At 63.7% G+C, this 49,219-nt stretch carries 48 protein-coding genes and 1 pseudogene; 26 read left to right on the forward strand and 23 right to left on the reverse strand.

Going from position 1 to position 49,219, the window contains the following annotated elements:
- Window positions 1–133 precede the first annotated feature (133 nt).
- A pseudogene (gene tnpC / locus RBA40_RS23775) lies at window positions 134–1,365 on the forward strand (IS66 family transposase); the annotation flags it as partial.
- Window positions 1,366–1,407: 42 nt separating this feature from the next.
- Window positions 1,408–1,473 carry a hypothetical protein gene (locus tag RBA40_RS23780; RefSeq protein ID WP_306650571.1) on the forward strand — a complete coding sequence of 22 codons (66 nt, stop codon included), beginning with the start codon at window positions 1,408–1,410 and terminating at the stop codon, window positions 1,471–1,473.
- Between the two features lie 388 nt (window positions 1,474–1,861).
- Here RBA40_RS23780 and RBA40_RS23785 read toward each other — a convergent pair whose 3' ends face one another.
- Complete coding sequence (locus RBA40_RS23785; protein WP_306650498.1) at window positions 1,862–2,329, reverse strand: hypothetical protein; 468 nt, start codon at window positions 2,327–2,329, stop codon at window positions 1,862–1,864.
- A 228-nt stretch (window positions 2,330–2,557) separates the two neighbouring features.
- On the opposite strand from RBA40_RS23785, the gene RBA40_RS23790 reads away from it, so the two are divergent.
- Complete coding sequence (locus RBA40_RS23790) at window positions 2,558–4,810, forward strand: hybrid sensor histidine kinase/response regulator (RefSeq protein WP_306650500.1); 2,253 nt, start codon at window positions 2,558–2,560, stop codon at window positions 4,808–4,810.
- Between the two features lie 57 nt (window positions 4,811–4,867).
- A complete protein-coding gene (locus tag RBA40_RS23795; protein ID WP_306650502.1) occupies window positions 4,868–6,076 on the forward strand; it encodes a hypothetical protein in 1,209 nt (402 codons plus the stop codon).
- A 93-nt stretch (window positions 6,077–6,169) separates the two neighbouring features.
- On the opposite strand, the gene RBA40_RS23800 is transcribed toward RBA40_RS23795, so the two are convergent.
- Together RBA40_RS23800 and RBA40_RS23805 are read right to left on the reverse strand one after the other, a co-directional pair.
- Window positions 6,170–8,758: an eCIS core domain-containing protein gene (locus tag RBA40_RS23800; protein ID WP_306650504.1), complete on the reverse strand. Its 2,589-nt coding sequence runs from the start codon at window positions 8,756–8,758 to the stop codon at window positions 6,170–6,172.
- Between the two features lie 380 nt (window positions 8,759–9,138).
- A complete protein-coding gene (locus RBA40_RS23805; RefSeq protein ID WP_306650505.1) occupies window positions 9,139–12,036 on the reverse strand; it encodes a bifunctional diguanylate cyclase/phosphodiesterase in 2,898 nt (965 codons plus the stop codon).
- A 169-nt stretch (window positions 12,037–12,205) separates the two neighbouring features.
- Between RBA40_RS23805 and RBA40_RS23810 the strand changes: the two genes are divergently transcribed.
- Both RBA40_RS23810 and RBA40_RS23815 read left to right on the forward strand, forming a co-directional pair.
- Window positions 12,206–14,635, forward strand: a complete 2,430-nt coding sequence (locus tag RBA40_RS23810) for a response regulator (protein WP_306650507.1) — start codon at window positions 12,206–12,208, stop codon at window positions 14,633–14,635.
- Between the two features lie 127 nt (window positions 14,636–14,762).
- Entirely contained in the window at window positions 14,763–15,191 is a 429-nt protein-coding gene (locus tag RBA40_RS23815; protein WP_306650509.1) for an NUDIX hydrolase, read from the forward strand.
- A gap of 22 nt (window positions 15,192–15,213) precedes the next feature.
- Here RBA40_RS23815 and RBA40_RS23820 read toward each other — a convergent pair whose 3' ends face one another.
- The 9 genes from RBA40_RS23820 to RBA40_RS23860 form a co-directional block, all read right to left on the reverse strand.
- Window positions 15,214–15,474, reverse strand: coding sequence for a response regulator (locus tag RBA40_RS23820; protein ID WP_306650510.1), 261 nt, complete (start codon window positions 15,472–15,474; stop codon window positions 15,214–15,216).
- The gene (locus tag RBA40_RS23825) at window positions 15,447–15,839 is read right to left on the reverse strand and encodes a response regulator (protein WP_306650511.1); all 393 of its coding nucleotides are present in this window, start codon (window positions 15,837–15,839) and stop codon (window positions 15,447–15,449) included. The genes RBA40_RS23820 and RBA40_RS23825 overlap by 28 nt, the downstream gene beginning before the upstream one ends.
- Window positions 15,840–16,097: 258 nt before the next feature.
- Window positions 16,098–16,637, reverse strand: coding sequence for a YybH family protein (locus tag RBA40_RS23830; RefSeq protein WP_306650512.1), 540 nt, complete (start codon window positions 16,635–16,637; stop codon window positions 16,098–16,100).
- A 290-nt stretch (window positions 16,638–16,927) separates the two neighbouring features.
- Window positions 16,928–17,236 (reverse strand): hypothetical protein, encoded by a 309-nt coding sequence (locus tag RBA40_RS23835; RefSeq protein ID WP_306650514.1) that lies wholly within the window; start codon window positions 17,234–17,236, stop codon window positions 16,928–16,930.
- 72 nt (window positions 17,237–17,308) lie between these two features.
- Window positions 17,309–17,578: a DUF5985 family protein gene (locus RBA40_RS23840; RefSeq protein ID WP_306650515.1), complete on the reverse strand. Its 270-nt coding sequence runs from the start codon at window positions 17,576–17,578 to the stop codon at window positions 17,309–17,311.
- Between the two features lie 3 nt (window positions 17,579–17,581).
- Window positions 17,582–17,839 carry a DUF5985 family protein gene (locus RBA40_RS23845; RefSeq protein WP_306650516.1) on the reverse strand — a complete coding sequence of 86 codons (258 nt, stop codon included), beginning with the start codon at window positions 17,837–17,839 and terminating at the stop codon, window positions 17,582–17,584.
- Window positions 17,839–18,234 carry a hypothetical protein gene (locus tag RBA40_RS23850; RefSeq protein ID WP_306650518.1) on the reverse strand — a complete coding sequence of 132 codons (396 nt, stop codon included), beginning with the start codon at window positions 18,232–18,234 and terminating at the stop codon, window positions 17,839–17,841. Before RBA40_RS23850 ends, RBA40_RS23845 begins: the two co-directional genes overlap by 1 nt.
- Window positions 18,235–18,306: 72 nt before the next feature.
- Entirely contained in the window at window positions 18,307–18,999 is a 693-nt protein-coding gene (locus RBA40_RS23855; RefSeq protein WP_306650520.1) for a LysE family translocator, read from the reverse strand.
- Window positions 18,996–19,709, reverse strand: coding sequence for a hypothetical protein (locus tag RBA40_RS23860; protein ID WP_306650522.1), 714 nt, complete (start codon window positions 19,707–19,709; stop codon window positions 18,996–18,998). The genes RBA40_RS23855 and RBA40_RS23860 overlap by 4 nt, the downstream gene beginning before the upstream one ends.
- Window positions 19,710–19,805: 96 nt before the next feature.
- Here RBA40_RS23860 and RBA40_RS23865 point away from each other — a divergent pair, with 96 nt between their 5' ends.
- The 5 genes from RBA40_RS23865 to RBA40_RS23885 are packed head-to-tail and all read left to right on the forward strand — an operon-like array spanning window position 19,806 to window position 22,203.
- Window positions 19,806–20,762: a helix-turn-helix transcriptional regulator gene (locus tag RBA40_RS23865; RefSeq protein ID WP_306650524.1), complete on the forward strand. Its 957-nt coding sequence runs from the start codon at window positions 19,806–19,808 to the stop codon at window positions 20,760–20,762.
- 32 nt (window positions 20,763–20,794) lie between these two features.
- Window positions 20,795–21,580 (forward strand): DNA/RNA non-specific endonuclease, encoded by a 786-nt coding sequence (locus RBA40_RS23870; protein WP_099882680.1) that lies wholly within the window; start codon window positions 20,795–20,797, stop codon window positions 21,578–21,580.
- Window positions 21,581–21,597: 17 nt separating this feature from the next.
- Window positions 21,598–21,858: a hypothetical protein gene (locus RBA40_RS23875; protein WP_306650526.1), complete on the forward strand. Its 261-nt coding sequence runs from the start codon at window positions 21,598–21,600 to the stop codon at window positions 21,856–21,858.
- Window positions 21,859–21,862: 4 nt separating this feature from the next.
- Window positions 21,863–22,063 (forward strand): hypothetical protein, encoded by a 201-nt coding sequence (locus RBA40_RS23880; RefSeq protein ID WP_306650527.1) that lies wholly within the window; start codon window positions 21,863–21,865, stop codon window positions 22,061–22,063.
- Window positions 22,057–22,203, forward strand: a complete 147-nt coding sequence (locus tag RBA40_RS23885; RefSeq protein WP_306650529.1) for a hypothetical protein — start codon at window positions 22,057–22,059, stop codon at window positions 22,201–22,203. Before RBA40_RS23880 ends, RBA40_RS23885 begins: the two co-directional genes overlap by 7 nt.
- A 299-nt stretch (window positions 22,204–22,502) precedes the next feature.
- Here RBA40_RS23885 and RBA40_RS23890 read toward each other — a convergent pair whose 3' ends face one another.
- The gene (locus RBA40_RS23890; protein WP_306650531.1) at window positions 22,503–23,762 is read right to left on the reverse strand and encodes a glycoside hydrolase family 19 protein; all 1,260 of its coding nucleotides are present in this window, start codon (window positions 23,760–23,762) and stop codon (window positions 22,503–22,505) included.
- Between the two features lie 682 nt (window positions 23,763–24,444).
- Window positions 24,445–24,897 carry an energy transducer TonB gene (locus RBA40_RS23895; RefSeq protein ID WP_306650533.1) on the reverse strand — a complete coding sequence of 151 codons (453 nt, stop codon included), beginning with the start codon at window positions 24,895–24,897 and terminating at the stop codon, window positions 24,445–24,447.
- A gap of 72 nt (window positions 24,898–24,969) precedes the next feature.
- Here RBA40_RS23895 and RBA40_RS23900 point away from each other — a divergent pair, with 72 nt between their 5' ends.
- Window positions 24,970–25,362, forward strand: a complete 393-nt coding sequence (locus RBA40_RS23900; protein ID WP_306650534.1) for a helix-turn-helix domain-containing protein — start codon at window positions 24,970–24,972, stop codon at window positions 25,360–25,362.
- A 208-nt stretch (window positions 25,363–25,570) separates the two neighbouring features.
- The gene (locus RBA40_RS23905) at window positions 25,571–26,863 is read left to right on the forward strand and encodes a glycosyltransferase family 32 protein (RefSeq protein WP_306650535.1); all 1,293 of its coding nucleotides are present in this window, start codon (window positions 25,571–25,573) and stop codon (window positions 26,861–26,863) included.
- Between the two features lie 177 nt (window positions 26,864–27,040).
- Here RBA40_RS23905 and RBA40_RS23910 read toward each other — a convergent pair whose 3' ends face one another.
- Window positions 27,041–28,825 (reverse strand): PHA/PHB synthase family protein, encoded by a 1,785-nt coding sequence (locus RBA40_RS23910; RefSeq protein WP_306650537.1) that lies wholly within the window; start codon window positions 28,823–28,825, stop codon window positions 27,041–27,043.
- A 154-nt stretch (window positions 28,826–28,979) separates the two neighbouring features.
- On the opposite strand from RBA40_RS23910, the gene RBA40_RS23915 reads away from it, so the two are divergent.
- Together RBA40_RS23915 and RBA40_RS23920 are read left to right on the forward strand one after the other, a co-directional pair.
- On the forward strand, window positions 28,980–29,429 hold the full coding sequence (locus RBA40_RS23915) for a YsnF/AvaK domain-containing protein (RefSeq protein ID WP_306650539.1): 450 nt from the start codon (window positions 28,980–28,982) through the stop codon (window positions 29,427–29,429).
- Between the two features lie 5 nt (window positions 29,430–29,434).
- Complete coding sequence (locus RBA40_RS23920) at window positions 29,435–30,532, forward strand: YsnF/AvaK domain-containing protein (RefSeq protein ID WP_306650540.1); 1,098 nt, start codon at window positions 29,435–29,437, stop codon at window positions 30,530–30,532.
- A gap of 66 nt (window positions 30,533–30,598) precedes the next feature.
- Here the strand turns inward: RBA40_RS23920 and RBA40_RS23925 are convergent, their stop codons facing one another.
- Window positions 30,599–33,451 (reverse strand): M16 family metallopeptidase, encoded by a 2,853-nt coding sequence (locus RBA40_RS23925; protein ID WP_306650542.1) that lies wholly within the window; start codon window positions 33,449–33,451, stop codon window positions 30,599–30,601.
- 394 nt (window positions 33,452–33,845) lie between these two features.
- On the opposite strand from RBA40_RS23925, the gene RBA40_RS23930 reads away from it, so the two are divergent.
- A complete protein-coding gene (locus RBA40_RS23930; protein WP_306650543.1) occupies window positions 33,846–34,868 on the forward strand; it encodes a DUF4034 domain-containing protein in 1,023 nt (340 codons plus the stop codon).
- A 47-nt stretch (window positions 34,869–34,915) separates the two neighbouring features.
- On the opposite strand, the gene RBA40_RS23935 is transcribed toward RBA40_RS23930, so the two are convergent.
- The gene (locus RBA40_RS23935; protein ID WP_306650545.1) at window positions 34,916–35,803 is read right to left on the reverse strand and encodes a LysR substrate-binding domain-containing protein; all 888 of its coding nucleotides are present in this window, start codon (window positions 35,801–35,803) and stop codon (window positions 34,916–34,918) included.
- A 136-nt stretch (window positions 35,804–35,939) separates the two neighbouring features.
- On the opposite strand from RBA40_RS23935, the gene RBA40_RS23940 reads away from it, so the two are divergent.
- Both RBA40_RS23940 and RBA40_RS23945 read left to right on the forward strand, forming a co-directional pair.
- Complete coding sequence (locus RBA40_RS23940) at window positions 35,940–36,335, forward strand: RidA family protein (RefSeq protein ID WP_306650547.1); 396 nt, start codon at window positions 35,940–35,942, stop codon at window positions 36,333–36,335.
- Between the two features lies 1 nt (window position 36,336).
- On the forward strand, window positions 36,337–37,476 hold the full coding sequence (locus RBA40_RS23945) for an oxidoreductase (RefSeq protein WP_306650548.1): 1,140 nt from the start codon (window positions 36,337–36,339) through the stop codon (window positions 37,474–37,476).
- A gap of 98 nt (window positions 37,477–37,574) precedes the next feature.
- On the opposite strand, the gene RBA40_RS23950 is transcribed toward RBA40_RS23945, so the two are convergent.
- Entirely contained in the window at window positions 37,575–38,615 is a 1,041-nt protein-coding gene (locus RBA40_RS23950; RefSeq protein WP_306650573.1) for a sensor domain-containing diguanylate cyclase, read from the reverse strand.
- Between the two features lie 120 nt (window positions 38,616–38,735).
- Window positions 38,736–39,578, reverse strand: a complete 843-nt coding sequence (locus RBA40_RS23955; RefSeq protein ID WP_306650550.1) for a sensor histidine kinase — start codon at window positions 39,576–39,578, stop codon at window positions 38,736–38,738.
- A gap of 208 nt (window positions 39,579–39,786) precedes the next feature.
- On the opposite strand from RBA40_RS23955, the gene queE reads away from it, so the two are divergent.
- From queE to RBA40_RS23990, 7 genes are all read left to right on the forward strand, one after another.
- The gene (queE, locus tag RBA40_RS23960) at window positions 39,787–40,422 is read left to right on the forward strand and encodes a 7-carboxy-7-deazaguanine synthase (protein ID WP_306650552.1); all 636 of its coding nucleotides are present in this window, start codon (window positions 39,787–39,789) and stop codon (window positions 40,420–40,422) included.
- A gap of 8 nt (window positions 40,423–40,430) precedes the next feature.
- Entirely contained in the window at window positions 40,431–40,877 is a 447-nt protein-coding gene (queD, locus tag RBA40_RS23965) for a 6-carboxytetrahydropterin synthase QueD (RefSeq protein ID WP_099878933.1), read from the forward strand.
- On the forward strand, window positions 40,870–41,382 hold the full coding sequence (tadA, locus tag RBA40_RS23970; RefSeq protein WP_306650553.1) for a tRNA adenosine(34) deaminase TadA: 513 nt from the start codon (window positions 40,870–40,872) through the stop codon (window positions 41,380–41,382). Before queD ends, tadA begins: the two co-directional genes overlap by 8 nt.
- A gap of 193 nt (window positions 41,383–41,575) precedes the next feature.
- Window positions 41,576–42,502 carry an alpha/beta fold hydrolase gene (locus tag RBA40_RS23975; protein WP_306650554.1) on the forward strand — a complete coding sequence of 309 codons (927 nt, stop codon included), beginning with the start codon at window positions 41,576–41,578 and terminating at the stop codon, window positions 42,500–42,502.
- Complete coding sequence (gene ldcA / locus RBA40_RS23980; RefSeq protein WP_306650556.1) at window positions 42,499–43,416, forward strand: muramoyltetrapeptide carboxypeptidase; 918 nt, start codon at window positions 42,499–42,501, stop codon at window positions 43,414–43,416. The genes RBA40_RS23975 and ldcA overlap by 4 nt, the downstream gene beginning before the upstream one ends.
- On the forward strand, window positions 43,409–44,686 hold the full coding sequence (locus RBA40_RS23985; RefSeq protein WP_306650558.1) for an NAD(P)/FAD-dependent oxidoreductase: 1,278 nt from the start codon (window positions 43,409–43,411) through the stop codon (window positions 44,684–44,686). Before ldcA ends, RBA40_RS23985 begins: the two co-directional genes overlap by 8 nt.
- Window positions 44,683–45,870, forward strand: coding sequence for a DUF418 domain-containing protein (locus RBA40_RS23990; RefSeq protein ID WP_306650560.1), 1,188 nt, complete (start codon window positions 44,683–44,685; stop codon window positions 45,868–45,870). The genes RBA40_RS23985 and RBA40_RS23990 overlap by 4 nt, the downstream gene beginning before the upstream one ends.
- Before the next feature lie 11 nt (window positions 45,871–45,881).
- Here the strand turns inward: RBA40_RS23990 and RBA40_RS23995 are convergent, their stop codons facing one another.
- Both RBA40_RS23995 and RBA40_RS24000 read right to left on the reverse strand, forming a co-directional pair.
- On the reverse strand, window positions 45,882–46,262 hold the full coding sequence (locus RBA40_RS23995; RefSeq protein WP_306650562.1) for a nuclear transport factor 2 family protein: 381 nt from the start codon (window positions 46,260–46,262) through the stop codon (window positions 45,882–45,884).
- Window positions 46,263–46,312: 50 nt separating this feature from the next.
- Window positions 46,313–46,840: a porin family protein gene (locus RBA40_RS24000; RefSeq protein WP_306650563.1), complete on the reverse strand. Its 528-nt coding sequence runs from the start codon at window positions 46,838–46,840 to the stop codon at window positions 46,313–46,315.
- 156 nt (window positions 46,841–46,996) lie between these two features.
- Between RBA40_RS24000 and RBA40_RS24005 the strand changes: the two genes are divergently transcribed.
- The gene (locus RBA40_RS24005; protein ID WP_306650565.1) at window positions 46,997–47,674 is read left to right on the forward strand and encodes an RNA ligase 1 family protein; all 678 of its coding nucleotides are present in this window, start codon (window positions 46,997–46,999) and stop codon (window positions 47,672–47,674) included.
- A 129-nt stretch (window positions 47,675–47,803) separates the two neighbouring features.
- Here RBA40_RS24005 and RBA40_RS24010 read toward each other — a convergent pair whose 3' ends face one another.
- Complete coding sequence (locus RBA40_RS24010; RefSeq protein WP_306650566.1) at window positions 47,804–48,841, reverse strand: porin; 1,038 nt, start codon at window positions 48,839–48,841, stop codon at window positions 47,804–47,806.
- Window positions 48,842–49,062: 221 nt separating this feature from the next.
- On the reverse strand, window positions 49,063–49,215 hold the full coding sequence (locus RBA40_RS33595) for a cache domain-containing protein (RefSeq protein WP_374710541.1): 153 nt from the start codon (window positions 49,213–49,215) through the stop codon (window positions 49,063–49,065).
- Window positions 49,216–49,219: the final 4 nt, after the last annotated feature.

The following is a 49,219-nucleotide window of genomic DNA, read 5'->3' on the forward strand; positions in this document are numbered from 1 at the left end:
CAAGGCTCTGTTGCTTGCAAGCGAACGCCGGGTGCAGGAGCGTGACGATCAGGTTGCGGGACTGGAAGCGCAGTTGAACACGCGCGTCGCCGAGATCGAGCATCTCAAATTGTGGATTGCCAAGCTGCGGCGCATGCAGTTCGGCCGCAAGTCCGAGAAGCTCGATCACCAGGTCGAACAGCTCGAACTGCAGCTGGAAGACTTGCAGGCCGACGAGGGCGAAGCAGCACGGGAAATGCCGGAGGCCGACCGCGCCCCACGCAAAAAATCGGTGCGCAAGCCCTTTCCTGACCATTTACCACGCGACGAGAGAGTCTATCGGCCAGCAGCAGAAGCCTGCCCCTCCTGCGGCGGCGGGCTGCGGCCGCTGGGTGAAGACGTGGCCGAACAGCTTGAGTATGTGCCAGCAAGCTTCCGGGTGATCCGACATGTCCGACCCAAGATGGCGTGCAGTTGCTGCGACACTATCGTGCCGGCGCCGGCGCCAAGCCGGCCAATCGAACGCGGGATCGCCGGACCTGGCCTGCTGGCGCATGTCCTGGTAGCGAAGTTCGCAGACCACTTGCCGCTTTACCGCCAGTCAGTCATTTACGCGCTTGACGGTGTTGATCTGGATCGCGCGTTGCTGGCGAGCTGGGTCGGTGCGGCCAGCGCTTACTACGACCGTTGGTCGACGCGATCCGACGCCATGTACTGGCCGGACCGAAGCTGCATGCCGACGACACACCGATCCCGGTGCTCGCTCCAGGCAATGGGAAACGAAGACTGCGCGCCTGTGGACATATGTGCGCGATGACCGACCGAGCGGCGACGCGACACCGGCTGCAGTCTGGTTCGCCTATACGTCCACAAACGCACTTGGCCAACTTCAATGGCGTGTTGCAAGCCGATGCTTATGCAGGCTTTAACCCGCTCTACGACGACGGCACGATTCAGGAAGCCGCTTGCTGGGCGCACGCGCGACGCAAATTCTACGACTTGCATGAGGCCAGGCCGTCTCCGTTAACGGCAGAAGCACTAAGACGCATCGGCGAACTGTATTTGATTGAAGCCGAGATTCGCGGAAAGCCACCTCACGAACGACAGCAGGTCCGCGAAGTCAAAGCGAAACCGCTGATCGACGACGTGGAACGATGGTTGCGAGCTACGCTCGACAAGCTCTCACGCAAATCCGACACTTCGGCGGCGATTCTATACTCGCTCAATCTATGGCCTGCCCTGGCGCGCTACTGCAGCGACGGCGCCATCGACATCGACAACTCAGCCGCAGAGCGCGCCCTACGCGGCGTTGCGATTGGTCGACGCAACTACCTGATTGCCGGCGCCGACACCGGCGGCGAGCGCGCTGCGGCTATTTACTCGCTGATCGGGACGGCCAAGCTGAACGGTGTCGACCCCGAAGCCTGGTTGCGCCATGTGCTCGTCCACATCGCCGATCCTCCCGTCAACCGCGTTGACGAGTTTCTGCCCTGACATTGCGCCGGGCAGTTGGCACCTGCCTAATTACACTCCGCTTCCCAGCGGTGTGAAGCCATCATCTCGCATAACGAAGTCCAGCTCAATACGGCGCTGGCAGGACGCTTACTACTGGAACGTGAGGTCAGCACTGCAATCTCGGAACTCAACATGACTAGAATCATCGTGGCGCACCGGCCAGAAACCATCGCAAGCGCACGCCGCCTGGTTGCGCTGCAAGGAGGGGTCATCGTCTACGATGCGCCTCTCCCGGAAAAGGATGGGTCGCCACCGCACGACAGTTGTTTGATGTTCGGAAAACGGAAGGCTGTGCTGCGCCTCCGATCAGCAGGCGCCCATCAGGCAATTGCGCATGTCGATCCCACCGTCCCGGGCGCGCCGGCTTTTACTGCAAGCCGGCGATACGCTGCGAGCGGGCCGACTGCGCGGCGCTGTCCTGCAACATCAGGCTATGGCGGGCCGCCTTGAGCGTGGCGATGTCGCGTGCCAGTCCGCCGCCGGCGCCGGGCTTGCGCACCACCGGCAGCTCGCGCCGCGGCAGCGCCGCCTGCGAGGCGGTGTAGCGTTCGACCACAAGTGCCGTCACGGTCGCGGCCGCCGTCGACTCGCCGCTGACGATCGTCTGGCGCTCTTCCTCGACCTCGGCCTGAGGCTCGGCACTGGCCGGCTCGGTACCGCTCGCCACCACCACCGCCACGGCCTGGGCCTGTTGCGGACAATGGGCGTCGGTCAGCGTGACCTTGCCGTCATGGTCGATGCACTTGACGATCGCGATCGCCGGATCGGCAAACACGGTCGATGAGAGCATCAGGCCGGCGAAGAAAATGCTGCGGGTAAGGGTAGGGTGAATCATGGTCGTGCTCCTGTTTGCGAATGAGTCCATTTTGCGCAGTTCGTCGTTCCCTATCTGTTCGTTACCACACGCTGTTGTTTTTACATTGAACTTTCGGCTTGGAAATAATTATTCCTGCGCAAATTAGTGCGCACGGTTGGGCGCATCGGGCCACGGCGCGTATGAGGAAAGTACAATGTTCCACATAAGCGGGCTCAGCATCCGCACTTATGACAGGCGGCAATTCGCATGCGTATCCGGACCTATTTGTTCCTGATGGCCGCCGGCATCCTGGTGCCGGTGGTGGTGTTCGCCGGGCTGGCCCTCGGCATGCTGCAAAACGCCGAGCGCGAAGCCGCGCTGCGCGGGCTCAAGGAAACCTCGAACAGCATCGCCTTGCTGGTCGACCGCGAGCTCTACAGTGCCGAAGCGGGCCTGCGCGTGCTGGGCGGCTCGCCCTCGCTGGCGCAAGGCGACCTCAATGGCTTTTATGCGCAGGCCCGCCGCGCCAACCGCGGCAGTACCGGCTGGACCGTGCTGCTCGACGAGCATGGCCAGCAATTGATCAATACCATCCTTCCCTACGGCAGCGCCTTGCCCTCGAACACCACTCCGGCGCTGGTGAAACACGTGATCGCGACCCAGAAAACCTATGTGTCGGACGTCATGCCCGGCCCCGTGGTCAAGGGCCTGGTGACCACGGTCAGCGTGCCGGTGCCGATCGACGAGGGCAAGCGCTATGTGCTCTCGGTGGCGTTTTCCACCGACCATTTCACGCGCCTGATCGCCAGCGTCGATATACCGCCCGGCTGGCTGGTCGGCATCATCGACAGTCAGGGGCGCTTCATCGCGCGCAACCACAACCCGGAAGGCCTGATCGGCAAGCCAGCCCGTCCCGAACTGGTCGCGGCGGCGCGCAAGGCGCACAGCGGGCAGATTCGCCACAACACGGTGGAAGGCACCGAAGCGTACGACGTGTTCACCCATTCGACCCTGTCCGGCTGGACCCTGGCCGTGGCCGCGCCGGTGGAGCTGATCGAGCGCTCGGCGCGCCACGCTGCATTCGTGGCCGGCATGGGCTTGCTGGCGGCGATGCTGTGCGCGGCGGCGCTGGCCGCGTATTTCGGGCGCCAGCATGTACGCTCGATCGCGCGCGCGGTCAAGGCCGCCACCGACCTGGGTGCGGGCCGGGCGCCGGGCCGGGTGCGTTCGCGCGTGGACGAAATGAACGAGCTGCACGACGCCCTGCATGCGGCCGGCGAGCAAATGCTGCAAGCCCAGGCTTACCGGCGCAACGCCGAGATCGAGCGCCAGGCCCTGCTCGATGCCGAAAAGACAGCGCGCCAGATGGCCGAGCAGCAAAACAGTGCCAAGGACCAGTTCCTGGCCATGCTCGGACACGAACTGCGCAATCCGCTGGCCCCGATCAGCACCGCCGCCCAGCTGCTGCGCCTGCAACCGGACGATGCCAAGCGGGTGCGCTACGCCAGCGACGTCATTTCACGCCAGGTCGAGCACATCAACAGCTTGCTGGGCGACATGCTGGACGTCTCGCGCGTCACGCGCGGGCTGGTCACACTGAACATGGAAGAGATCGAGCTCGACGCCGTCCTCGACCGCGCGCTGGAACAGACCCACAGCCTGGTCGAGTCGGCGCATCACCGGGTCGAGCTGGCCCTGCCGCCGACCCCGATCCGCATGCGCGGCGACAGGACGCGCCTGACCCAGATCTTCGCCAACCTGCTCAACAATGCGGCCAAGTACACGCCGCCCAACGGCCGCATCGGCATCGATGCCAAGGTCGATGACGGCCTCGTCGTGGTGACGGTCAGCGACACCGGCGAAGGACTGGCGCCGGAACTGGTGCCGCGCGTGTTCGACCTGTTTTCCCAGGGCGAGCGCAAGCCGGACCGTGCCCAGGGCGGCCTCGGTCTCGGCCTGGCGCTGGTGCAAAGCCTGGTCCAGCTGCATGGCGGCAGCATCACGGCGTCGAGCCCGGGGCCGGGGCTGGGCAGCAGCTTTACCGTCACCCTGCCGTGCGAGCCCAGGGAAAGCGTGCCGCTGCCGCCGCCGCGGCGCCGGCGCGGCGACGCGCGCGGGCCGACGCTGCGCGTGATGATCGTGGACGACAATGTCGACGGCGCCATCAGCCTGTCGCTGTTCCTCGAAGCGGCCGGCGGGCACAATGTGTGCACCTATTACGATGCCAGCGCGGCATTGGCCTGGGCCGCGTCGGAAGCGCCGGACGTATTCATCCTCGACATCGGCCTGCCCGACATCACCGGCTACGAGCTGGCGCGCCAGTTGCGCGCCATGGCGCAGTTCCGCGACGCGCTGTTCATCGCACTGACCGGCTACGGCCAGCCGCAGGACCGCGAACAGGCGCGTGAAGCCGGTTTCGACCATCATCTGGCCAAGCCGGCCGATCCGCAGCACGTGCTGGAACTGCTGAGCCGGCCGCGCAAGGCGGGGGCGCGCCGCGCCGCCAGCGTTCGCAGTTAGCCGCCGCCCGGGCAATTTGTTACCATGTCGGCTCTTTAGTCATCCATCCATCCTCCCATGCCCAAAAACAAGCGCCCCGTTCCCCGCAAATCCCACGTCCCGGCGCAGGAGGATGACGATGTGCTGGCCCAGCAACTGGCCGATCTCGCGCTCGCGCTGGCTGAACAGGAACACGATGACGATGGCGACGCCGAGGCGCTGCGCCTGAAGGATGTGGATTTTGGGCGCCTGCTGCGCAACGCCTTGCGCAAGAAGAATGACGAGGTGCTGTACGGCGCCATCGAACGCACGCGCTACACCGATGCCGGCGCTTACCAGCTGCTGCGCGAGCGCACCGAAGAAGCGGCCGGCAGCGTCACCCTGCGCCGCGAAAATGGTCCGGAAATGGAAATCAACGCCTTTGCGCTGCCGGTATTCGTGCACAGCACGGGCGGCCTGAAGGAAGCGGAAGGCTTTGCCGACGGCGACGCCTTCGAGCAGCTGGTCGAGAGTTTCAAGCAGGGCGGGCTGGAAAGCCCGCAAGCGACGGTGGTGATGATCAGCCACGCCTACGACCTTGACGAAGTCGATGCCATCACCTACAGCCATCTGAACGACATGGTGCGCGACGCGGCCGGCTCGATGACCGAAAAGAAACTGGTGGCGCGCCCCGCGCTCGAACGCAGCATGACCGGCTGGGCGCAAACCCATTTCGGCCCGGCCGACAAGGCGGTCGAGCTGCGCTTCCTGCTGGGGTTCGCGATGAAGCGCGCCGACGACCCGTTTTACGCCACCCCGGCCGACGAAGCGGCGGCCGATGCCTGGTTCGAGGCGCGCATGGAACGCTACCGCGCCTGGACGGTGCAAGCCGCGCCGCTGGTCAAGCGCTGCCTGGCGGCCGATCCGTCGGCGCTCGAGCTGCACTTTTTGTACCAGGATCTGTTCTACGGCGCCAAGGAGCAGGGCGTGGCGGAACTGGCGATGCTGCAGATGATCACCGACGTCAACGCGGCGCTGGAAGCGGGCGCGGTTCCCGCGGGCGAGGTGCGCGCGGTGGTCGGGCCGGCGGCGGTGGAAGATGAAATGGTGATGCGGGTCAATTTGAGCGACCCTGCGGGCGTGCTGCTGGCCTCGCTAGAAAAGCCGCTCGACGTGGCCGCCGACCTGCAGGGCGAGGTGGACGACCTGTGCGACGCCCTCGGTTCGCTCGGCATGACCGCCATCCGGGTGGCGCAGCGCTTCGGCGACGATGGCCAGCCGCAGGGCGCCGTCGCTTACGCAGGCTAGGGGGGCGCAACAGCCCGTCGAAGAACAAGAAGCGGTAGCGCAGCCTCCGAGGGGCACGCCCGGCGCCGCCAGTATCATCTGGCCGTCACGTCGTCAGCCGCGCTTGACCCACCAATAGTGATTCCCGTTGTGAATCACATACACGTCGGCGCCGCCGTTGCCGACGACAACCGGCGCGATGCCCGGCAAGACAGTGTCGATGTGCACCGTGACGGCGGGCGCGCCGCCGTCCGGATATAACTGCCCGAGCACATGCTGCGTGATGATGTCGACCACGCGCGTGGTCGCCGGCAGATATCCCTCGCTGTCGACACCGGCGAGGTTGGCCTGTACCAGGGAGTCCCGTATCAGTGCCGCCTGTGCTCTTGTTATCTTCCTGCCCACCGCGTTCGCGATCGCGAAGATCAAACAGTTGTTCCCGTCGGAATCGCCATATTGCAGCGAACCTCCATAGTGCTGCGCCAGCCCCTCAACGGTTTTCTGCTTCTTTCCAGTTGGAAGATTTTTGTTCGTCACCAGATTCTCAAACTTTTTCTTGCCGAGACCGTCTAATGGCATGGCTTTTCCATGAGGCGACTCCTCGAAGTCATGCAAAGCTTCGTCGTAGCGCCGGACCCGGGTCTTCGCCAGTTCCCGCTTCGGCTCGACACTGGCGAGCAATTTCTTCTTTTTGTTGAAAGTGTCGAAGTCCTTGGCTGTTTTCCGGAATGGGCCACGAAGGTGTTTCCTCAGCAAACCATGACGCCCCTCCAGCATTCCCAACAATCTTTCATGCTTGCGCAAGGCGCGCCGTGCAGCCTTCAGTTCGCCGGCATCGTCGTTCTCCTTTGCCTCATGCAACCGTTCCAGGTCCATCAATATTTTGCGGTTCAGTATTTTTATTTCCAGGCCAAGCGTGTTCAGGAAAGTCTTACGCTTGCGCTCCCGAGTGCTCAAGCTGTCCTGTTCGCTATGTATCAACCCAGTATCATCGTCGCTGTCGGACGACGACGCTTCGTCGAGCGATTCGTCGTCGCTGCGCTTCATGCGAAGCGCCTTGCGCAGATATCGATCCGTGTCCGTTACCGTACTGCCTTCCTGCTCGGCGATCGTCTTCATGAACGAGTCGGTCAGGATACGCCGGCCCGACCGCGTACGCTTGGTTCCACGCTTCGCTTCAGCAGTGCCCTCTTCTTCTTCTTCTTCTTCTTCTTCTTCTTGCTCCGCAAGGTGAGCATCGAGGAGCATCTTTTTGTTAAGTAAAAAAATCGCCTTGTTTTGCGGGTAGGTGAACAAGGTTTTTTTCTCATCCGGAGGAAAGCCGATGTCAACCGGGCCGGGATAGATATGACGCAGCCTCTTCATCGAGTCAGCTCCTTCCGGCAGCTGGGGTAACATGCGCGTCAAGCCTGCGCCTTTCGGCAACGCCATCCACTTCTTCGTGTTGTCCAGTTCTTTCTGGCGCCACGCATTTTCCTTCAGCCGCTTTTTGCTCACCAAGTTGGGCGGTGTATGGAAATTCTGAAACATCGACATGTGAAACGGGATCAGTTGCAGGTCCTGGTCAAGCCCGGGGTCGAGCGGGACCTGCCCATCGCGCAATGGTATCTCGGTGCCGGAGCGCACCGCCCCGTCGATTGCGTCTTGTTTGCCATCATGTCGTTTAAGCGCAGCATGCAAGGCCTTCGACATTTGCGCGTACGAATAATCGTTATCGCCCTCCTTGCTGATGTCTGCCAGCGTGCCCGTTCGCCGCCGCTTGGTCTTGCCTACCGTGGTATAGACGCGCCTGGCTTTCTGGTCCGAGCGCACGGTGTATGTTTCCGCAGCCAAGGACTCATCGTTTGACTGTTCTTCCATGGATTGCTCATCCGACGACTCACCATACGACGGTTCTTCCACGGATTCATCTTCCGACAACTCACCGTGCGGCTCTACGTCCATGGATTGCTCGTCGGACGACTCGTCCTTGTTCGACCGGTTCGACGGCTCTTCATCCTCTTCATCCGACTCGTCGTCACTGAAGCGCTGCACCACCGCGCTGGTCGATCCCGTGATGGCCGCTCCCGACTGGACATTGCGTTGTCCGGCGTCCGCACCCGCGCAGTGCAACTGCGCCGCCTTCGCGCCCATCATGTCGGCCTCGTGTTCGTGGGCCTTGTCGTCGTTGACGAGCACACCGCCGTGCATCTGCATCGTCGGCTTTACCCGTCCCTGCGCCTGCTGCACCACATGCCAGGCTTCATGGGGCAGATGCCGTTCCTGGCCCGGGGCGATGTGAATGTCCGTTCCCTGGGCATAGGCGTGCGCGTTGAGTTGGGCCGCTTTTCCGGAGTTGTAGTGCACGCGCACCCCATCCATCCTCATGCCCGACAGCGTTTCGATGCCAGTCTTGAGCTGGTCTGGCAAGCCGGTGCGGTTGGGTACCGGTGGGGCCGCGCTCTGCACAAAAGCCGTCGATCCTGTTGCGCCGCGTGGGGGTGCCGCTTTTTCCAGCCGCTGTGCGGTTCCACCATGGATCATTGCCTGTTGCGCAAGCTGCGCCGCCATCCTCGGGCTTTGCGAAATGAGATCCGCAAGCTGCCGTTTCGCTACCGCAGCAGGGCGCTGATCGACCAATGCGCCCGAGCTTGCCGAGGATGGAACCTTGGCAGCGGTAGCATCCTGTTGCCTTGCAGCGTGACTGCGCGCGAAAACGGCCATAGCTCCCCTCGTGATGTTGCACTGATGACTCGCAGGGCCGTCAATCAATGCCCGCAGCGGGTGCGTAGCGCGAATTTTGCAGCTGGAATGAAGCGATAGAAAAACGGCTACGTGGCATAAAAGACTACCTCTTGCCTCGCCCCCTGTCCAGAAATTGTTACCGCGCAATGCCACTGTCGTAAAAAATTCTCAACGAGAATAAACAAAAAATGGCCAGCCGAGATCAACTCCATCCGCCCGGCTTGCACGGGAGCGTCACTTGGCACCGGGGTGCCGCCAAGGCGGGGCGCCAAGGCGAGGCGGGGCGACGGTTCGCGGTCAGCAGTGTTGCACCGGGCGCCGACGATATACCGATCGCGGCCGCAACGCAGCGCGCCAGCTCAGGGGGTGAGCGGACGCGGCTTGCCGACCCAGTACCCCTGCGCAAAATCGACACCGATCGCCTTCAGGCTGGCCAGGATGGACGAATCGGTCACGTACTCGGCAATCGTCTTGCGCCCCATCATGTGGCTGATATCGTTAGTAAAGCGCACCATTTCAAAATCGACCTGGCTGGACGACATCATCTGGATGAACGAACCATCGATCTTGATGTAGTTCACCGGCAGCTGTTTCAGGTAAGAAAACGAGGTCATGCCGGTGCCGAAATCGTCCAGCGAAAAGCGGCAGCCGCGCGCCGCGAAGGCTTCGATGAAGGCAATCGTCTTTTGCATATCGGCAATTGCACCATTTTCCGTGATCTCGAAACACAGTTTTTCGGCCGGCACGTCGGAAGCGTCGATCAGGTCCGCCGCGAACTTGTGAAAACTGGGGTCGCCCAGGGACCGGCGCGACAGGTTGATGCTGCACGTTTCCAGCGCCTCCATATGCTCCGGATTGCTGGAAAGCCATTCCATGGTGCGCGTCAGCACCCAGCGGTCGATCTTGACGATCACGTCGTAGCGCTCGGCGGCCGGCAGGAACACGGCCGGCCCGATCGGCCCGTTGCGGCCATTGCGCATGCGCAGCAGGATTTCATAGTGGCGCGGGGCGTCGCCATCGTCGAGCGGGAGGATCGGCTGGTAGTACAGCTGCAGCTGGTCGTTCTGGAAGGCGTGCGTCAGGCGCGTGACCCAGTGCATGTCGCTGCGCCGCTGGGCAAAGTCGAGGTCGCCCTTGTAGTGCACGTAGATGCGGTTGCGCCCGCGGTCCTTGGCGAGGTAGCAGGCGTGGTCGGCGCGCCGCATGGCTTCCTCGACATTGATGGTGCTGGCGTCGATCGGGGTCAGGCCGATCGAGACGCCGAGCTGGAACACGCGGCCCTTGCAGACGTAGCGGAAGGTGCGGGTGGCGTCGAGGATCTTTTGTGCCACCGCCATCGCTTCATCGACGTCGCAATGCTCGACGATGAGGGCGAATTCGTCGCCGCCGATGCGCGCCAGCGTGTCGCGTTCGCGCACGTGCTCGCTGTAAGTGGTGGCCAGGCGCTTGAGCAGGTCGTCCCCGGCCTGGTGCCCGCAGGTATCGTTGACCACCTTGAACTGGTCCAGGTCCATGTAGAGCAGGGCGGCGCTGGCCCCGCCCGGGTGTTGCGCGCGTTCGATGGCGCGCTCGAGGCGCAGCTCGAACTCGCGCCGGTTGACCAGGCCGGTGAGCGCATCGTGGCTGGCCTCGAAGCCGAGCCGGCGCAGCAGGCGCTTCGATTCGGTGACGTCATGGATGATCAGGACCGTGCCGATCAGCTCGCCGTCATCGAGGATCACCGGCGCCACGGCATTCTCGACCGCGAAACGCTGGCCTTCCCGGCTGATCAGGGTAGCGTGCGGCAAGGTGTCGGTGGTCCGGTGTTCGCCCAGGCAGCGCTCGATCGCGGCAAAGGTGGCGTCGCTGGCGGCGACTTCCTCGATCTGCAGCACGTCGCGAAAGCGCAAGCCGCGCGCGGCCGGTTCCGTGATGCCGATCATGCGCTCGGCGGCGGGGTTGACCGACATGATGACGCCGCTGCGGTCGGCGGTGATCACGCCGTCGGTGATCGCGGCCAGGGTGACCAGGGCGCGTTCCTTCTCGGCGGCGGCGGCCAGTTCCGTGCGTTTGAGCTTGCTGACGTCATGCAGCACGGCGATGGCCACCCGCGCCACGCCGTCGCTGTCGACGATCGCGGCGGTGGTGACGTCCAGGTGCAGGCGCTCGCCATCGTCGCGCTCGTACACCAGGTCCTGCATGCGCGGGCTGTCCTGGCCGGTGACGGCGCGCGTCAACGGCAGGTCTTCGGCCCGGATGCGGACCCCGCTGGCGTCGACAAACGCATAGCTGTCATAGTCGTGGAAACTGTTGATGCCGGAAAAATCGCGCCCCATCATGGTGGCGGCGGCCCGGTTCTGGTAGGTCAGCTGGCCGGAGGGGACGTCAGCCAGCATGATGCCCGAAGGCATTTGCTCCAGGATGTCGGCGAAGCGCGAGCGCTCCTGGCGCAGTTGCGACAGCAGGCCCTCTTTTTCCTCTTCGGCCAGCTTGCGGTTGTCGATGCCCACGCAGGCGCCGAGAAACTGCATCGGGCCGTTTTCGATGCCGCGGTGCCAGTTGGCACGCAGAAAGAACCACTGGGATGCGCCATCATGGCGCAGGAAGCGCACCTCGGTTTCGATGGGAGCGGTGCAGGGATCGCGCTGGGTGTTTTCCAGCAGCGCGCGAAAACGGGCACGCTCGTCCGGGTGCACGAACTCCAGGCAGGCATCGAAATCGAGCTCGTGCGCTTCGCCCTCGTAGCCGAGCAGTTCGAGCAGGTGGCGCGATACCTCGACCTGGCCGCTGTCGACATTCCACTTCCAGGTGCCGGCCTGGGCTGCGCGCAGGATCAGGTCGATCTCCTGTTTTTCCTTTTCGCACTGTTCGAGCAGCCTGTGGTGGGTCAGGTCCATGGTGATTTTGGAGAAGCCCAGCAGTTGCCCATTGTCGCCGCGCAGCGCGGTGAGGGCGATGTGGGCCCAGAACAGGCTGCCGTCCTTGCGCTTGCGCCAGGTTTCCTCGCTATAGAACCCCAGCTCGGCCGCCTTGGCCAGGTTATGCTGGGGCCAGCCGCGTTCGCGGTCCTGCTCTGTATACAAGAGCGACAGATGGCTGCCGATGGCATCGTCGGCCGTGTAACCCTTCATATCCTGGGCACCGCGGTTCCATACGGTAATATATCCCTGCGGATTCATCAGGAACACCGCCACGTCGCGGATCCCGACCACCATCAGGCGGTAGAGCTCGGCAGCTTCGTGCTGCGGCAATGCGGATGCCAAGAATCGTTCGGACATGCGATACCCCCACCTTGCGAAGGTGCAAAAAAGCTTAGATGGATGGGGCTGCCGCAAGTTCCCGGGGTTTTAGAATTTTTTATTTGCTACACAATTGACTTTTATTCATCGTCGGCCTACATTGCCAGCTTGACCCTGGGCGACCGCCACGAGGCACATCGGACACCCCATGATCGACCAGAACAGCCCGCCAGAGAGCAAGCCGAAGGGCAAAATCAACATCCTGCTGGTGGACGACCAGCCCGCCAACCTGACCGTGCTCGAGGCCGTGCTGGCCGACCTCGACGAGGTGCTGGTGAGCGTGACATCGGGCGAGCTGGCCCTGCGTGAACTCCTCAGCCGCGAGTTTGCGGTGGTGCTCATGGATGTGCACATGCCGACCATGAGCGGGTTCGAGGCTGCCGCGCTCATCCGCAACCATCCGCGCGCGCGCACCCTGCCGATCATCTTCCTGACCGCCGCCGGCGACGATCCCAGCCATGTCGAACAGGCCTACGCGCTGGGCGCGGTCGATTACCTGACCAAGCCGGTCAGTCCGGTGATCCTGCGCGCAAAGGTGGCTGTGTTTATCGACCTGTACCGCAAGACCGCCGAAATCGCCCTGCATGCCCAGGCCACCCATCTGGAAGCGTTGCGCACGCGTGACCAGCGCATCCGCATGATCCTCGATAACACCCGCGATTATGCGTTCATCGGTACCGATACCGATGGCATCGTCACCGAATGGGAGGGCGGCGCCGAAACCATCACGGGCTGGTTCGCGGCCAAGGCGTGCGGCGAGCCGAGCGCCGTCATTTTCACGCCCGAAGACCGGGCCGCCGGCGTGCCGGAACAGGAAATGCGCCTGGCGCGCGACACCGGCCGCGCCGACGACAAGCGCTGGCACGTGCGGCGCGACGGCACGCGCTTTTTCGCCGACGGCGTGATGGTGCCGCTGCGCGACGAGTCCGAACGCCTGCGCGGCTACGCCAAGATCTTCCGCGACGCCACCGCCGAACGCCTGGCCGCCGAGCAGCTCGAAGCATCCGAACAGCAGCTGGGCGAGTCGCGCCAGCGCTCCCAGCGCGCCGAGGAGGGCATGCGGCGCCTGGCGGCGGTGGCGGCGCAGTCGTCCGACTTCATCGGCATTGCCGGTTCCGACGCGCGCACCAGCTACGTCAACCCGGCCGGGCGCCGCCTGGCCGGCCTGGCGCCCGACGCCTCGGTCGGCGAGTACGGCCTCAGCGACTTTTTCGCTCCCGAGTGCCGCGCCTTCGTCGAACAGGTGGTGCTGCCGGCCGTGCGCGGCCCGGAAGGGCGCTGGGAAGGCGAGTTGCGCATGCGCAACTTTGAAAGCGACGCCACCCTGCCGGTGTACTACAAGGGTTTCGCCGTGTGCGACGACGAGGGCCACAATATCGCCCTGGCCTCGATCACGCGCGACATCACGGCCCAGAAACAGGCCGAAAACGACCTGCGCCTGGTGGCGGCCGATCTGGCCGAGGCCGACCGGCGCAAGTCCGAGTTCCTGGCCACCCTGGCGCACGAGCTGCGCAATCCGCTGGCGCCGATCCGCACCGGCCTGGACCTGATCCGCATGTCGTCGGCCCCGCCCCAGAGCATGAGCAAGGTGCACGAGATGATGGACCGCCAGCTGGGCCATCTGATTCATCTGGTCAACGATCTGCTGGACGTGGCGCGCATTACGCGCGGCAAGATCGAGCTCAAACGCGAGGCCAGCGACGTCGCCACCCTGGTGGCGATGGCGATCGAAACGAGCATGGCGGCCCTGAACGCGGGCGGCCACACCTTGAGCGTCGAGGTGGCCGACGAAGCCTTGCCGCTGGACGTGGACGTCACCCGCATCGTGCAGGTGCTGAGCAACCTGCTCAACAACGCCGCCAAATACACGCCGGCCGGCGGGCGCATCGTGCTGCGCGCCGTGCGCGACTGCGACGACGCCATGCTGTCGGTGCACGACAGCGGCGTCGGCATTTCGCAGGAAGACATGGGTACCCTGTTCGACATGTTCACCCAGGTCGGGCGCAATCTCGACCGTTCGCAGGGCGGATTGGGCATCGGCCTGTCGCTGGTGCGCCGCCTGGTGGAATTGCATGGCGGCAGCGTCAGCGCCGCCAGCGACGGTCGCGACCTGGGCAGCACCTTCACGGTGCGCCTGCCGCTGCGCAGCGGCGTGCTGCCGCCGGCCCCCGTGCCGTGCGCCGGCGCCGCGCCGGCCGCCCTGCGCGTGCTGGTGGTGGACGATAACGTCGATGCCGGCAACAGCCTGGCGGCCCTGCTGCAGGCGCTCGGCCACAGCACCGACGTGGCCGCCGACGGCGAACAGGGCCTGGTGCTGGCGTCGCGCTGCAAGCCGCACCTGGCCTTCCTCGACATCGGCCTGCCCGGCATGAGCGGGCACCAGCTGGCGCGCGCGATCCGCGCCACGCCGGCGCTGGACGGCATGCTGCTGGTGGCGCTGACCGGCTGGGGGGCGCGCGCCGATGTCATCATGTCGCAGCAGGCCGGCTTCGACCGCCATCTGACCAAGCCGGTCGATATCGCCGCGCTCAACAGCGTGCTGGCCGCGGCCACGGCCGCAGCGCCCGTACCAATTTGACAATTCGCATGCCAAAGGAGCTTCATGCCCGCGCTACGACGTCGACGAAAGGATTACCAGTGAACATGCGCGTGCCCATCATTCATCCCGCGCACGCATTGCCCGGCGCGCCGGCGCGGCGGCTACCGTGACACGCGTGCAGACCGTCTCGTGCGGCACACTGGTGGTCAACCCGGCCGGCCAGCTGCTGCTGTGCCACGTTACCAATACCGCGAGCTGGGACATTCCAAAAGGCATGCAAGACCCGGGCGAAACCGAGCTTGAAGCCGCCATCCGCGAACTGCAGGAAGAAGCCGGCATCGCTTTCGCACCGGAGCGGTTTGAAGACCTGGGCGGGTTCCCCTACCGCAGCGACAAGCGGCTGCACCTGTTTCGCGTGCGCGCGGGCGCGGAGCTGACCAGCCTGACGCACCTGGCGTGCACCAGTTTTTTTCCACATCCGGTCAGCGGCGAGCCGACCCCGGAAACGGACGCCTTCCGCTGGGCCGACCGGCGCGACGTTGCGCGCCTGTGCTGGCCGCGCATGGGCAAGCTGCTGCTCACGCTGGACTGGTAACGGTAGCGCTAACGGCAACGGCTCAGGCCGGGTCGTGGCGGCGCGCGTGGTTCGACAGCAACTCGGCCACCGTCGCCAGATCCACCGGCTTGGTCAGATGCAGGTCGAAGCCGGCGGCGCGGGTGCGCTCACGGTCGGCGCTGCTGCCCCAGCCGGTCAGCGCCACCAGCAGCGCGTCGTCGTGACGGTCGTCGGCGCGCAGGGCGCGCGCCAGTTCAAACCCATCCATCCCGGGCATGCCGATATCGAGGAACATCACCTGCGGACGGTGCGTGGCCGCCATGGCCAGCGCGCCGGCCCCGTCGTTGCGACCTCGGCCGTATGCCCGATCAGCGTCAGCAGTTCGGCCAGGGTGGAGGCGGCATCCACATTATCGTTCACCGCCAGGATGCGCAGGGGCGCGCCGTTCACCGTGGCGGGGCCGGACTCCGCGAGGCGATCCGGCAGCGGCGCCGCCGCGCCGGGCGGCGCCAGCGCCAGGCACACGCTCGACACGCTGCCCAGGCCGAACCCGCCACTGCCGCCGTGCTGCTCGGCCAGGCTGCGCACCAGCGACAGGCCGGTGCCGAGCCCGCCGCACTGATGGTCCGCGCGCCCGATCTGGCTGACCATGTCGAAACAGCAGCTGCAAGTGGTGCGTCTTGTCATCGATCAGCGGGCGGCTGCTTTCGAACAGCGACGGTCTGGCTCTATTCAGGGGAAATTGCGTCAACGATCTCCGATCGTCGATGGCGCAGGTTCAGGCGGCTTGCAACCGGCCCGCAGAGATCACCGTCAACCCGGTTTGCTTTTCCAAAAGCACGGAGCCAGCCATCACATTGCCTGGGGGCGGCGCGTTCGGCCTGGGAGAGGCGGATTGCCTGAACGCGCCGCCAAGCGGCGATCAGTCCAGGCAACAAAACAGGCTTATCTGGTGCCAGCCGATGGCGGCGGTTCCGGATTGAGCTTCATCGACCAGATCACCGACGCGATCTTCCAGCCGTCGTCGGTGCGCACCAGGTGCCACGCTTCCTTGCCCCAGTTTTCGCGGTAGTTGCCGGCCTTGAAGCTGTAGTCGAACCAGACCTGGGCCACGTCGGCGTCGGCGTCGATGCGCACGTTGTCGAAGGTTTCCTCAAGCGGTCCCGGCGACTTGGCAATGTCGTCGATGAATTCACGCGGCGAGCCGCCGAAGATCTTTTTCGGGCGCGGCAGCGACTTGTCGGTCCGGCGCGCCATGATCCGCTCCAGGCTGGCGTCGTCGAAGGAGGCGACCCAGGTGATATCGTCGCGCAGGAACAGCTTCATGAAGCTGTCCTTGTCTTTGTTGATGACCGCCACACGGAACTTCTCGACGATGCGTTCGATCTGCTGCCGGCTCTCCGCAGGAGCGTTGGCGTGCGCGGGCAGCGCGGTCGACAGGATCATGGCAATCGCAAGGCCGCTTGCGGCCGGAAAAAATTTCATCGTATCGCTCGCCTCAAAACTGATGAGTATATGAAAAGATGCAGCGCTCAGGCTCACCAATTGTAACGAGGCAATCGATAGGGCAAGCGCGCTGCGCCGCGGGTTGGCAGCAGTCCGTCCACAACATCTGCAAGCGGCCTTCCGCATCGAAAAAACCGATGGATATCGACCAGCACCCAAGCGTTCGCCTTGATCGTGCGAATGATCGCGAAGAGGCGGCCAGCCCACCAGGGCTGCTCATGCCGGCGCAGTCACGGCCGGATGCGGCCGCCGCCGGCAGGGGGTGCTGCTTACGACCCGCTACCGGCCTTTGCCGCGGGTGCTTGCTCATCGGCCGGCGCCAGGGTTCCGGCCACGGCACCAGCCGCATCGGCCCCGGGCGCCGGATCCGGCGGCAAGGCACCGATCTGGCGCGCGCTGTCCGATTGCTGGTCGAGGCTGACTTCTTCGGCAACCGCGAAGCGGCCGTCGGGATCGTCGCCATCGGTCGGCAGCAGCGAGGCGGAACGTGGCGCGGCCGCAGCCTTCGCGCTGGGCAGGGCAGGGACGGCGGACGGCGCCGCCGTTGTTTGCTGGTCGGTTGGGTTGGCTGGCATCATGCCTCCTATATAAGCGATCTTCCGATTGGATGATCGCCACGGCCGAAAGTTCAACGCGCCGCCGGCATCGCCTTATTTGCCGGGCCCGGGACGCCGCCAGTTCTTGGCAACGATCGCCCCCAGGATCAGACAGTAGGAAAGCAGCCGCAGCAGGAAGTGGAAGGGCGAGTCTTCGCTCATCGCCGGCGCGAGGCTGGCGTAGATGCGGTGGCCGCCCTCGATCAGGAAAGAGAGCGCGAAATACAGGAAAAAACGGTCGCCCGAACTGCGCCAGAAACGCAGGAAAAACAGGCCGATCACGATCGAGCCCATGGCGCCGGCCCCGGCCAGCATCAAATCCATCGCTTACTCCTTTTCGTAAATCAGGCCGTACAGCAGCAGGGACACCGAGATCAGCGCCGTGACCAGGCGCAGCGTGAGCAAATCCATGTGAGGGAGAACCAGCTTGTCGAGGATCAGAATCAGGTTGTTGAGGGTCATGCCGCCAAAGCACAGGCCGCTCCAGAACAGCAGGCGGTGACCGGTGCGCGCGTAGCTGGCCAGCAGCAGCCAGGCGCAGGCGAGCGAGGTGAACATGCAAAGACCGTAGATTGCCGCAGCCATTACGATTCCTTTCGCCATGTAAACGCATCGGCAAACTGCTGTGCCTTGCGATCGAGTTTGGAGTGAATCAGATGGGTGACGTCGACCAGGCGGCGCGCGTACAGGTCCGCCAGCGCGTCGATGACCTGGCCCAGCGCCGCCGTGGCGGGCTGGTAGCGGAATACCGGCTCGCTGCCGGCGCGACGCAGGGTGACGGTCATGCCGGATCGCGACAGGTCCGCGAGCAGTGCGGCGGCCAGCTTGTCGCCGATGTAGAGCCGCTCGGCCACCGCCTGCGTGGTCCAGTCCTGCTGCGCGCCGGAGCGCAATAGCAGCAGCGCCTCCAGGTGGGGCACGGAGGCGATGCTGGTCAGTACGAAGCGACGCAGCTCTTCGGGAATCGGTTGGGGCACCATGATGTGAAAGAATCCATTGCGCCAAGCTGAGCCAACGCGGTCCAAAATGCGTATTTTAGACGATTTTGCTTATCAAGTAAGCATCATTTTTGTTGCAATCTTGCCTCCCATACCATCGGGCGCCGCTGGCGGCACGTTGCGCGTCAGCTGGAACGCGGTCAGTGCGGCAACGCCAATCAGCAGCAGTCCCATGGAGCGCGCTAGCAGCAGGGCGGCGCCGGGGCGCCGTTCCAGCCAGCCGCCGGCACTGCCGCTCAGCAAGGCGAGGGCGCCGTAGACGCCCGCCTGGGTCAGCGCCGTGATCGCCCCCAGCACCGCCGACTGGGCCCACAGCGGTTGCGGCCCGGGATGGAGGAATTGGGGAAAGATGGCCAGCATGAACAGGTAGGCTTTCGGGTTGAGCAGGCTGGTGCCGAGCGCGCGGCGGAAGGTGGCGCCCGTAGCGCATGCCGCGCCCGGCAGGCGCGCGGTTCCCGGCGCACTGCTGCGCAGGAAGCTCAGGCCAATCCACGCCGTGTACAGCGCGCCGGCGCCAAGCATCGCGTTGAACAGCGCCGGCCACAGCGCCAGCACCGCCGCCGCGCCCAGCGCGCCCATGGCCAGATGGCAAAAGCCGCCGCTGACGATGCCGGCCACTGCGGCCAGCCCGGCGCGCCGCCCGCCCAGCACCGCGCTGCCCATGACGAACGCCATGTCCAGGCCGGGCAGGGCGATGATGCCGAACACCACCACGAAGTACAGCCAAAGGTTGGTGGCGTCGTTCATGCCGCTGCCATCGTGGCGGACCGGGCCGGCGCGGTGACGCTGGCGGCGCTGACCCAGCGCAGGCGCGAGCGGCGGCCGGGGTCGAGCACCAGCAGCTCAGGCGGCGCGGCCAGCATGGCGGCCCTGGCCAGTTCGCCGGCGGCCGCGTCGAACGCGGGGCGCAGGGCGGCCAGCGCGGCGTCGTCGCTCAGGATACCGAGCCAGACCAGGGCCGCTCCCGCGGCGCGCTCGCCGAGCGTGGCCAGGATGCCCGCTTCGATCACGCCGCGGCCATGGTAAGCGGCGAAACAGCGCTCGGCGGCGCGTTCGCAGGCATCCATCCGGCCCGGCGCCACTTGGAAAAGCTGGGCGACGACGATGCCCTGTGCGTCGCCGCCCATGGGCAGTGGTGCGATGCCGGTATCCGGGTGGAGCGGCTTGAGCAACAGGGCCTCGGTGCGGATGAACCCATCGGCGCTGTGCGCCTGTTCGTCGAAGGCGCGGCCGATCCTGGCGCACGCCGTCCGCGTGCGAAAGCCGCGCAGCCAGGCGAAGCCGTCCGGCCGGCCGCGTTCGCAAAAATGGCCGAACGCCATGCCGCCCAGGTGCTGGAAGGCGTGCGCCAGCGTGTCGTCGAAACGGCGCGCGACGTTGGCGCGCGCGCCGGGCGAGATCGTGTAGCGGAGCAATTCAATCACGGGGAAATGGTCGTTCTGGTGTGGGCTCGTCATGTTGTGCTCTCTTTCCTGTTGATGAAACATCGACAAGCGACAGCGTAGATTCAAAACAGGACAGAATTCGCCCTATTAATCTGATATCGTTACACCATGTACCATCCCACCACCCGCGTGCTGGCAGTGCTCGAACTGCTGCAAACCCATGGCCGCCTGAGCGGCGCCGAGATGTCGGCGCGCCTGGCCGTCGATACGCGCACCTTGCGCCGCTACATCGTCACGCTCGAAGAGATGGGCATTCCCATCACCACCGAGCGCGGGCGTCACGGCGGCTATGCGCTGATGGCCGGCTTCAAGCTGCCGCCGATGATGTTCACCAATGACGAAGCGCTGGCCCTGGCGATCGGCCTGCTGGCCGCGCGCAGCCTGGGCTTTGCCGAGGCCGCGCCGGCGGTTTCCAGCGCGCAGGCCAAGCTCGAACGCATCATGCCGGCCAACCTCAAGCAGCGGGTGCGCGCCATCGATGAAACCGTGCGCCTCGACATGATGCGCACCGTGGTCCCGACCGATAACGATGCCCTCGTCACGCTCAGTTCGGCTGCGCTGGCACAGCAGCGCGTGCACCTGCGCTACCGCGCGCCCGACGGCAGCGAGACCGAGCGCGGCTTCGACGCCTACGGGCTGGCGTTTCGCGCCGGCTGCTGGTACGTGATCGGCATGTGCCACCTGCGCGCCGGGATGCGCTCGTTCCGGCTCGACCGCATCGTGAAGGCCGAGCCGCGTCCGGTCTCGTTTGCGCGCCCGTCCGGTTTCGACGCGCTCGGCTACCTGACCCGCTCGATGGCAACGATGCCGCGCGCGCATCCGGTCGAGGTGCTGCTGCGCACCGACCTGAAAACAGCCAGCGCGCATTTCTTCGACGCGCTCGGCGTGTTCGAGCAGATCGATGAAGGCGTGCTCCTGCGCTGCAGCACCGACCATCCGGACTGGTTCGCCGGGCACCTGGCGGGAATGCCGTTCGAGTTCGAGGTGCGCACGCCGGACATCCTGCGCGACAGCGTGGCCAGATTAGGTGAACGACTGCTTCGCATGGCGGGCGCGCTCCGCTAGAATGCGTCGCTCATCATTTCAATTTGGAAAACATGATTCAGAAAACACTGGCCGGTCTCGTCCTCGGATGGACGATGCTGGCAGCCGGCAGCGCATTTGCCGGCGGCTGTCCCGCACATTACGTCGACGGGCGCCTGCCCGAAATCCGCAATCCCAAACTGGCCAAAGCGACCACCGAACTTTGCTACGGCGTGTTCGGCGTCATGCATTCGGGGATCACGCGTACGCCGCTGTGGTCGGCCGAGCGCTTGCGTCCGGAAAACCTGAAGCTGGCCAAGAAGCTCTCGCGCGACGATTCCTTCCATGCCGAGGAACGCCTGGCCCCGTCGCAGCGCGCCGAGCTGTCCGACTACGCCCGCAGCGGCTTCGACCGCGGCCATATGGCACCCAACGGCAACATGCCGGACCGGCGCACCCAGCACGAGAGTTTCACGCTGGCGAACATGGTGCCGCAAGATGCCGACAACAACCGCCACCTGTGGGCCGGACTCGAAGGCCGGGTGCGCGACATGGTCAGGAAGGAAGGCACCTTGTATGTGATCACCGGCCCGGCCTTCATCGGCGGGCGCTTGAAAAAGGTGGGCAACGTGCTTGTGCCGAGCCATTTGTACAAGGCCGTGTATAGTCCGAGCCAGAAGGCGGGCGCGGCCTGGCTGGTGGAAAACCGTTCGACGGACGAGCTGGACGTGATGACGATTGCCGAACTGGAAGAAAAGATAGGCATCAATTTGCTGCCGTCGCTGAGCGGCCGGCAAAAGTCCGCGATGCTGGACTTGCCGCAACCGAAACAAAAGAAATCGCGCCGCTGGCCGTTTTGAACTTCAAGGGAGACGCAATGAGCAGCAAGAAGCAGAGTTTTGTACCGTACGCCAACGAAGCCGATGTGGTTTCAGTCGGCAAGCTGATGATCGAAAACCGGCTCGACCGGGTTACGCTCAGCGGCGATGTGGATCTGACCGCCGATAAAATTGGGCTGGCGCACGCGCGCCGGCTGCAAGAAGTGCTGGGCGAGATCGTCGCCAAGCTTGACGCGATGACCTTGCCCGCCGAGCTGCCGCCACCTGCTGTGGGCGAGGTGGACAACCCGTTCAACTGAGCGCATGACGGTTGCACTCGTCGTCACGCGGCCCGATACCGAGCAATGGTGGCAGTGGTTTACCGTCGCTATCGCCGTGGAAGAGGTGTATCGGCGCGACTGGATGCCTGGAGCGGCCGCGACAGCGGCGGTCTGGCTGCCGCTTCTCCAGGCCGGATGCCCGGTCGAGGGCAAGGACTTTCCCGCGGTGACGATGAATTGCTGACCTTGCGTGGGTGGGCATTGACGCAGCCGTTCGATGAAGCCCGGCGCGAGGCAATCATTGGCAGAATCGATTCGCTGATCGATGCTTTGGGCGAACTGCTGGCTGGCACGGGCGGCGAGGTCGAGGTGTTCATTGGCTAGGTGCACATCGCACTACCAACCCTGACGGCTGGCGGGGGAAAACCTCCATCGAAGGATCCAGGATGCTCTTTCAAGGGCCGAGTTTCTTCAATTGGCTACCTGAGCCAGCCGCTGTCGACAAGGCAGCGGTCAACGGATCGGATTGAACCGTGTACGCAACACCGCTCCGGCCTTGAAAAGCGGCCAGCTACGGATGGGTACATGATTCCACGAGCCGAGACACGTAGATAGGAAAAAGGCGGTATCAGGATATCGATGCCGCCTTTTACGTTTCAGGCCTGAGCTTCAGCCCGTGCCTATCAGCAAGTCAGATTAGGACCGGTGGGTACGCCCAAGTTCTGGGTGAAGGTCGTGTAGTAATTCACCCGGGTCTGCATCTGTGCCGGCCCCTGGTACTCGGTGCCGCCTGCGCATTCGCGATTGCCGTTGATGGCATTGATGGTCTGGCCGAAACCGTATCCGCCCACCATCGAGTCATGCGCCGACCTGCCGGCGCGGCCCGGTTGGGTCATCCAGTACCAGACCGCACTTCTCCAGGCGATGGTGGCGTTGGTGGCCAACAGTTCCGGATTGTTCACCAGTTGCTCGCCCAGGCCCATGGCGTTGCCCAGACTGCGGTAGTTCGAGGTCCAGCTGATCTGGATCGGGCCGCGGCCGAAGTACTGGTCGACCATGTTGGTGCTCTTGCAGGTGACGCGTACCCAGTTCACGTCGCAGTACATGGGCCAGTTGGCGGTGTTGTATTCCCTGACTGCCTTCAGGTTGTCCGACTCGTGCTGCAGGTTGGCGAAGAAGGCGGCCACTTCCTGCTTGTTCAGGGTAGCGTTGCCCGACTTGGCAAAGCTTGGATAGTAAGCTGCTGCAGCGACGAAGTCGGCGTATTGGTAGAACGAATTGCGGCTGGGGAACCATGCTTCGAACTGAGCTTTTGACAGGCCGGCAAAACTACCTCCGGGGTCGGGAGTCGGCGTCGGCGTTGGCGTCGTGCTGTCACAATTAGTTTGCTGCCAATACCAGGTGCTAATGGTGGGATCAGTACCGTCGGAGCCGTTGGTGCCGCTATTGACGACCTTGTAGAAATTGCCGTTAGCCGGGTACTTCACCACGGTGCCCACGCTGTAGTTCACTCCTGCGCTCCAGGTCTGGGATGAACAGGTCGGTGTCGGGGTGGGTGTCGGCGTCGGCGTCGGCGTCGGCGTCGGGGTGGGTGTCGGGGTGGGTGTCGGGGTCGGGGTCGGTGTCGGTGTGGGCGTGGTGCCGCACGAGCCACTCACCGTCCATGGCTTGCCACTTCCAGCGGCCCCGCTGTTGGTCGATGGATTGTCGCCCTGCGTCCAGTAGGCGGCCGTGTAGTTGATCCCCCCGTAGCTGGCCGATTTGCCGCCATCATAGACGGTGGCGCTGTTCCACGCTGCGTTACAGACGCTCGTTGCCGCTAACATCTTGCTTTGGGATGACTGGGTACCGGTGGACGAATTGCCGTCGCCGCCGCCGCCGCACGCGGCCAGCGACCCGCCCAGTACGCTGATGATCAGGCTGTTGATGATTGTTCTGTTCAATTGAGGCTCCCTATCAAATTGTCGGGGCACTTACGTGCCGGAGATAAACCAGGTCGTTCCGTGTGCCGCGCGTCACTTCGTGCCCGCGCGTGATTGCGGAATCGGTTTACGCGACAATTCCGATGTTTTATATGCAAGATCGGTATACCAATATAACACCAATAATCGGATATATGCATACCAAGCTGGAGGAAATTAATACCAAATTGGGCCACTGAGGAAATCAGAGGGACCGTCATGCCTTCCAGGGCAAAACGCTGAAGCAGAAAAATCCTCACCCCATCTATAGCATGGCGTGGGCTGCGCGGACGATTGCCCGCTTGGGCGGGTGGACCGGCTACGCCCGCGAGGCCAAGTCCGACCCGATCACCATGCTGCACGGGCTGCAGCGCTTCGATGGAATGGTGCAGGGATGGAAACTTGCAAAGATATGGGCATGGCATAGCGCCTGCGCGGGAAGTCATTTCTGCCAATGGCAGGAATGACGGAGCCAAGTTCTCGGGCAATAATGGCTTAACTTGACGGCATTCAGGACGATCGTGAAGTCTAGGCTGGTCGTGCCCGCCACATCCATTTCAGCTATGTCAACGACACCGTTCCGGGCGTAAGCAGTCAGTCGGCAATGACCATGGCGGTGCCGGTGCCACGCGTCTGGACGCCGCAACGCTTTGCGTAACGTGCCTTAACGAACATCACTGGCGCTGTTGCCTGGCGTTGATATGGGGCTTGCTGCGCGAGACAACTGCGTTACCGAAATGCGCACCTGCGCTGCGGCGCCAGGATTCGCCGGCGGGTCGAGTACCCACGCGTACTGCAAGGTGATCCATCCAGGCTGTGCTTGCCCATTCCGTCGCGCCGGTGAATAGTCGCAACTAAGGATATAGGCCGATGAGCGGTCAATCAGGCGAATGCCGCTCGACTTCATGATTTTGGTGTCCGAAATCCTGCCATCGGCCCGCACCAGAGCGTCGATGCGGACCGTACCGTCTGCCTGTTCGCCCGAAACATTTGCGGGCTGCAATGGCTTTACGCAGCCGATCAATTGCGCCTCGACGTCCGCTTCCTGTGCCATCGCGTGTCCGGCGCCGAGTGCAAGCAACGCCAGCGGCCCGGCAAACCGGCTTATCGGCCACATCGATAATGTCCTGCTCCGCATCTTGAACCCGCATGAAATTCCAAATGTGCAATGTAGCACAGGGACCGGCGCTTGCGCAGTCCGGCGCTGCAGCACATCGCTCTCGGGCACCGGGCCGAGTCCGGCCTCCAGCATCGCCTTTCGGTCATTGCCCCCAGAACGCGTCTTCTTGTGGAGGAACGCTTCGCACAGTGGCATCCGGTGGCTGACTATGCCGGCGAACTCGGTTACACCGAGAAAACGCTGGCGCGTGCCGTGATGGCATCCATGGGCATGTCGGCCAAAGTCTTCATCGCAACGCGGATCGCTCTGGAAGCGAAGCGTCCGCTTGTTCATACGGACTGGTCCGTCCTCAACATCGCCGAGCAGCTGGGTTTCGACGAGCCCACCAATTTCAGCAAGTTCTTCAAGCGCGAGGCCGGGTGCACACCGATGCAATTTCGCCGCCGCCAAACAAGCTTCTGAACTGTCGATCCAGCCAGCTTCACGCTGGTGGATGAGGCGGACAACCCGTTCAACTGAACCACGGCGGTGTTGGTCTGATAGGGTGACGCAAGCGGCTTGTACCCGTGAACCGGCCATGTTCTCATCCAGGCCTGACACTGCCGTGCACAATGATAGAATCGTCGGCGGTGCACCTCAGACCAGCGAACTCTCTTAGATTGCCGCCGCCATGACCACGAAAGTCCACGCGCACGCCGATACCGTCTCAATGTCGCGCGCCAGCGCCGACGCGCCAGCACAGGCGGTGTTGGATAGCGGCATGCCCTTGACCGACAGGCGACCCAGCACCGCAAGCCAGGCGCTAATCCAGGCATCCATGCATCAAGGCCCAAGGGCCCACCAATTGCGGGCCATGCAGGCCGTGGCCGACGGCGGCAATCAACGACGGCGCCAGACCGTGCCGGTATCTCCTGCGTCGCGCGCGACGTCGACAGCGTCATCGACGGGTGCCGGTGTCGCTCAGTTGGTTAAGGCGGAAATACGCGACGACATGCCGCAGGATGTGAAAAGTGCTGTTGAATTTCTGAATTTTGTGGAGAGTTTTCCCTCTTACGCGGGAGATACCGCCTTAGCGGTAGAGCGCGAGATCGCGGTGCTTGAGAATAGCCCGTTCGCCGAGCATTGCAAGGCACTGATCGATTCCATCAAGCAGAAACTGCCGGCGAAAGTCGAGGCAGTGGACTTGGAAAGCAAGCGTATCCACAGTATCTGGGTCGAGGGCGAGTATGCCACGAATGAAGAGTTTCGACATGGCATCGCCACTCGCAAGGGTACCAAGGCAGCGGGATGGCAAAACCTGATCTGGGTGTACAAGAACGCCAGGGAGAACGACGCGGGTTTCGAGGTCGTCGACCGATTGAAATTTCGCGCCGTCAGTATCGATGATTTCGGGCTGAAGGAGGTGGATTTTTCGGCGACGATGGCATTGTGGGAAGACCGGCCGGACTGGGTAGGTAAGTTCATGCCGATACTCGATATTCTGCTGGCGAAAAAATCTTACGTCGCAATGAGCGATATCATGCGCATGATCATCCTCTTTTACTCGGGCGGATTGTATCAGGACGTGAAGATCGAACTTGCTTCGCCTCAAGCGCAGTTTTTCGATACACCGAAAGTCAATACGGACAAACTGCAACTGGTCGATGGCGGGCCGAACACCGAAAACTGGGCAATGGTGGCACAGGCCGGCTGCGGCATGATTGACAAAATCATGAAGGCGACGCTGGCACAGTTTCCGAAGCCTGAAAAGCTGGAACAGATGCCGGAGAACTATTCCATCGACGGCAAAATCGGCCAGTCCCACGTTGATTTGCACGAAGATATGGGGCCTTGGAATCAAATCGGAAAGCATTTGGGCCAGGCTGACCGCATCGAGCGGGTCAACGATTCTCTGAAGCTTGACAATCCCCGACCCCTCAATTCGTGGGCTGATCCCGTGAACGACAACTTCGCCTGGGATTGAGCGGCGAACCAGGGCGCTTGCCGCGCCCGCGCCGGGCGTCAGGCGCTCGCCGACAGCATTGCCCACCGCACAGGTGATGTGTCATGTTGAGCTGCCAAAGCACCACCAGGCCAGGGGCAAGGATAGCTGCGTCGTGCCACCGTGCCACGCTGGCACGACGCGCTCCACGTACGTCGCCTAACGCTGCAGCACATAGCTTCCCGGCGCCGGACCAAGGCCATCCTGCGGCACGCGCGCGGGCACGCGGGGCTGGATCGACACCGTATCGAGCCAGTGGACCCACTCGGGCCACCAGGAACCATCGCGTTCGCTGGCCCGGTCCCGCCAGCGCTCGGGATCGATGTAGCAATCGCCAGGCCGGCGGCGCGCCGTGTAGTAGCGGCGTGCGCGGTGCCCCGGCTCGCTGACGATGCCCGCGTTATGGCCGCCGCTGGTCAGCACGAAATGCACGTCGCACGATGAAATCAGGTGCATCTTGTACACCGAGCGCCATGGCGATACATGGTCCGTCATGGCCGCCACGGTAAACAGCGGCGCGCGGATGTCGCCCAGCGCGACCGGCCGCCCGTCCACCTGGTAGCGCCCAGAAAACAGGTCATTGTTGAGGAACAGCTTGCGCAGGTAATCGCTGTGCATGCGATAAGGCATGCGCGTGGCGTCGGCGTTCCAGGCCATCAGGTCCGTCATCGGCGCGCGCCGCCCCAGCAGATACTGGTTGACCGCCACCGACCACACCAGGTCGTTCGAGCGCAGCAGGCGGAAGGCGCCGGCCATCTGCCGGTTGTCGAGGTAGCCTTGCTGCCACATCAGGTCTTCGAGAAAGGCCACCTGGCTTTCATCGATGAACAGCATCAGTTCGCCGGCCTCGCTGAAGTCGGTCTGGGCGGCCAGCAGGGTCATCGAATTGATCTGCGCCTCGCCCTCGCAGCCGAGCGAAGCGACGGCGATCGACAGCAGCGTGCCGCCGAGACAATAACCGGCGGTGTTGATGCGCTGGCCGGGCGCGACCCCGCGAATGTGCCCGAGCGCGGCCATGACGCCATCGCGCAGATAGTCGTCCATGCCGAGGTCGCGGTCGCCGGCGTCGGGATTGCGCCATGAGATCATGAATACCGTATGCCCTTGCCCGACGAGGTAGCGAACCAGCGAATTGCCGGGCGAGAGGTCGAGAATGTAATACTTCATGATCCAGGCCGGCACGATCAGCATCGGCTCGGCATGCACGCTGGCGCAGCCTTCCACCGGGGCATACTGGATCAGTTCGATCAGGTGATTGCGGAACACGACCCGGCCCGGCGTCACCGCGACCTCGATGCCTGGCCGGAATGCTTCGGCACCCTGCGGCGGCGAGCCCGTCAGGCTGCGCCAGACATCGTCCGTCAGGTTCACCGCGCCGCGCACGAAGTTGGCACCGGCCTCGCGCACGGCGGCCTCGCTCAGCTCGGGATTGGTGGCCACGAAGTTGAGCGGCGAGGCCAGGTCGAGCAGCTGGCGCGCGGTGAAGGCGACCACGTCCTCATGGTGGCGGCTGACGCCATCGATACCGGTGGTGGCGTTGTGCCACCATTGCTGGTTGAGCAGAAACGCCTGCTGCATCAGGTCGTAGGGCCAGCGCTGCCAGGCCGCGCTGCGAAAGCGCCGGTCCTGCGCCAGCGGTTCGATGCACGGCGCCGGCGCTTGGCCCAGCGTGCGGCGGCGCGCATAGTCGAGCCAGCGCACGTCCTTGGTCCAGGCTTTCTGCAGCAGGCGCTGCCACTTGCCGGGCGATTGCAACAGGTTGAGCAGCCAGTCGGCATGCGCCAGCGCCAGGCTGGTCGGCGACATGCCCTGCGTCGCTTGCGCCTGCATTGCGTGCAGGAAGCGGTCGAGTGGCGTGAGCGGTTCGATGTCGGGCGGCGCCGGTGCCTGCGGTATCCCGCTGCGTTCGGTCAGCTCGGTCAGGGTGATGGACGGCACTGCCATTGCGGTTTCCTCCTGAGCCCACATGCGGGCAAAACTCAAGCTTCGACTTCGCGCTCAGTTAAAACTTGAGGAAGGTCAATGGTGCGCAGGGTCAGCGCGCTTTGGGGTACTCTGGTCCGCTCCTGCTGCAGCGTTTTTTCGAGGAGCGACATTCATGGCAACCGATTGTCCCGAAGCACCCGGCGAGCCCGACGGTGACACGCTGATCGTGGCGCTGCACCGCGAGGAACTGCAGGTGGGAACGCGGGTCGTCGATACCGGCCGCGGCGTGCGCATCCACAAAACCGTCAGCGAACATCCCCATCACATTGACGAAACCCTGCTGTATGACGAGCTCGACGTCAGGCATGTGATCGTCGACAAGATCGTGCCCCTGTCCCAGGCGCCGTCCGCGCGCCAGGAAGGCGACACGCTGATCGTGCCGGTGGTCGAAGAAGTGCTGGTGACCGAACGGCGCCTGCGCATCAAGGAAGAAGTGCACATCACGCGCATCCAGCGCTCCCGCACGCAATCGGGGACCGTCATGCTGCGCGCGGAAGACGTGGTCGTCGAACGGTTCGACGAAGGCCCTCACAAGGAAGCGAATTCAACAATACGGAGGTAGTCATCATGGAACACACACTGGTAGCGGTATTCGATCATCGCAGCGATGCCCAGCAGGCGCTCGACGACCTGGTCGGGTCGGGTTTTTCACGCCAAAACGTGCGCTTGAGCGATGGTGTCCCGGGCGACCCGGGCCGCGCGGCCGATGCCGGCGAGGACGAATCACTCGGATCGAGCATCAAGCATTTTTTCACCGACCTGTTCGGCGGTGAACGCAGCGAACATGCGCGCATGTATTCCGATGCCGTTGCGCGCGGTCACTATGTGCTGACCGTCACCGCCCCGAACGAGCCCGAGGTGGAACGCGCGGCCGATATTGTCGAGCGCTATGGACCGGTCGACATCGACGAGGAATCGAGCCAGTGGCAGGGCGGCATGCAGGGCGGCGACGCCATGCGCGGGCAGGCGATGTCGCAGCAGTCGACGTTCGGCTCGTCCCAGGGCGGCCTTGGCAGCGCCCAGGGCTCGGCCATGGCGGACTCGCAGCAGCGCGCGGCCGACACCACGGCCATTCCCGTGATCCAGGAAGAAATCAAGGTCGGCAAGCGCGAGGTGCAGCGCGGCGGGGTGCGCATCTACCAGCGCATCGTGGAAACGCCGGTGAGCGAAAGCATCGGCCTGCGCGAGGAGCACATCAACGTGGAGCGGCGCGCGGTGGACAAGTTGGTTGACCCGGCCGACATTGCCGCCTTCCAGGAAAACACGATCGAACTGCGCGAAACGGCGGAAGAAGCGGTGGTCGAGAAGTCGGCGCGCATGGTGGAAGAAGTCATCGTCGGCAAGGAAGTGACGCAGCGCAGGGAGCAGATCAACGATACCGTGCGCCATACGGAGGTGGACATCGAACAGATCGCGCCCGACGACGACGCCTACTTCCGTGGCCACTGGACCAGCACTTTCGCGCGCGAGGGCGGCAGCTACGACGACTACGCGCCGGCCTACCGCTACGGCACCAGCATGGCGGGGAGCGAAATTTATCGCGGGCGTCCGTGGGAAGAAATCGAGCCCGGGCTGCGCACCGATTGGGAGGCGCGCAATCCCGGGTCGACCTGGGAAAAGATGAAGGCGGCGATCAGGCATGGCTGGGAGCGCATGACTTCCTGATCTCGCTGCGACGCGCCAGGCCGCGCCCCTCTCTGGACGCGGCCTGGCGTACGCCTGAGTGCAGCTTTACTCGGCGAATACCGCGCTGGCCGGGGTGATTTTCACTGCCTCGGGCTTGATGTTGAGCTTCATGCTGCCGATGACCTTGTCTTCGTCGAGCAAGCTCTGCGGCTTGTTGCCGTCGTACTTGATCGTCGACACCGCGTCGGTCACCAGTTTTTCCTTGAGGCCGGCCGCATCCTTGGTGATGAACACGAGCGACAGGTTCTTGGTCGACAGGTGCTTCCTGATCGCGGCGTTGAGGTCGGCCAGGGTCAGCTTGCTCAAGCCATCGCGCATCATTTTGGTGAACTCAGGCGTGCCGTACCACTGGGAATCGAGCGCGTAACCGAGGTACTGGTCTTGCGTGGCCGTCATCACGAACACGTTCTTCATCAGATAGCCGCGCGTGATCTCGAACTGTTGCTCGGTCAAGCCCTGCTGGATCACCTTGTCGAGTTCGGTCAAGGCGATGCGCAGCGCAAGGTGGGCGTTTTCCGGTGCGACCGGGCGAATCCAGACCTCGAACAGCTGGCCCTTGCGGCCGACGTTCGGGTTCGGGAAGAACTGGAACATGCCGCGTGGGAAAGCCTCGATGTAGGTGTAGTCGCCGTAGTTCATGCCGCGCAGCTCGCGGATGCGCTGGTACAGGTAGGCGTTCGAGGCGCGGTGTTCGCCCAGGAAGGTCTTGGCCAGCCACAGCGCCGGGAAGTCCGGATGGCCGCGGCGCACCTCGATCGGCAAGCCGAACGAGAGGGCGGTCGCGCGCGTGTTCTTTTCGATGATCTCCACTTCCAGGCCGTTCGGCATGCGGGCGACCGGCGCGGTGGTGACCGCCAAACCGGCACCGGCCGGCAGCTTGGCCAGCGCCTGCTTGAGCGCAGCCGTCATGTCGTCGGATACGTCACCGGAAATGCCGACCCGGACCGCACCCTGGGTGTAGGCTTTTTTGTAGAAGTCCTTGACGTCGTCCAGGGTGATCGCGTCGATGCCCTTGGCCGTGCCAAGCACCGGATGAGCATACGGCGTGCCGGCGAAGACGTTGGTCTGCAGGCGTTCCTTGCCCAGCTCTTCTTCGTTATTGTCTTTCAGGTCGACCAGCAGGGCATTCTTGAGCGAATCCTTGAGACGGCGGAAATCTTCTTCGCGAAAGCCCGGGGAAACCAGCTGCGGCATGGCCACCCTCAGGTACTGCTTCCAGTTATCCTTGTGGATCGAGCCGGTGAAGGTGGTCATTTCCTTGTCGGTCTGTTCGGTGAACGAGCCGGCCAGCGGGAACAGGGCCTTGGTCACTTCGTCGGTCTTGCGCTCGCTCGAACCGGCCGAGGCGACCATCATCGCGGTCAGCGCCGCCAGGCCTTCCTTGCCTTTTGGATCGTGCGCCGAACCGGCGGCGAACAGCAGCTTGAAGCGGATTTGCGGCAGCGCCGATTTTTGCACCAGCACGTCGACTTTGGCTTGCGGGGCAGGCGCCGCCAGGCTCGCCAGCGAGGGCAGGGTGGCCATCGATTCCGGCAGCGCCTGGTTGGACAGGGTGGTGACGATCATGCCGTCGTCGACCAGGTACTTGCGGGCGGCGGCCAGCAGGTCGGCCGGGGTCAGGCTGTCGGTGAGGCGGTAGAACTGGTTGAGCGTGCCGTAGGAACGGTTGTAATGCACGTAGGACGCCAGCGTGCCGGCGATCTGTTCGGTGTTGTCGAGCGAGCGGATCAGGCCGTATTTCTGGGCCGATTTGGCGTCCGCCAGGGCTTGGTCTGTGACCGCCACGTTGCGCAGTTGCGCGACAGTTTGCAGGATCTGGTCGCGTACGTATACGGCATCGTCTGGCTTCTTGACGCGGGCGATGATGGTGGCCAGGTTGGCGTCGACCCGGCCCGGCGTGTAGTCGCTGAACTGGTCGACCTTCTGTTCATCCTGCATCAGGCGCTTGTAGAGCGGCGAGGTGCGGCCGAACGAGAGCGACAGCAGCATCGACAGCGCGGCATGGTCTTTCGCGGTGGTCGAAAACGCCGGCGCGCGGAAGCCGACCGTCACCAGCGGCGGCGTCTGCGTCGGCCAGGGCACATGCTTGTAGAGTGCGCCGCGCGCTGCCGGCTCCACCGGCACTTCGCTCTTGTAGGTCCCTTTTTGCCATTTGCTCCAGTATTTCTCGACCAGGGCGATGGCTTTTTGCGGATCGACGTCGCCGGCGATGATCACCGTGGTGCGTTCCGGGCGATACCAGCGGTCGAAGAACACTTTCGAGTACGCGTACTGGTTCGGCATGTCCTCGATGTCCTTGATGAAGCCCATCGTGGTGTGCTTGTAGGTGTGCGTGGTGTAGGCTGTGTCGCGCTGCGCCTCGAACATCTTAGAGATCGGGTTGGCGCTGTTCTTGTTGTATTCGCCCAGCACGGCGCGCGATTCGGTCTTGAACGCGTCTTCGCCGTACGACAAATTCTGGAAGCGGTCGGCCTCGACCTTGAGGATGGTTTCCAGGTCGTCCTTGGCGAAGGTGGTGTAGTAATTGGTCAGGTCGTCGCTGGTGTAGGCATTCTGGCGCGCGCCTGATTTGGTGATGACGTCCTGGTACTTTTCAGGCGGATAGGCTTTGGTGCCCCGGAACATCATGTGCTCGAAAAAGTGCGCGAAGCCCGACTTGCCCGGCTCGATCTCGTTGCGCGAACCGGTCTGCACCGGAATCTGTACCGACACCAGGTTGGGAAAGCCGGTCGGGACGACGATGATCTTCAAGCCGTTGGCGAGGGTTTTTTCGGTGGCCTTGAACGGCAGCACATCGGCTTTGCCGCCTGCGCTGGCGGGCGCCGCCGGGCCGGCTGCCACGGCGTTCATGGCGAACGCGGGCAGGGCGAGCAGGGTAATCGGAATGAGTTTCGACACGTTGTCTCCTGAGGCTGAAAATGGTAGCCGCAGGATAAAAGAATCGGGCAAGAAAGGACAGAAGAAATTTGTGCATACGTGGAGCGTCCACGACATCCCGAAAAAATAGTCGGTTCAGGCGTTCCGCCAGTCCGCGCCAGCCGGCATTTTCCCTCGGCGTGCCGGCTGAGCCGCCGAACATTGTCCCCGGCTTGATGTGGTCCCGGTCCAGCCGCAGCGGACGGCGCGGCGGCGCACTGTAAAATGCTTGCAGGATACTCAATAGTTCATCGGATACGATGCCTTAATTTCACCCTGGCGGACACACGCTGTTTGCCCACACTACTCTTTTATGACCCCATCCTGGCAACATTTATCCCGTATTTCAGCATGTTCCTTCGCGCTGCTCGTATCCATGCAGTCGGCGTATGCAGGGTGCTCTGCAACCAAGCGTACGCGGCCGACGAATGTTGTCGTCGACGAGGTACAAGCGATTTTCGAGAAAAAGGACTATAAAAAACTGGACGCCTTGTACGCCAGTTATCTGGAAGAAAAGTCGATGACTGCCGACAGCATCGCCACGCTGCAGGCGTTTTTCGATGGCATTGGGCAGTCCTTCAATACCTGCGGCTCGGAGCCCGTAACGGAGGACACCGCACGCGCCCAGGAGGATTCCTTGCGCGCCTGGCGCAAGGCGTCGCCCAGGTCGCCAGCGCCCAAGCTGGCGTTGGCATTCTTCACCGTCAAATATGCCTGGCTTGCGCGCGGAGCAGGTTACGCGCCGACAGTCAGCCCGGCGCAGTGGAAATTGTTCAAGCTCCGGATGGCATCGGCCAAGGCGCAGCTCGATACCCTCGCTGCGACCAACAAGACCAATCCGGCCTGGTATGCCGCCATGCTGGAAGTTGGCGTGGCGCAGGCAGAGACGGCGCAAAAGTTCGATGCACTGTATGAGAAGGGCGTCGCGATCGCCCCCTACTATATGGATCTGCATTATCAGGCGGCGCGCTACCACACCGAACGGTGGCATGGATCCAAGGAGGAGTTCAACGACGTCGTTGAGCGCGCGGTCGAACTGACCAAGGAACGGCTCGGACAAACCATGTACGCGCGCATGCACTGGTCGCACTCGCAATCGTCGGACATGTTCACGTCCGGCGCCGTCAGCTGGCCCCGGATGAAGACCGGCTTCGAGGATATCCTGACCACGTTCGATGAAAAGCGCGCGAGAAACTATCTAGGCACCTTTGCTTGCATCGCCAAGGATGCGAGCTATCTCAAGAAGCAGCTGGACGTGCTGGGCGCCGACGTCGATCCGGCGTTCTGGGGAAGCAAGCGCAACTACGCCTATTGCATGGCGCTGGCCAAACACAGCGACACCGGCAGGCTGCCGCGCTGCGTCGAGTATAAACAATCCGGTGACGTGGAGTGCGATTGACCGTGGTCCGCCGCGCCATCATGGCTTAGCGCAGCCATCCCGCTTCGTCAGGCCGCGCCGCGGGCCTGGCCGCGCAACCATGCCAATGCCGAGTCGACATGCGGCTCGTGCAGACGGCCCGCACTTCGGACCAGATGATAGGTATGACCGGGTATGCTCGGGCCGAACGGCTGCGCCAGGCGCCCGGCCGCGATCTCGGACGCCACCAGCTCAAGGCTCAGAAGTGCAATTCCCTGACCGGCCAATGCCGCCTGGATCGCATGGTCTTCGTCCGAAAAAAGAAGCCGGCCGTGATGTGCCTTCCACGGTAGGCCGGTAGCCGCAAACCAGTTCTTCCAGGTAGGGTTGAGCGGATGGTCGTGGGTCCACTTGAAATCGATCAGCGGGACCCGCTCCAGATCCGCCAGTCCTAATGCTCCGAGCTGGGGGCTGGACACCGGTGCGAAACTGTCGGCGAACAGCGGCTCCGCCACCATGCCGGGATACGGCCCGCGCCCGTAGCGGATCGCTATGTCGGCCACGTCAGACTCGAGGTCGACTGCCTGATCGGATGCGTACAGCTTCAGATCGATTTCCGGATGCAATTTTTGAAAGTCCGCCACCCGGGGTGCCAGCCAGCGCGCCATGAACGCATTGGTCGCCGAGATGATGACCCGGCGCCGTGCCTGGGCCGTTCCCAGGCACTGCAGGACCGTCTCGAACGCATTGAAACCGTCGCGCAGCACCGGATACAGTTCCGCCCCGGCGTCGGTCAGGACCACTTTGCGCACCTGCCGCTCGAACAGCGTCAGCCCGGTGTATTGCTCGAGAGAGCGAATCTGATGGCTGATCGCCGTCGGCGTGACGGCAAGTTCGTTGGCGGCCTGCTTGAAGCTGCCGTGGCGGGCTGCCGCTTCAAACGCGCGTAGTGCCGAGAGTGGTGGGAGTCGCCGCATTGTGCACACAGATGAAAATAATTCACCTTATGCCTGACAAATGAGAGTTTGTCAACATAACGGCGCACGCCTATCTTCTCCCTGCGGCACCGACAGCGCCGACACCCATTCACTACCCATACAGAAGGAGCAAATCATGCTCGAACGAATTATTACCCAGCCGGACAATTACGAACCCTTCCTGCTTTCGCAAGCGATCAAATTCGGCGATCTGCTGTTCGTCTCCGGTCAAGCGGGCGCCGGCGACGATGGCAAGATTGTCGAAGGCGGTTTCCGTGCCCAGGGCGAGCAGGCGTTCGCCAACCTCCGGCGCGCGCTCGAGGCCGGCGGCTCTGGCCTCGACGCCGTTATCAAGGTCACGATCTTCGTGACTGACATGGGCAACTTCAAGGAGGTGGTGGAACTGCGCCGGAAGTTCTTTGCGGCGCCGTATCCGGCCGATACGATTGCCGAAATCAAGGCCCTGTACGATCCCGCTGCCATGATCGAAATCGAGGCCATTGCCGCAGTCCGTCCGAAATCAGGGAGCTGAGATGAGTACTGATACGCATGGCGCCCGCCAGCACGACGGCCTGTTCGAAGCGCTGGCGATCGGCCGCATGGCACTTCGAAATCGCCTGGCGGTAGCGCCCATGACGCGCGTGAGCGCAACCGACAGCGGCTGCGCGACGGGGCGCATGGCACGCTACTACGGTGCCTTCGCCGAGGGCGGCTTCGGGTTGGTCATCACCGAGGGAATCTATACCGACAAGGCGTATTCGCAAGGCTACTGGAACCAGCCCGGACTGTCGGACGACGTCCAGCGCGATGCCTGGGCGACGGTGACGGATGCGGTCCATACTGGCGGGGCGCGCGTGGTTGCGCAGCTGATGCACGCCGGCGCGCTCTCGCAGGGGAACCCTTACCGCGATGGCACGGTGGGCCCGTCCGCGGTGCGGCCAAAAGGACAACAGATGACGTTCTACCGGGGCCAGGGCGACTATCCGGTGCCACGCGCGATGAGCGACGCCGAGATCTCGGAAGCGATCGATGGCTTTGCCGACGCGGCGCTCCGGGCCAAACAGGCAGGCTTCGACGGCGTCGAAATCCATGGGGCGAACGGCTATCTGCTCGATCAATTCCTCACCGAAGGGACGAACCTGCGCGGCGACCGCCATGGCGGCGATGTCGAGCGCCGCCTGCGCCTGATTGTCGAGGTCGCGCGGGCCGTGCGCACGGCGCTTGGCCCTGAATTCACGGTCGGTCTGCGCATATCCCAGGGGAAGGTCAACGATTTCACGCACAAGTGGCGCGATGGGGAAAGCGAGGCGGCGCTCATCTTCAAGGCGCTGGCAACGCTGCCGATCGACTACGTCCACACGACCGAGTTTGAAGCATGGAAGAGTGCATTCGGCCAGGGCGCCAGCCTGGCTGCACTGGCAAGACGGCATGCGGGCATACCCGTGATCGCCAATGGATCGCTGAACGATCCCGAACGCGCGGCCAGCCTGATCGGAAGCGGCCAAGCCGATGTCGTGTCGCTCGGACGTGGCGCGCTGACTCATCCGGACTGGCCCGCGCGCGTGCTGCGCGGCGCCCCACTCGATGAATTCGACCGCGAGATCCTGTCCCCCATCGCGGACCTCGCGAATGCGGAGCGCCGCCAGGTCCAGACTACCCACGCCTTGCTTTAATGCCTTAAGCGGTCTGGCTTGGTCCGATTCGGGGCCCGGCGGGGATGCGCAGCGCCGCAGGCGTCAACACGAGGCTGGCCGCGCAGTGCTCGACGCCGTCAGGACGCGTTCATGGCCGTGTGGGTGCCGGGCCGGGCGGTGGCCGCTGCGTCCGGCTCGGTTGCCGGCAAGCTGATCCGGTTGCGGCCCATGTGCTTGGCGCGATACAGGGCGGCGTCGGCCGTGGCCACCAGCTGGCAGGCCGTGGTGTCGCACGAGGCGAGGGCGGTGGCCGCACCAATGCTCACCGTGACGTGTTCGTTGGCGCCGCGCCCATTGGGCACCTTGAGCTGCTCGACCCGGCGACGGATGCGCTCGGCAACGATAGCCGCACCCTTGAGCGACTGGTTCGGCAGGATCACGGCAAACTCTTCGCCGCCGTAGCGCGCCACCAGGTCGTTGGCCCGCATTTCGCTGGCCACGGCGCTGGCGATGCGCTTGAGGCATTCGTCGCCGCCCAGGTGGCCGTTGGCGTCGTTGTAGGCCTTGAAATTGTCGACATCGACCATCAGCAGCGACAGCGGCTGCTGCTGGCGCAGCGCGCGCGCCCACTCGGCGGCCAGGGTGTTGTCGAAGCAGCGGCGGTTGGCCAGGCCGGTCAAGCCGTCGAGCGTGGCCAGTTGTTCCAGTGCGACCTGGGCCGCCTTTTCGTCGGTAATGTCGCGCAGGGTCTGCACCACCGCTTCGAGCTTGCCGTTATCGTCCAGGATCGGGATCGCATCGGTCGCCAGGTAGCGCCGCTCGCCGCCGCGCGGCATGTCGCACCAGCTTTCGGCCCCCAGCTGGCCGGCCGCGTGGGTGCTTTTGGCGGCGTGCGGATACAGCGAATCGAGTTCGTCGCCGCGGTTCTCTACCACCAGGTCGGCCAAGGTCGGGCGCGCTTCCCGGTAAAAACTCTGCCAGTGATTCTGGGTGCCCAGCACTTCCTCGGCTTGCACCCCGGTCAGGCGCTCGCAGGCGCGGTTCCAGATGATCACCCGGCGGTTGGTGTCCAGCACAAAAGCGGGCACGGCCAGCATTTCCATGAGCTTGTAGGCAAAGGCGCGTTCCTGGTCCGGGACGCCCTGCGGCGTTGCGCTCTGGAGTTTCATCTTGCTCATCATGTGCCGCCCCTTTAGATGTATCCTGAAGGCAAAATATTGACTGCCGACAAGACTTAATTTTGCCTCTGGCGGACAGCTATTCTATTGATAAAGCACAAGGGTGCGTGCGATCGTGCTTTAGTGTGCGGCAATTGCAACCGTCAAGGGGATCGATACCGACAGCACGGTGCCGTTGCCGGGCAGGCTATCGATGGCGAAGCAGCCACCGATGGCGCGCACCCGTTCGCGCATGCCGGGCAGCCCGCAGCCGCGCCCGTTGCCAGCCGCCACCATGCCGACGCCGTTGTCTTCCACCCGCAGGGTCAGCATGTCGCCGAAGCGGTGCAGCTTGACGTTCACTTCGGTGGCATGGGCATGGCGCGCCACGTTCGACAGCGCTTCCTGCACGATGCGGTACAGCATGGCGTCGCGCTCGGCATCGGGGGGAGCGTCCAGCGCCGTCGGATCAGCCGTGAAGGCGTGGCGGATGCCGTGCATGCGGGTAAATTCGCTCAGTTGCCACTCCATCGCGCTCTGGAAACCCGCTTCCAGCACCACCGGGCGCAGGTCGTAGATGATGGCGCGCAGCGACTTGATGGTGTTGTCGAGGTTGCCGATCATGCAGTCGACCTTCTGGGTAATCAGCGGATGGGCGCCGGTGGTGCTCACGTGCAGCAGTTGCAGGTCGATCTTGAGCGCCAGCAGATTCTGGCCGAGGTCGTCGTGGATGTCGCGCGAGATCCGTTGGCGCTCGCTTTCGCGGATGGTCTCCTGCTGCTTGGTCAACTGGCACAGCGACAGATGGGTGTTGGCCAGTGCCAGTTCGGCCACGTCACGCGCATGGCGTTCGATGGACAGCTGCGCTTCCTTGTCGGAAAGCTGGTCGTCCAGGCGCAGGTGGCGTTGCAGCAAGGCGTAAAAGCCCCAGCCGATGAGCAGCATCCAGAGCAGGGCGAGTATGGCGGTGGGCGTAATATGCATGAGAACCTTCCGAGGAATCTGGCAAGACTTATCTGACAAAACCAAGCTGACTCCGATCAAGTTACTCCGCGTCATCTTCACGGATATTGTCTCTAATCAACTCTGTTTCATTTGGGAATTTGTCTGTCGTAAAGGCATCATTTTTTGTGGTTTACGGTTGGTCCACGCGACCTTGCTATAATGGAGGGTTGACGATTAGGACAATCAAGTGACTTACAGCATTAAAGAGATTTTCTACACCCTGCAGGGAGAGGGCGCGCACGCGGGGCGTCCGGCCGTGTTTTGCCGTTTTTCCGGCTGCAACCTGTGGACCGGGCGTGAAAGCGACCGCGCCAGCGCCGTGTGCACCTTCTGCGATACCGATTTCGTCGGTACCGACGGCGAACGCGGCGGCAAATTCGCCACCGGCGCCGCCCTGGCCGCGCTGATCGACAGCCTGTGGCCCGCCTCCTATCCGCATAGTAAATATGTGGTCTTTACCGGCGGCGAGCCGCTGCTGCAGCTCGACGCGCCCCTGATCGATGCGATGCACGCGGTCGGCTTCGAGATCGCCATCGAAACCAATGGCACCTTGCCGGTGCCGCCCGGAGTCGACTGGATCTGCGTCAGCCCCAAGATGGGCTCGAAACTGGTGGTGGAGAAGGGTAACGAGCTCAAGGTCGTCATTCCCCAGCTCAATCAGGACCTGGGCGCCTACGAGGGGCTCGATTTCGAGAACTTTTTCGTGCAGCCGATGGACGGCCCGCTCGGCGAACACAACACCCGTCTCGCCATCGAGACCTGCAAGCGCCATCCCAAGTGGAAGCTGAGCTTGCAAACCCATAAACTTTTACAGATACCTTAAAGCACTTCATGCTCACCATCACACGCAAGCTCGAATTCGATGCAGGGCACCGCATTCCCGACCACAAAAGCCAGTGCCGCAACCTGCACGGGCACCGCTACACGCTCGAAATCACGCTCACCGGCGCGGTCATCCATGCCGAAGGCAACTCCGACAACGGCATGATCATGGATTTTTCCGACATCAAGGCGCTGGCCAAGGAACATCTGGTCGACGTGTGGGACCATGCCTTCCTGGTCTACGAAAAGGACGACAAGGTGCGCGAGTTCCTCGCGTCGCTGCCGGGCCACAAGACCGTGGTGATCGACCGCATTCCAACCGTCGAAAACCTGGCCCAGATCGCCTTCGACATCCTCAAGGCCGCCTACACCGACCGCTTCGGCACGGGCTTGCACCTGCACAAGCTGGTGCTGCACGAAACCCCGAACTGCTGGGCAGAGATTACCGATGCCTGATCCAGCCTTCATGCAACTGGCGCTGGAACAGGCGCAACATGCATGGAGCCTGGGCGAAGTGCCGGTCGGCGCGGTGGTGGTCAAGGATGGTGAAGTGATTTCCACCGGCTTTAACCAGCCGATCGGCCGCCACGATCCGACCGCGCACGCGGAAATCGTCGCGCTGCGCGCCGCCGCGGAGAAGCTGGGCAACTACCGCTTGCCCGGATGCGAGCTGTACGTCACGCTCGAACCGTGCGTGATGTGTTCGGGCGCAATGATGCACGCCCGCCTGGCGCGCGTGGTATTCGGCGCGCCCGACCCGAAGACCGGCGCCTGCGGTTCGGTGCTCAATCTGTTCGAGCAGGAGCAGCTGAACCACCATACCGAACTGGTCGGCGGTGTGATGGCGCTGGAAGCGAGCACCATGCTGCGTGCATTTTTCGCCGAACGGCGCCAGGCCGCGCAGGCTGCGCGCCAGGCGGCCCAGGCGACCGCAAGCGCACAGGACATTCCAACGCCGTAGCGTCTGCGCAAGCGGACGCCGCCGCTTTGCCGCACGCGGGCGTCGTGCTGACGCACCGTATGCCAGCCGCGCCGCAAAAATGGTATGCTGGTTCGCGCTGAATCAAATGCCGCGGCATCGTTTCGCCGCTGGCGGGGCGGCACGCATTGCGCGTGCCACGCGACCTTCTCTATCACCAGCCGGCACCCTGAGCATGCCTATTCTTACCGCCAACGGAATCCGGATCGCTTACGAAACAGCAGGCGACCCCAAGGACACGCCGCTGCTGCTGATCATGGGCCTGGGCATGCAGCTGACCGCCTGGCCCGACGACTTCGTCGACGGCCTGGTCGAGCTCGGGTTCTACGTGATCCGTTTCGATAACCGCGACAGCGGCCTGTCCACCAAATTCGACCACGCCGGCACGCCCAGCCTGCCACTGGCCTGGCTCAAGAAACTGGTGCGCTGGCCGCTGCGCAGCGCCTACACCCTGGCCGACATGGCGGACGACGCGCTCGGCGTGCTCAGCGCCCTCGGTGTGGCGCGCGCGCACGTGGTGGGCGCCTCGATGGGTGGCATGATCGCGCAAATCCTGGCGGCGCGCCATCCCGAGCGCGTCATCAGCCTGACCTCCATCATGTCCGACAGCGGCCGCCGCGGCTTGCCCGGGCCGACCAGGGAAGCGCGCGCGGTGCTGATGCGCCCGGCGCGCAATGCGCGCGATCTCGATAGCCTGGTCACGCACATGGTCCATACGATGCGCGTGATCGGCAGCCCGGCCTATCCCACCCCCGAGCGGCTACTGCGCGAGCGCATCGCGCGTTCGATCAAGCGCAATGTCTGCCCCGGCGGCGTGGCGCGCCAGCTGGTGGCCATCGCGGCCACGGGCGACCGCAGCGAACTGCTCAAGTCGATCCGCGTCCGTACGCTGGTCATTCACGGCGCGGCCGATCCGCTGGTGCCGCTGGCCGGCGGCCAGGACACCGCGCGCCTGATTCCCGGCGCGCGCCTCGACGTCATCGAGGGCATGGGCCACGACCTGCCGCCACAATTGATCGAACGGCTGATCGCCTTGATCGATGCGCACGCGCACGGTAAGATGAGTCCCGACTCCACAGCGCGGCTTTTTGAAAAACAGTGAACTCACAACCCATCGGCATCGCCATCGTTGCGCCGAGCGGCTACGGCAGCGACAACGCGGCCATTGAACGCGGCATCGCCGCCCTCGTCGCGCAGGGCCACACGGTCCACAACTACTTCGAGGCCGACAAGGTGTTCCAGCGCTTCGGCGGCACCGACGCGGCGCGCCTGGCGCAATTGAATGCCGCGGCGAGCGACCCGCAAGTGCAGGTGGTGATGGCGCTGCGCGGCCAGTACGGGCTCACGCGCCTGCTGCCCGAGATCGATTTCGCGCGCATGGCCGACAGCGGCAAGATCTTCGTCGGCTACAGCGACTTCACCGCCTTTCACATGGGCCTCATGGCAAAGACCGGCGCGCAGAGCTACGCCGGGCCGATGTTCTACAGCGACTTCGGCGCCGCCGAGCCGGTGGCCTTCACGCAGGACGACTTCTGGCGCTGCCTGCGCGGGCCGCGCCACGTGATTCGCGCCTGCGTCACCGGCAACCCGGAAGCGGAGGTGGAAGGCACGATCTGGGGCGGCAACCTGGCCATGCTCATCTCGCTGCTGGGTACCGACTGGTTTGCGCGCATCGACGACGGCATTCTGTTCGTCGAAGACATCAACGAGCATCCCTACCGCGTCGAGCGCATGCTGCTGCAACTGCTGCAGGCTGGCGTGCTGGGGCGCCAGAAGGCGCTGGTGCTGGGCGATTTTTCCGGCTTCCGCCTTTCGCCCGCCGATAACGGCTACGATTTTTGCGCCATGCTGGCCTACCTGCGCGCCACGCTGCCGATTCCCGTGCTCACCGGGCTGCCGTTCGGGCACACGGCGCACCGCGCCACGATTCCGTTCGGCGCGCACGCGCAGCTTTGCTCCGACGAGGCGGGCTTCACGCTGACCATGAGCGGCTACCCGACCGTTGCCCATGGCTGAAGCCTTGGGGGCAGGCGACTACTACCGGGCTACGTCGCCGGGCGAGCCCTATGCGCCGCTCACTGGCAAGCATGACGCGGCCGTATGCATCGTCGGCGCCGGCTTCGCGGGGCTGGCGACCGCCATCGGCTTGATGGAACGCGGTGTGCGCGACATCGTGCTGCTCGATGCGCAGCGCGTCGGTCATGGCGCGTCGGGGCGCAACGGCGGCTTTGTGTTCGGCGGTTTTTCGCAGGGCGAACGCAGCCTCGCCGCCAGCGCCGGCGTGGCGGAGGCGCGCGCGCTGTATCACATGACCCTGGCCGCGGTGGAGCGCATCCGCCAGCGCATCGCCCAATACGGCATCGACTGCGACGCCAGGGAAGACGGCGTGTACCTCGCCAACTGGTTCGACGATGCGCGCCTGCTCGACGAGCAGCAGCGCTTCATGAGCGAGAGCATGGGCGTCGAGTGGCAGCGCCTCTCGCGCGCGCAACTGGCCGACAAGCTCGATTCGGCGCGCTACTTCGGCGGCCTGTTCGAGCCGGCCGCGTTTCATTTTCATCCGCTGAAATACGCGCAGGGCCTGGCCCGCGTGCTGGCGCAGAACGGCGTGCGCGTGCATGAAGAGAGCAGGGTAGGGACGATTGTCGCCGACGGCGAAGGCTGGCGCGTCACAACGGCCGCCGGTACCGTCGGCGCGCGCGAGGTGGTGGTCTGCTGCGGCGGCTACATCGACAAGCTGCTTCCGAAGCTGTCGCGCGCGGTACTGCCGATTGCCACCTATGTAATGGTGACGGAGCCGCTGGGCGAGCGCCTGCACACGGCCATGCGCACCGGTGCGGCGGTCTACGACACGCGGTTCGCGTTCGACTACTATCGGCCGCTGCCCGATACGCGCCTGCTGTGGGGCGGCCGCATCGCGGTGCGCGAGCGCAGCGGCGCCGATGTGGCGCGCCTGCTGCATCAGGATATGCTCAAGGTCTACCCGCAACTGGCGGGCGTGCGCGTCGAGCATGCGTGGAGCGGCATGATGAGTTACGCGCGCCACAAGATGCCGCAGATCGGTCGCTTGCCGGACGGGCTGTGGTACGGCATGGGATTCGGCGGCCACGGCGTGGCGCCGACCACGCTGGCGGGCGAGGTCATCGCCGGCGCGATCGCCGGCGATGGCGCAGCGCTGGCGCGCTTTTCCGACTGGGGCTTGCCGTTCGCGGGCGGGCCGGCGGGGCTGGCTGCCGCGCAGCTGACGTACTGGTATTACGAGCTGCGGGACTGGATGCGGCAATGAAGGCTGTGCGCTCGATGCGCATCGATACGCTGCGCGGGATTGCCGTCTTCGGTATTTTGCTGATCAACGTCTGGGGCTTCACATTCGGCAGCAGCCTGTCGCGTTACGGCATTCTGGGCGAGCACCCGGCGCTGGCCGACAAGCTGATCGTGTTCCTGATTGCCGCCTTCGCGGAACAGAAGTTCTATCCCATTTTCGCCTTCCTGTTCGGCGCCGGCTTCGCGCTGCAGACGGGCGGGCGCCGCGCCCCCGGTCCACAGCTCGATAACATCAAAATGACTTACCTGCGCCGCACGACCTGGCTGCTGGGATGCGGCCTGCTGCATGGCACCCTGCTGTGGTTCGGCGATATTTTGACCGTGTATGCGGTCTGCAGTTTCTGGCTCGTGACGCAGGCGGGACGCAGGCTGGGCGATATCGTCCGTGCGCTGCGCTGGGTGGTCGCGCTCAATGTGGCGGCGTTGCTGTTCACGGCATCTTTCACCCACGAGCTGATGGCGATGACGCCGGACGTCATCGCCTGGGCCGTGGGCGAGAGCGCGCGCGCCCATGCCGTGTACACCCAGGGAACGCCGATGGCGATTGCGCAGGAACGGCTGGTCGATTTCTGGAACAACCTGGTTAGTGCGCTGTTTTTCCTGCCCAAGGTGGCGCTGCTGTTCCTCATGGGTGTCGTCAGCGTGCGCCTGGGCTGGCTCACGCGTCCGCAGCGCCACCGCGCACTGTGGCGCAAGGTGCTGCTGGCGGCGCTGTGGGGCGGCATGCCGGTCAACCTGCTATGGGGCTGGGCCGCGCTGCGCGATGCGATCAATCCCATGGCCGGCGCGCCGTTGGCGGCGTTGGTGTCGATGCTGGTCGAAGTCGCCGGCCCGCTGCTGGCGGCCGGCTACGTTGCCGCGCTCATGTGCGCTTCGGAGCGGGTGGTGGCGACCCTGGCGCGGTGCTTCGCCGCAGTTGGGCGCATGGCGCTGACCAACTACCTGACGCAGTCGGTCGTGTGCGGGTTCCTGCTGCAAGGGGCGGGACTTGGCCTCGGCGCGGTGCTCTCGCACGGAGCGCTGGTCGGCGTATGCGCGCTGATCATGATCGGGCAGGTTCTGCTAAGCCGCTGGTGGATGCGGCGCCATGCCCAGGGGCCTGTCGAGGCGCTGTGGCGCCGTTTTACGGCGGGTGCCCGCCAATAGAGGGCTCGGGGTCAGACAAGGCTCATATGGCCGGCGAGGATTTGCCACCGGCCGCCATCGTCGGGCGCGCGCCAGGTGCGGCTGCAGCGCAGGTCGAGATTGAAAGGCGACTCGCCAAAACTGCCCACGAGGTTCATCCGCGCCGATATGACGCCAAGGCGCCCGTCCGCCACCACCTGCCGCTCGGCCGCCGTAATCGCGGTGAACTTGAGCAGGCCGGAACGGTGCATGTCGAGATCCTGCTCCTTGCCGATCACCTGGCCCATGTGGGTGGTAAACAGCAGGGCGGGTGAAATGAGGCGGTCGAGCGCCTCCACGTCGGCCGCGAGCATGGCGAGGCGCAGTTGTTCTTCCAGCGCGATGATGTGCTCTTGCGCTTCCTTGTTGTGCATGGTGTCCCCGGATAAAAAAGCCAGGCTTGACGCCTGGCGTGGTCGGTATTTCAGAACTGGTAGCGGAATCCCGTCGAGATAACCGTGACCTTGGTTTTAGTCAGGCGCATCGCCTCCGCGTTGATCGACAAGTTTGGATTGAACCTGAAACTCACGCCGGCGCCGATACTCGGATCGGTTTCGTTATAATCGCTGTCGCGCGCGGAAAAGGCTCGCATTTTAGTGCGGCCGATGCCCGCGCGGCCGGTCAGGCTGAAACGTCCGCCCAGGGGAATGGCGCCCGTGACGGCGACGCCATAATGGTCCTCCGGGTAATACTCGTTCGTCCGGTAGGCGCTAAACGGGTTGTCGATGAAGCTGAGCGTGGTATTGAACACTTCCATGCCCAGATAGGTGTTGAACTGATAGCCGGCGCGCAGTCCGAACGACAACTCGTCGCGCTTGAACCGGTTGTTCGACGAGGAAGCCTGGCCGATATGGGAGCTTGCATACGCACCGGCGCCGTCCGGAGCTGCCGAAGCGGGCGTGGAGAAGCTGGCGGCCAAGGCCACGAGGGCGCCGCTGAATAGTAATCGCATAATTTATCCTGATAGGTTGGTGCGATAGCCGGACGAGTAATTGGCTATTGCTATCGAGAATTATAGCCGGATTGATGGCGACATTGTCAATTCTGCCATTAATGCAACATAATATGGGAAAATAAACGGTTTGCTGTCTGTTTGCCGGGTTCGTGTATGCATGAACTGGCGCTCTCGAACATTAAAAATCAGGACATCCGGGCAGCCGCTACCCGATTATCGCGGCACGTGAAGGATCATATGAAGAAAATCGTCTCGCTGTTTCAACGCAACTACGATGGTGACCGCCAGGTGCGTGACGAGGTCGTGCCCGGCGCCGAGTGGGTCGCCGCTGGCGAAGGCATGGCAACGCGCAAATGGGATGGCATGGCCGTCATGGTCGCCAACGGCGCCGTCTTCAAACGCTACGACGCGAAAGCGGGCCGCACGCCACCCGCCGATTTCATGCCCGCGCAACCGGCAGCGGATGAGGCGACCGGCCATTGGCCGGGCTGGGTTCCGGCGGTGGGACCGGACTCGGCGCGCATTATCGAAGGGGTGGAGTGGGGCGTGCGTACGCTGTTCGGCGGCGGCCCGGTTCCTGACGGCACGTATGAAGTGTGCGGGCCGAAAATCGGCACGCGCCACGGCGCCAATCCCGAGGGCTTGACGGAACATATTCTGGTCCCGCATGGCAAGGACCAATTGCCGGACTGCCCGCGCACCTTCAACGCCTTGCGCGAGTATCTGACCGAGCATGTCATCGAAGGTATTGTCTGGCATCACCCTGATGGGCGAATGGCGAAGATCAAGGCGAGCGATTTCGGTATCAAGCGCGCACAGTCGGCAGGGTGAATCCCAGCCAGGCTGCAAGCATCAGCTGATCGGGTTTCAGGTACAAGCGCGGCGCTGGATGGTCGAACGTACGTTTGCATGGCTTATGCGCGACCGCAGTCCGGTCACCAGCGCCTGTGGAAACACAGGCTAGAAACTGTGGCGCATGCCGATATTAAAAGCCCGGTCACCGCTGCCAGCCTCGGTGGCATTGCCAACTGTGTAAAAACCGGTGGTGCCGGGGAGCGCATCGTTTTCAATGCGCGCATAGGCAATATAAACGTCGCTGCGCTTCGAGATGAAGTAGTTGTAAGCCAGACCCAGCTGTTTGGAGTCACGGTCGGTCCGACGGTCTTGCTTGATGATGGATGAAGCCCGGATATTCCCCGCCCCTACCGGCACGGTCAGTCCCAGAATCGTATCGTGCGATTTCGCAGCCGGATTCGGGTCAACCCTGGTATTGACATTCACGGTTCCTTTATTAGTAGCGAAGCCGAGGGAAATTTTTACAACCTTAAAGTCATACGCCCCGCCAATTAAGGTTGTTTTTCCTGTAGTGAGCGCTGTGGCCACGGGAATGCTGTTGACGCTGGCGTGGGCGAGCCGCAGACTGAACGGACCGCGTACGTAGCCAAACGCTGCGCCGAGCTGCCTTCCCGCGTCCGAATTGCCCGCAATTTCGCCTAGTCCATAGGCAAGCTCCCCAGTAAAGCCGTTCAGCGTCGGCGAAACGTACTTGACCGTGTTGTTCATCCGAATGCCCGCGTTGGACATCAGATTGGCGGCAGATCCGGCAGTGCTAAATGCTTGAAAGGGATCGATTGCCGAGAGGGTAAGAAATAGGGGGGTGTATTGGCGGCCCAAGGTCAGGGCGCCTGCCTTGCTGTTCAACCCGACAAAAGCCTGGCGGCCGAAGGCCAAGCCGCCCTGCGCGCTGGTGCCAGAGTCGAGATTGATACCCATTTCAAGCGTAAATACCGCCGCCAGCCCGCCGCCCAGATCTTCGGTGCCGCGGAACCCGATTCGGGATCCACCTTCCACCCCGCCCACCATCTTGGTAACGCTGCCGGCAGGACCGCCCGATTCCTTGACGATGCCAGCGTCAGCCACGCCATACACGGTGACACTGCTTTGCGCCATGGCAACGTTGCAAAAAATTCCGCACACGGCGAAGACATACTTGTTCATGGTATTTCCTTGCAAATAGGTTGGATATTTACTGGCGCCGTTGTCCAGGTCTCGGCGACTTCTTCAGACAACGTCATGCCACGAGTGTACGGCGGCCGGGAACGATGGCCTGAAGAGCTTCATTGCGAAACGATAAGGCCGGTGCCGCCTGGCGCGCCACGCATCTATCGGATTCGCCCGGCTTATGCACCAGCAGCACTATCCGGTCCGCAATGTGACGACTATTTATAGATGCCGCTGGCGATAAGAACGTCACCAGACTTTTCAAGATAGGTGGATTTCTTATCCACCTTTTTCGTCACGGGGTTAGGCCAGCTGTAATCGATCCATCCCTTTCCTTTGGTCTTCGCCAATTTAATAAAATCCTTGACCATGGTA

This window comes from Massilia pseudoviolaceinigra (genome assembly GCF_030846505.1).
Classification (GTDB): Bacteria; Pseudomonadota; Gammaproteobacteria; order Burkholderiales; family Burkholderiaceae_D; genus Telluria_A; species Telluria_A violaceinigra.

Coding starts and splice junctions, on each gene's coding strand:
- tadA (WP_306650553.1), top strand. CDS start 40,870: ATGCCTGATCCAGCCTTCATGCAACTGGCGCTGGAACAGGCGCAACAT.
- RBA40_RS23855 (WP_306650520.1), bottom strand. CDS start 18,999: ATGAACGACGCCACCAACCTTTGGCTGTACTTCGTGGTGGTGTTCGGC.
- RBA40_RS24000 (WP_306650563.1), bottom strand. CDS start 46,840: ATGCGATTACTATTCAGCGGCGCCCTCGTGGCCTTGGCCGCCAGCTTC.
- RBA40_RS23835 (WP_306650514.1), bottom strand. CDS start 17,236: ATGATGCCAGCCAACCCAACCGACCAGCAAACAACGGCGGCGCCGTCC.
- RBA40_RS23905 (WP_306650535.1), top strand. CDS start 25,571: ATGACCACGAAAGTCCACGCGCACGCCGATACCGTCTCAATGTCGCGC.
- RBA40_RS23950 (WP_306650573.1), bottom strand. CDS start 38,615: ATGAGCAAGATGAAACTCCAGAGCGCAACGCCGCAGGGCGTCCCGGAC.
- RBA40_RS23990 (WP_306650560.1), top strand. CDS start 44,683: ATGAAGGCTGTGCGCTCGATGCGCATCGATACGCTGCGCGGGATTGCC.
- RBA40_RS23825 (WP_306650511.1), bottom strand. CDS start 15,839: ATGACAAGACGCACCACTTGCAGCTGCTGTTTCGACATGGTCAGCCAG.
- RBA40_RS23860 (WP_306650522.1), bottom strand. CDS start 19,709: ATGACGAGCCCACACCAGAACGACCATTTCCCCGTGATTGAATTGCTC.
- RBA40_RS23790 (WP_306650500.1), top strand. CDS start 2,558: ATGCGTATCCGGACCTATTTGTTCCTGATGGCCGCCGGCATCCTGGTG.
- RBA40_RS23840 (WP_306650515.1), bottom strand. CDS start 17,578: ATGGATTTGATGCTGGCCGGGGCCGGCGCCATGGGCTCGATCGTGATC.
- RBA40_RS23845 (WP_306650516.1), bottom strand. CDS start 17,839: ATGGCTGCGGCAATCTACGGTCTTTGCATGTTCACCTCGCTCGCCTGC.
- queD (WP_099878933.1), top strand. CDS start 40,431: ATGCTCACCATCACACGCAAGCTCGAATTCGATGCAGGGCACCGCATT.
- RBA40_RS23820 (WP_306650510.1), bottom strand. CDS start 15,474: ATGGCGGCCACGCACCGTCCGCAGGTGATGTTCCTCGATATCGGCATG.
- RBA40_RS23875 (WP_306650526.1), top strand. CDS start 21,598: ATGAGCAGCAAGAAGCAGAGTTTTGTACCGTACGCCAACGAAGCCGAT.
- RBA40_RS23935 (WP_306650545.1), bottom strand. CDS start 35,803: ATGCGGCGACTCCCACCACTCTCGGCACTACGCGCGTTTGAAGCGGCA.
- RBA40_RS33595 (WP_374710541.1), bottom strand. CDS start 49,215: ATGGTCAAGGATTTTATTAAATTGGCGAAGACCAAAGGAAAGGGATGG.
- RBA40_RS23945 (WP_306650548.1), top strand. CDS start 36,337: ATGAGTACTGATACGCATGGCGCCCGCCAGCACGACGGCCTGTTCGAA.
- RBA40_RS23830 (WP_306650512.1), bottom strand. CDS start 16,637: ATGAAATTTTTTCCGGCCGCAAGCGGCCTTGCGATTGCCATGATCCTG.
- RBA40_RS24010 (WP_306650566.1), bottom strand. CDS start 48,841: ATGAACAAGTATGTCTTCGCCGTGTGCGGAATTTTTTGCAACGTTGCC.
- RBA40_RS23850 (WP_306650518.1), bottom strand. CDS start 18,234: ATGGTGCCCCAACCGATTCCCGAAGAGCTGCGTCGCTTCGTACTGACC.
- RBA40_RS23985 (WP_306650558.1), top strand. CDS start 43,409: ATGGCTGAAGCCTTGGGGGCAGGCGACTACTACCGGGCTACGTCGCCG.
- RBA40_RS23895 (WP_306650533.1), bottom strand. CDS start 24,897: ATGTGGCCGATAAGCCGGTTTGCCGGGCCGCTGGCGTTGCTTGCACTC.
- RBA40_RS23910 (WP_306650537.1), bottom strand. CDS start 28,825: ATGGCAGTGCCGTCCATCACCCTGACCGAGCTGACCGAACGCAGCGGG.
- RBA40_RS24005 (WP_306650565.1), top strand. CDS start 46,997: ATGCATGAACTGGCGCTCTCGAACATTAAAAATCAGGACATCCGGGCA.
- RBA40_RS23810 (WP_306650507.1), top strand. CDS start 12,206: ATGATCGACCAGAACAGCCCGCCAGAGAGCAAGCCGAAGGGCAAAATC.
- RBA40_RS23865 (WP_306650524.1), top strand. CDS start 19,806: ATGTACCATCCCACCACCCGCGTGCTGGCAGTGCTCGAACTGCTGCAA.
- RBA40_RS23800 (WP_306650504.1), bottom strand. CDS start 8,758: ATGGCCGTTTTCGCGCGCAGTCACGCTGCAAGGCAACAGGATGCTACC.
- RBA40_RS23870 (WP_099882680.1), top strand. CDS start 20,795: ATGATTCAGAAAACACTGGCCGGTCTCGTCCTCGGATGGACGATGCTG.
- RBA40_RS23880 (WP_306650527.1), top strand. CDS start 21,863: ATGACGGTTGCACTCGTCGTCACGCGGCCCGATACCGAGCAATGGTGG.
- RBA40_RS23915 (WP_306650539.1), top strand. CDS start 28,980: ATGGCAACCGATTGTCCCGAAGCACCCGGCGAGCCCGACGGTGACACG.
- RBA40_RS23795 (WP_306650502.1), top strand. CDS start 4,868: ATGCCCAAAAACAAGCGCCCCGTTCCCCGCAAATCCCACGTCCCGGCG.
- RBA40_RS23920 (WP_306650540.1), top strand. CDS start 29,435: ATGGAACACACACTGGTAGCGGTATTCGATCATCGCAGCGATGCCCAG.
- RBA40_RS23955 (WP_306650550.1), bottom strand. CDS start 39,578: ATGCATATTACGCCCACCGCCATACTCGCCCTGCTCTGGATGCTGCTC.
- RBA40_RS23930 (WP_306650543.1), top strand. CDS start 33,846: ATGCAGTCGGCGTATGCAGGGTGCTCTGCAACCAAGCGTACGCGGCCG.
- RBA40_RS23975 (WP_306650554.1), top strand. CDS start 41,576: ATGCCTATTCTTACCGCCAACGGAATCCGGATCGCTTACGAAACAGCA.
- RBA40_RS23805 (WP_306650505.1), bottom strand. CDS start 12,036: ATGTCCGAACGATTCTTGGCATCCGCATTGCCGCAGCACGAAGCTGCC.
- RBA40_RS23785 (WP_306650498.1), bottom strand. CDS start 2,329: ATGATTCACCCTACCCTTACCCGCAGCATTTTCTTCGCCGGCCTGATG.
- RBA40_RS23940 (WP_306650547.1), top strand. CDS start 35,940: ATGCTCGAACGAATTATTACCCAGCCGGACAATTACGAACCCTTCCTG.
- RBA40_RS23995 (WP_306650562.1), bottom strand. CDS start 46,262: ATGCACAACAAGGAAGCGCAAGAGCACATCATCGCGCTGGAAGAACAA.